This is a genomic window from Planococcus glaciei (genome assembly GCF_900099655.1).
Classification (GTDB): domain Bacteria; phylum Bacillota; class Bacilli; order Bacillales_A; family Planococcaceae; genus Planococcus; species Planococcus glaciei.
This window is the reverse complement of the sequence record NZ_FNDC01000015.1, coordinates 57,672-115,342: the sequence shown is the minus strand read 5'-3', so window position 1 is coordinate 115,342 and position 57,671 is coordinate 57,672. Positions and strand designations below refer to the sequence as shown.

Here is a 57,671-nt window from a genome sequence, read left to right as displayed (position 1 = left end):
TACTTGGGCTTTTAAACTTTCTGAAACTGCCAGGCAATGCGTGGCTGAAGCCGCTGCCACTTTTTCGGCCGCAATCAGGATTTTCCGCTTCAAGCCGCTGGTAGTTTCCAGGCGCAGCCCGCGCATCGTATAAATCCGGATGGGCACACCGCATAAATAAGCGGCAAGCGTGACGATCAACCCGGCTTTCGGTGTACTGGCGTTCACTATGTCCGGACGTTCCCGGCGGATGACACTGATGCACTTCAGCAGCGATTTAAAGTCTTTGAACAAGGAAATTTCCCGCTCCATGTCCACCAGCAACAAAGGCACATCTTCCATCTTTTTAAACCGCTCAATATATTTGCCGTCCGAACTTAAGGTTTTTACTTCATAGCCGCTATTTTGCAAATGGCTAATCTGGCCAGCCATAAAAAACAAGCTTTCTGAAACCGTCACTGCCTGAATCACTTTAGCTCCCATTTGCTCTCTCTCCTTTGAATGCCTCACCGTATCAAGTTGATTGTGCGCTTCTTAAAAGCCTCTCATTCATCACTTTTATTCGTTGCTGTAAACGCCCTCGGATTTGATCACTTTGAAGAAGGTCTGGATAAGGATATACAGGTCATAGCGTATGTTTTTGCGCCCGATGTAATCAATGTCCAAATCGATTTTCTCATCCCAGGTAAGGGCATTTCTGCCGCTGATTTGAGCCAGCCCAGTAACGCCGGGCCGTACAAGAAGCCGCTGTTTTTGATACTCATTGTAATTATCCGTCTGCGAGGGCATTGTAGGCCTTGGTCCGACAAGTGCCATGTCGCCTTTGACGATATTAATCAATTGAGGCAATTCATCTAAACTTGTGCTTCTTAAAATATGGCCCACTCTGGTGATTCGCGGATCGTCTTCAAGTACGTCGATATCCAGCCGTTCTTTGGCCGGGTCGCTGAACATGGTGCGGAATTTATAGATTTTGAAATGATTTCCATACCGGCCGCCCCGTTTCTGAATGAAAAAGACCGGCCCTTTTGAATCCAGTTTAATGAGCGCCCCGATTACCGCAAAAAGCGGCGACAGCAAGATCAGCAGCATCAATGCAAAAAGCCATGCACAAATGCGTGCGACACACCTGGACCACTTTGCCTGTTTCCTCATTACCGCTGTGTTTTCAGTTGCCATTCCTTTTCCTCCTTATAATCGCCAAAGCTCGATTTGTTCCGGTTTTTCGTCTTGATTTAATACGCTTTTAATATCAAAAACCAATCCTTCTTTATTAAGGAGAAGCTTTTCGAACAATTTCCAGCCTGCTTCTTTGTATGCTTGATGGGGCACGGCCAGAATGACTGCCGAGGCGGGAAGCAATTCGAATTCCGAAGTAAGAACCAAGCCGTATCGCCGCTCCATCTCGTTTGGATCGGTGCAGCAATCCGCCAGTTGAACGTCAATTCCGTATTCCTGGAGTTCTGCGATAAGGTCAAGCACTTTGGAATTCTGGAGTTCCGGCACATCCTCCTTATCGGTAATGCCAAGCACCGTGACGCGCGCTCCCTTAGCTGTGATATTGTTTTTTGCCAGCTTTTTGACGACGGTTCTGGCGATGAACCTGCTGATGCCATCGTTGATGCGCCTTCCCGCCAGAATCATTTCCGGATGAAAGCCGGTTTCCTGGGCGACGTGGCTCAAATAATAGGAGTCAAATCCGATCCGCCTGCCGCCGACAAGACCCGGTGTGAACTTCAAGAAACTCTTCTTGGTTCCGGCCGTTTCCAGAACATCATTGGTGTCAATGCCAAGGCGGTTGAAAATAAGTGCAATTTCGTTTATAAAAGCGATATTGATATCTTGCTGCGTGTTCTCGATCACTTTGGCGGCTTCCGCAATGCGGATCGATTTAGCTTTGTAAACCCCCGCTTCAAAGACGCTTTCATAGACCGATGCCACAAAGTCCAGGACGGACTCGTTTTGTCCCGAAACCACTTTTTTGGTTTTGGCGTATGCCTGTTTTTTCTCTTTCGACTGGACGCGTTCCGGCGAGTAGCCGACAAAAAATTCGCTTCCTGCTTCAAGCCCTGAGTATTCTTCCAGAACCGGAATGCATTGTTCTTCCGTTGCTCCCGGATAGACCGTGGACTCGAAAACCACGACCGCCGCTTTTTTCATATGCCGCCCGATTGTTTCACAGGCAGCAAGCAGCTTCCTTAAATCCGGCTGGTTCCTGCTGTCAATCGGCGTTGGAACAGCTACGATGATAAATCCCGCTTCTTTAAGCCTTGCTGGATCCGCTGTAAATTCAATCTTGCAGGCATCCGCTTCCCACCCTTCTACTTCACGGGTGCTGTCAATGCCAGAAGAAAGCTCTTTTATGCGCTTGTCATCGATGTCAAAGCCGATCACGCTATACTTTTTGGAAAAAGTAGCCGCGATCGACAAGCCGACATAGCCTTGGCCGACCACCGCTATTTTCAATTTGTCGACCCTCATGCAATCCGCTCTCCTTTTTTCTGCTTCCATCGAACTTCAGCCAATGTGAACAATTGCTTTGTATTAGACATGGTGAATGTGATCAACAACAGCGGAATAATTTTATTGCGATGGCGCATCGCCGTCCCTGCAGCCTGGGTTCCATACGAATAAACGAACACGGTAACAATCAGGAACAGCAGAATGAAAATTTTATTCCGTATCGGCATATCGCTCTTTACCAGGCCAAAAATAGTGGCCCCTACCAGGAATAAGTAAACCGATGAGTCGAAAAAGAAACTGACGATATCTCCCATGCCCCGCCAATCAAGCGGCAATGGGGAAAACATAAAGTAGAACATTTTAAGCGGCGCGACGAGAAGCGCTGATATACCGGTCAACCCACTTAGGCTGGACAAATAAACCGATCCGCCGTCGCTTGAAATCTCGATTTCAGTGATTGCAGTCCCTTCCGGAGTAAAGAACTTGCCAAGAAAAAGTTCTGCATTCTGGAACATGACCACTCCAAGCACTGCAAAGAACAGAAGGTATAAAAGAGCCTGATTGGATTTGTTCGCAGTTTTCGAACCCAGGAACAGAAAAGCTAGAATATAAGCTGCTACAAATCCGATCATGCCGGAGTGGAAGAGCATGGATGCTAATGCTAAGACAGTCGCCAGCAGAAAATGGAAGAACCCGCCGTCCGTAAACCACCGGATAAAGTAATAAAGGGAGACAGTGATGAGAAAAACAATGATGGATTCCCGCAGCAGGATGCTCGACATGAAAATGCTGTTCGGCATTGCCGTAAAGATGAGCAGCGAGATGAAAATCAGTTTCTTGTCGCTTTTCAGATGGATCATCGCTTTCAGCAAGTAAACGGCTGCGAATACCCAAAAAGCCACATTGAGGAATTGAACGAACGGCCGCTGGTCGCCGATCATATAATAGATGGCTGACAAAAACGGAACGTAGTTGGTGGCGCCGTCTTCCAGCGGATACATGCCCTGGGCGATAAGCAATGAAACTTCATGGAAATATTCCGTATCCGTCCCGCTTGAGAAAATCGTGATGGACGGAACATATAAATCGATGAAAAGAACGATGACCCGGACAAAGAATCCGATAAAAACGACAGTCAGCCACTCTTTTTCCAGGACTCTGAATAAATACAGCGTAATGACGACAATTCCGCCGAGGAGCATCAGCATGCCGTAAGCGTCGCCCAGCGGGATAAAATCTTTGATCATATAAGTGACCAGAATTTCCATAATGAAGAAAGCCAATACGAAGAGCATAGATGGAACACCTCCTGTAAAACTGTGGATCTAGTTTGCCGCTCTTTATCTTTTTGCCAGTGCAAGAATTCTTGATTTGTAATAGCCGATATCACTCAACTGAAGAAGCCATAGCATGATGGCGTAAACCAGGATGCCTGTTCCGATGCCCCCGGCCAGCGCCAGAATTTCTCCACTCGTTTCAACCAGCAGCGAATAAACGCTTTTAGCTGCAAAGCCCATCACGATAGAGGCGATAACCGCTTTCAGAATATCCAGCGTGATGCGTTTTGTATTCATCGAGCCAACTTTTTTTACAAGCGACAAATACAATAGTCCGGTGCAAAACAGCGTCGCGATGCTGGTTGCAAGAGCGAGGCCATTGATGCCCATAAACCGGGAAAGGACTATGTTTAGCACCACATTCATAAACATGGCAGCAAAAGCGCTGATCATGGGTGTTTTGGAGTCTTCAATCGAATAGAAAACTTTGACGAGCACTTCGCGCAGGCCAAAACCAAGCATGCCCACTGCGTAAAAGAAAAGCGCTCCTGAAGTCAATGCCACTTCGCTTGCCTCGAATGCTCCTCTGCCAAACAGCAATTCCGTAATTTGTGTGGAAAAGATCATAATGCCGACAGCGGCCGGGATGACGATCAAGGCGACCGTGGTAATGATTTTCCCGACAATATGCTTCAGTTCGGCCATATTCTTTTTGACTGCAAGCTTGGAGATTTTCGGAAACATGACCGTCACGACGGCTGTCACAAAAATAGCCTGGATGAAGAAAATAATGCGGTGTGAATAAGTCAAAGCCGAAATGCCGCCTTCTACAATCTGCGAAGCCAGTGTCCGGTCGACCAGTACATTGATCTGGTCTGCCGAAACCCCGATAATGACCGGTATCGCTAAATACATCATCTTCTTCAAGTTCTTTTCCTTCGGCGCTAGCTTAAAGCTATGGCGGTAGCCTGTTTTTCGGATCCATGGAACCAGAAACAGAAATTGGATAACGACGGCGACGAGCGTCCCGACTGAAAGAACGTAAATATTGGTGAATGAACTGAGATAGATGACAAAAAGCATCATCAAATTTAATGGCAAACCGGCAAGGACAGTCGGCAGAAAGCGTTTATGGACTTCCAGATAGCCGTTAAACACATAAATTAGAGCGGTGAAATAAATGCTGAGCGCCGCTATGCGTGTAAAGTCGATGGCGATTTTTAATGTTTCTCCTTCAAATCCTGAAGCGAACACTTTGACGATCACTTGCGGGAACAGCAAGATTAGAACCACAATTCCAGTAGATACAAGCAGGACCATGTTGATAACATTTGAGGTGAACTTTCTTGCCTCCCCTATCCCCTGGGTTTCCTGTATCTTTGTGAAAATCGGGATAAAACTGGCGGCAATCCCCATACCGACAAAAGAAAAAAATGCAGTCGGGATATCTGTAGATATCAGATAGGCATCCGTTAATCCATCAGCGCCGTAAAAATAGGAAAGGGAAATGTCTCTTGAAAAACCAAGTACTTTTGTAACTACAATGACTGTCATAATGGCGATAACGGTTTTTTCCATGTATCTCTACCTCATTTGCGCTTATTCTTGTAACCTTGACCCTTGGTGGCTTGCACCGATTTCCTTTCAAACGCCATGCCTCTTCTGCTGTTTTTCACCTTTACTTCCGGCGGATCAAAGGCGAATGATTGTCAGGCCATAAGCTGTATTCGCCTTCCACCTCCATTACACTTATTGATTGAAACTTATACTAAAGCGTCTAGGTTAAAAGTAGGTTAAATTGTTTAAATAGTATAAATAATCGAAAAGAAAATGATTGGAAAGAAGTTGCTTGAAAAGAGCAAATAAAAAAAGCAGGAGATCCGCTTGCTGGATCTCCTGCTTTCGGGCTGTTGAGAAACATTCTATTCTCTAAGCCATTTCGCTCCAAGTGGATGCTTTCCGCGGGCACGGCTTCAGCCGCTTCCTTCGCTGCGCTCCGTCCAGGGTCTTCAGCTCGTGCTGTTCCCGCAGGAGTCTCCACTTTACGCTACATTCGGTTCTTGCTTCTTACAAAACCTCTTTTTATCAGAAAGAGTGGAGGAGTAGGTATGTTATATATTCATTGCTCTCCCTCGATATGGAGCAAACCAGCGGAGAAAACCCTACTGCTCCTGCAGTGCTGCGCAATTCGTCGCAAAGACTTAGCCTCGCAGGCTTCGGCTAATGTCTTGCCTGCGGGGCAGCGTAAGCGACGAGACAGCCGAGACCCCGCAAGGCGCACAGCGGCTGAGGAGGCTTGGCGGATCGCCCGCGGCAAGCGCAGCTGGTTTGCGGAATATCGGTGATATTTCAAAAGAAGTTTTTTTCTGTTTCTTTCTCAACAAGCAGAAAGCAGAAGATCCACTTGCTGGATCTCCTGCTTTCATTTTTCCGTACTATCTTCAATTCACTGTTTTTAAGGAATCGTTTCTTAAAACAGAACGGTAGGCTGGAAAGTACTCGGTTTCCTGTTCAATGCCCACCAACTTACAAAGTTCATCATACACATGGCTATTCCAAACTTTTTGGCCAACATAAAACTTGAAAGTGGTGTTTTTGCCGAACTGCTTTTTGAACATATACAATTTGTCGTCCAAGCTGTTTGTCCTGCCGCCTCCATCGTGGATCAGTTCATAGCCATGTTCTTTGCCCCATAGCGCCAGTGCATATTGAAGGATGTAAGCCGGCGACAAATGATGGAACTCTTCGAGAGTTCCGGATAAATGCGTATGGATGTTGTCGCCATACACATAATTCAGGCCAATGCCGATCACTTGGCAGTCATATAGCACTTCTACCATCAAGATGGTTTCTCCAAAGAATTGGAGCAGCTTATCGAAATAGGCATCATCAAAATAATAATACGAATCGGCATTGTTGCGCTCCATCGTGCGGTGATAAATTGCTTTGAACTCCGTGACATCCGGAGGATTGACGGTATATCGATATTGCACACCCGCTTCTAAAGCTTTTCGGATGTTTTTCCTGGTGGATTTTGAAAATTCTTTTTGCACCGGATCTTCGTATTCCTTAAGCTGCGTACCCACTGTATTGCGGATATAGGAAATCTCATAGCAATCCATAAAGTCTTCCGCGTTGGAAAGCACAGGATGAAAACGGATAAATTCACTGATTATGTCGTTCTGTGCGCAATACTCGCTGAAAGCATGCAGAAATTTATCAGCCAATTCTTTTTGCGAACCCGGTACACATGAAACGATCAAAGGGCCGCCGTAGCCGTATGGCGTAACGATATCGTAATAAGTCTTCCCTCCAACCACTACAGGAATCTCCCGTTTAATAAACATATGCTTAATCAAGCCAAGCTGATGATTAAACTCAAATACTTCGCAGCTGCCATTCTCCATCTCTTCATATAGCCGGCCATAATTCTCATGAAAATACAAATCAGCCAATTCTCAAACCCCTTTCATGTTTTATCGATTTTGTTTTGTTTCCATTGAATGTTCGACAACTTCAAAAACCGATAGGAGCAATCCACAACACCTCTTATCTGAATAATCTAAAATATTATATCCATTATAGCTTGTTAGCATCAAAAGTTCTACGAAATTTTCAAATACTCCTCTTAAATAACTATTTTCCGCTAAAAAAATCCCGAAAAACCGCTTTGCTGGTTCTCCGGGGTTGTCGTTTTCAACTTAGATGGACTTATGAGTTTATTCGGCTCTTCTCAGAAATGTTATTTTAGAATCGATTAAACTACGCTGCTTTTAAACTATGTTATATTCTTTTAACAATTTTGTCCGGTAAGCCGGGAAAAACTCAGCGCTTTCCTCCACTCCCGCGATCTTGCACAACACCTGATAAATTTCTTCATTCCAAATTTTTCGTCCAATATGGAATTTGAAATCCGTATTTTTGCCAAACTGCTTTTTGAACAAATACAGACTGTCGTCCAGGCTATTGCTTCTTCCTCCGCCTTCATGAATCAGCCGGATGCCATTTTCTTTTCCCCAAATGGCTAATGCATATTGCAGGATATAAGCCGGGGACAAATGGTGGAAGTTTTCTAATGTTCCGGACAAGTGGGTATGGATCAAGTCGCCGTAAATGAAATTTAAGCCCATTCCGATTACACGTCCTTCATAAATCACTTCCACTAAGAGAATATGCTCATGGAAATACTGAACCAGCTTGTTAAAGTAGCCGTCATCAAAGTAGTAATACGAGTCAGCTTGATTGCGCTTCATCGTTGAATAATAAATTTCTTTGAAATCTTTAACGTTGTCCGGATTGACAGTCACCCGGAACTCAACGCCAGCTCTCAATGCCTGTCGGATATTTTTCCTTGCACTCTTCGAAAATTCCGAAGCCACCGGATCGTCGTACCCTTCGAGATTGGTCCCTACCGTATTGCGGATATGGACCACATCGTAGCATTCTTTGAAATGTTCGGCATTTGCCATGACGGGATGAAAACGGATAAACTCGCTGACTACATTGTTGACCGTGCAATATTGTTGAAAACTGGCCTTAAATAGCGCGGCAAGTTCATTTTCAGAACCTGGGCGGCAATTTGATATTAGCGGGCCTCCATAGCCATAAGGGCTTACCAAGTCGTAATATATTTCTCCATCTATTTGTTTCGGAATAGGGCGTTTTATAAATAAATGCCTCACTGTTCCTAAATCATGGCGAAATTCAAATACTTCGTGTATGCCATTTTCAATTTCTTCATATAGCCGTCCGTAGTTTTCCTCAAAGTAAATGTCTCCCATTTTCCTGACCCTCTTCCATAAGCACATGATTTTAACTTCTACGATGAGAATTTCCAATTCCACACTTGGCAAATGCCTGAACCGAATATCGCCGCTGAGGTCAACGCAGGCATTTTTTATCAGCTTATTTCTATGGAATTGCAGCAATCAATCGCTTAAGCAGCGACCAAATCCCCAGATAAAGCAACTATTGAATTTTAAATTATCACAATAATGCGATTTATTTAGTATTATATACCCTCTATTAGAAAAGCGCTAGATAAATATTCCCTTTCTGAAATCAATCATTCTTTTTGTAAAATTTATTAAGAAATTAGCCTTTTCAAGAAAAAACACTGAGAAAAAACTTCAAATTCTAAGCAAGTAAACGTTTTTACTCTAAATTTTATAGGTATAATAACCCATTCTAAAAATACTAACATTTGGTTATACTATTGAATATATTACAATTTTTACCTAGGAGGAAGAAGATGAAACGTTTTTCGTTACTTTTATTGGCAGCAGTGCTCGCATTTTCAGTTTTCCCCAGCTTTGCATTTGCAATTGAGTCTGACTCAAAAGAATTGGATGCATTTCTAAAAGAAATCAACTGGGAAAAGCAAGATTATTTGGATTACCTGGAAAGCAAAAATTATTCGTGGGAAGATTTCGATGCAGTAGATGAATTGGGAACTCCCCTGACAGAAGCTGCTATTCCTCCCGTGCTTAAAGAATATAACCTGACTCGCGCCGAGTTGAATGCTTTGCTGGAAGAGAATGGGGATATTGAAAAAGGGCAGGACGTATTGGATTCGGAGTGGCTCTTGTTTGCGGAAGAACTTCACGAGTATGTCGGTTTTTATTTATCCGAGAATACAGAAACTCCATTGACAGATGAAACGCTGCAACAAGTGATCGATGCTTACGAGTTTGAATCGAAAGAAGATTTAGAGTCATTCCTGAATGAGTATGATGATTCCATCAACAACTACAAAACAGTTGAAGCTTTGGAAGAAGCCATTGACAACTACATCTTTAGCACGGATTTCGGCTTTGAACTTGCTGGCCTGTTCGAGGAACTTGGCTTGACAGCAGAGGAATTGGAACGTCTTGAAGCACACTTAAAGACGCTTCCTTTTCAAACTACCGAGTTCCAGGACCGAGCAATGGCAATTTCAGACCGCATGATGCTGGTTGGAGATTTTGATTCCGCTGAAGATTTATCAGCTGAAGAGATTGCAGAAATCCTGGATATTTTCACTGATTTGCTTGATTTATTCGAGTTAAAAACACAATACTTCCTTGTGAAAGACTCGGATAAAAAAGAAATCAATTTGAGCACGCTATTAACTCTTGAAACAGTCAACGGATATGATTTGCTGATTGAAATCTACAATACACAAGGCACTTTCCTTGCCGATATCCTTTTGACTGCTGACATGTTCGGATCCGATATCATCAAAGAAACCGGTGAAGACATTAAGGAAGTGGAAGAAACTGTAGTAGTCGCTCCTGCACCAATCACTAAGACACCGACCAGTACTAAAGCTGCACCGGTTAAACAGACGGTAAAAGGCGGCAAGCTGCCGGATACTGCTTCTCCATATGTGACGAACACATTGGCAGGCTTGGCACTTGTACTGCTTGGAGTGGTGTTGTACCGCCGCTTTAAAGCACAGGGAATTTAATCAATGAATAGAGAACAAGTAAAAAATAGAAGAACCAAACCCGTAAAACGGTTGGTTCTTCTTTCCCTGTCTGTTGCTCTTATTGTCTTTGGCGTATGGTTCAGCACGACAAATGCATCCACTTTTCTAAAAGGTTACCTGTTGTTCAAAACCGGCCAAGCCGGAAACGACAGCCATATTACAGAACCTGCAGCTGCCCCTGAACCGAAAGAAGAAGCTCCAGAGAAAGCGTCTTTGCCGGAAGTGCTTTATCCGGTTGCCCCTGAAAAAGGGGAAAATATCGGTGATTTGTATATTCCGAAGCTAGATGCCACACTACCCATTTTCCATGGCACCGATGAAGAAGAATTGGAAAAAGGCGTTGGCCATTTTGCGGATAGCGTACTTCCTGGCGAATCCGACAACTCGGTGTTATCCGGCCACCGGGATACTGTTTTCCGCAGGCTCGGAGAAGTCGGCAAAGGCGATTTGCTCGTCGTAGAAACCTCTGCCGGAAAGTTTACTTATAAAGTAAGGCAAGTCCGCATTGTCGACCGGGAAGACCGGACAGTGATCGTACCGAAGCCAAAAGCGACATTGACTGTTTCCACCTGTTATCCATTTGACTTTGTCGGCTACGCACCTGACCGTTATATCCTAGTGGCAGATCTAATAGAAAGCGAATAAGAAAACGGTTCCTCCCGGGGAACCGTTTTTTTGTTTCCGGCATTAGGAATGTAAGCCCAAGCCTCAATCCCACAGAATTACCTACTTGATGCTTTAACAATTGCACTAGTCCAAATTGATACAATATCCTTATTGATGATATTTATCCCCTAAAATTAAAATTTTTTAAGCAACTTTATCCCTATTTAGAACATTGCTTAATTAAAATTTGTATGTTAAAATTCAAATAATTCTAACATTTAAGATAATTCATCTTTGGATAAAAGGATTTCAGCAATATTCTTGAGGAGGATGGTGGCATGAAAAAAATTCTGATGCTGTTTGGAATTGTACTTATCTGTTCTGCCGGATACTTAATTTATTTGTTTGGCTTCAAGGATTATAATGTCGCAGACGCTGAAGTCGATTCTCTTACAAAAGAAGAATATGTGATTGAGCTGGCGGATGGCTCTAAAATTATTCTTGATGCACATGGCAATCTGATCCGCCACTTGCAAGGAAATGACGAAGCGGTTCAAACAGAGAAATTTAGAGAAGGAATGCCTTATTCGGAAACGACGGATCCGGAGGTAGCTTCCGTTTCAAGTAAAAACGGGCAGCAAACTAAAGAACAACAAAAAAGCAGCAAAGAAAACGCTGAGGCAAAAAAAGCTAAAAACGATAAAAAAAGCAAAGGCGCCAAGCTTACAGAAAAAGAGGTCCGGCAGAATTACGAACCAGCCATTGCTGATATCGAACGCCAAGCCAATGCCAGTTTGAATAACTTAATCGCAATTGCGAAAAACGAGTATTTTGAAATGGAAGCAAACGATCAAAAAATCAGCTATCCGTACTTTTATAATAAGTACAGCTCCGCTGCTTCCAAATTGGAAAAACGGACGGATGAAGTTTTCTATGGCTTAATGGCTATGATGAAAAAAGACTTAAAAGCAAATGGTTTGCCGGATTCCCTTCCAGAGTCCCTTTCAAAAGAATACGAAAACCGAAAAGACAAGCTGCGCCGGGATATTCTCAAAGAAACCGCCGGGCTGTAAGCAAGAGAAAACGCTAGTGAATTTAAATCTCATACGTTCTTTTTATAGACCGCCTGCAATAAGTGCCACTATTGCACCGGCGGTTTATTTATATAGTTTTTTAATAACCCTCAAGTTGACTGAATATTTCGCTTTGTAAGGGCATTCAATTAACTATATTTTTCAAATTTTTAAGATAGTATCGCTAAAATGCAATATATTAGTTAGAATAAGAATGACTAACTGGGAGATGGTATTAAATGCTGGTCACAAAAGCCAGGACTGTCTATCAATTGTCTTTTATGCCGCGGGCTTTTCCTGTTAACTGTTATTTAGTTGAAGAAGACGATACATTGACTCTTATTGATGCCGCCCTGCCATTCAGCACGAAAGCAATTCTCCACACTGTCCGCACAATCGGAAAACCGATAACGGAGATTGTGCTGACCCATGCGCACATGGATCATGTCGGCGCTCTTGATGCTGTCAAAGAAGCTTACCCGAAAGCAGTGGTCAGCATTTCCGCCAGAGATGCACGGCTTCTTGCCGGTGACCGAAGAAGCTTGGTAGATGAACCTCAATCTCCGGTAAAAGGCGGACTTACCAAAAGCATCAAAACAAAACCCGACCGCTTTTTAAAAGAAGGCGACCGGATTGGTTCTCTCCAAGTCGTTTTTTCCCCCGGCCATACACCGGGATCCATCTCGCTGCTGGATGTCCGCAATAGAAGTTTGATAGCCGGAGACGCTTTATATACAAGAGGCGGAACTGCAGTATGCGGGACAATGAAACTGCTATTCCCTATCCCTGCCCTTGCCACCTGGAATAAAGTGATTGCACTTGAAAGTGCAGAAAAACTACGGAGTTTGCGCCCTTCGCTGCTTGCAGTCGGCCATGGAAAAATGATTCAAAACCCGGATCAAGCTTTCCATAAAGCCATTATGGAAAGTAGAAATTCATTGAAGATACAAAACAGAAACTGAGGATAACGTGAGGAGGAAATGATATGAAAGAGAAGATTCAGGAGCTATTGAAAAAAGAAAACTACGCCTTTGATGCAGAGAAATGGAAATCGATCGAAAATGTTCCATTTTTCTTTAATGCTGATACCACCCAACAGCTCAACAAAATCAAAAAAAATATGGGAGTAGCCAAAGGCATATACATCTTCAGTGATTCAAACGACAAAATTCTTTACATTGGCAAAGGGGCTCCGATCTACAATCGCATCCGCCGCCACTTTGCCAAGCTCAAACAATCCAGTTCTTCCCATCATTCCCTTTGCACCTCACAGGAAATCCCGTCATCCATAACCATCCATTGGGTGGAAATCGAGCAGCCCGATACCCGTGAAATTGTGGAGCATATGCTGGCTTATACGCTGAAGCCTGCCTACAAGAAATGGTACATGGCTTGATCTAGTTGAATAGAAAGCCGCAGTTGAAAAATTTTCAACTGCGGCTTTCTATTTTTAATGTGGCGGCTGCAATTTTTGATTGAACAATCGAAAAAGCTCTTTGAGAGAATCCTTTGGAATGGCTGCAAGCGCATCGCCCACACTGATTTCAAAAGAGCACCGGTCCACTGCTGACTGCACCAAATAGCCGGTCATTCCGATGCCGGTTTCCTGCTGCACTTCAGAAACAATCCGAACTGCCGACTCCATTGGCTGCTCTATATGTACATGGAACATATTCGTGGCGGGCTTAAGCGGCAAAGTCGAAACTGTATGGCAGGAATTGAATAGCTCGGCAAGTTCCTTGGCCTCTTCATAATACTGCCCCATCTTCTCAGCCCGCATATCGAAATAATAGTCTGCTGCTAAAATATAAGGATACAAGGAAATCAAGTCTCCTCCGTACCGCCTTTTCCAGATTTTTGACTGCTGCGTGAATTCTTCATCCCCGGCAAGAATCGCTCCTGCTATGCCGCCAATCCCTTTGTAAAAAGACACGTATACACTGTCAAAAAGCTGTGCAACCTGCGCTGCCATCTTCCGGTAATACGGCAAGGTTTCCAGCAGCCTGGCGCCGTCCAGATGAAGCTTTATTCCGTTATTCCAGCACCACCCGGAAATCTGTTCCAACTCTTCAAAGTCCGGCAATTGTCCGCCAATTTCTCTTTGGGGCAATTCCAGCAAAATACATGCAACTTCTTCATCAAGACCCTTAATATCGTCCAATTCTATCAGCCGTTCCTTATCCGCCAGCAGCACCGTCTCAATCCCGTGCAATTCTTTCAATCCGTCCTGTTCATGGATTTCTAAATGGCTCAGCGGATGGTACGCCACTCTTTTCAGCCCTTTGGCATCGCACCAGATGCGGAGGGCTGCCTGTTGTGCCATCGTGCCGCTCGGGAAAAAGACCGCTGTTTCTTTCCCGAGATAATCCGCCATTTTCTGCTGGAAGTCTTCGATAACTTTCCCCGCTCCGTACTGGTCGCTTGGCAAACGATCATCAACGTTAACGATAGCTTCCTTCAAGACATCTACTGTCCGTTTGCCATGCCCTCCCAATTGATAACGGGTGTTTCCGTACGTTTCCTTTAAAAAAACTTTTGCATCCATTATTCTGCCTCCCAGTCTGTCTGGATACTTAATTAAATTCTACTTCGAGGCAGTATTCCCTCTATATTGAAAACATGGCATAACAAAAACTCCTAAACCCGAATAGGTTTAGGAGCTCATACATTAATGCAGCGAGACAATTTTAACTGCGGCTGCTTTTCTCTCTTTCATTTCATTCAACAACGACTCCGCATAATGAGTCGGATTGCGCTTTCTCAGCGTAAAGGCCTTTTCGCTGTTTCGGACAAGCGAAGTCATAATGTCTTTCTCAATGGCCGTTCCTTCATCAATCATCAGCCCCGGATTGAAAAACTCATAAGCGATCAAAAGAGGCGCACGCAGAAAGTTGAATTCATAGCGATTTAAATTCATCAGCTTGTTGACTGCCACTTTATTGGATTCGGAAATGACTTCATCTTGCCCTTTTTCCAAAATAGCGACATGCGTCACCACTTCCGCATCCAGTATGGCATTTGCTTTCGCGACATTTCCTTCCGGTGAAGCAGCTTTTCTTTTCGAAGCGGAATTCGATGCCTGTTTGTTTTTGGCATAATGGTCAAACGAATTGGTCCAGGGAACCGAGAAAATATGCTTCCCATCGGTGATGGCCAAGTCCTCTGCAATAAAACTGGCTCCGAAATCGCCGCAAGCCGTCATCGTGCTCAAGGTCTTCCCGGTATCCGGAGGCGCAAAAATGGCAACAGTGGCATCCTCTGCTTTAAAAGCCGAACAGTGAATTGGCGCATAGCCTTTTCTCAGCAGCAGCAAAGCAGCCAAATCCGTGGCGATATAATGGATAGAATGCAAATTCATAATTCGATGCGTAATCAATTTGTAATAGGCCCGGTTTACGGTGATTTTTGGCTCATCAGACAATAAGCCTTCCGCCTTCACCCGCAGTTTCTGCTTTAAAAACTTTAAAGGCAGGCGGCGTGTATAGTAAAGCGCATCCGCTCCCGGGGACCCGTTGAAGTAATGGTATCTCCCCATGTCCTTCAATAATTCGTCATCGTTGAAGTCTTCAAGCACAATATGCATTTTCACGGCGCATCTTTCGTATTCCTCTGCCGTCCCTTCCGGCATTTGCGATCCAAAAGACCAACTGAAATTCTTGATATTCGTTTTTACTGCGAGAATGTTTTTAGCGGCAATGTAGTAGTACGTCAATCCAGCCTCTCCCCTTTCCTCAACTGCCTGTATCTTATTCCATTTTCTTATGCCTGGCATTTATACTAATTTACCCAGGTTAAACCCAGGTTAAATAGAACTAACTTTGTTTCTTTAGTGAGGCAGTGCCTGGTACGTACACAATTCTTAAACAATCCCAGATAAAAAAGGCCATTGAAAATCAGCTGATTTTCAATGGCCTTAAAAGTCTTTATATTTTTTTGCCGAGGAATGTCTGTACGACGCGCTCAGCTGCACGGCCGTCTTCCAAAGCCGAAAACTTCTGTTTGAAAGCGGCGGCTTTTGAGTCCAGCTGGACATGGGAATCGGCCAATTCATCAATTGCCCGGAACAATTCCTGTTCGGTCTGTACAATCGGCCCAGGCGAGTCGGCTTCAATATCAAAGTAAAAGCCGCGCAATTGGTCGCGGTAGTTTTCAAGGTCGTACATAAAGAACACGATTGGCCGATTTAAAATGGCGTAATCGAAGAACACCGATGAATAATCGGTAATGAGCATATCCGAAATCAAATACAAATCCCGGATATCCGGATAATCCGATACGTTGAAGACGACGCCTTCATGTGCTGAGAAATCGAAATTCTCCGCCACTAAATAATGCATGCGGGACAATAACACCCATTCATCCCCGTAGTTCTTTTTCCAGTTTTCCAGATCAAACTGGAATTCGAACTTATACTTCCCTTTTTGGTAAAACTCATTATCGCGCCAAGTCGGTGCATAGAGCATCACTTTTTTCCCATCCGGGATGCCCAGTTGCTTTTTGATGGTGCTGGCCAGCGTCGCAGAAGGCGCAGCAAGGAGGTCATTCCGCGGATAGCCGGACTCGATCACTTGCCCTTTGTAGCCAAAAGCACGCGTGAAGATTTCGGTGGAATAGGCATTAGGCGAAACCAGATAATCCCACTTGGCAGACTCGTTTAAGAAATTCGCTTTATAATTGCTTGTCTCGGTGCCGGGCATATGTACTTCCTCAATATCAATCCCAAGCTTTTTCAACGGCGTGCCGTGCCATGTCTGCACATAAACCGTACCTGCCGGCTTTGGCATCCATCCGGGCAAACGCACGTTATTGACCCAGTATTTGGCGCGCGGAAACTCCATAAACCAGCGCAGCGTGAAGCGCCGGATATAGGGCACCTGAAATTCTTCGAACAGATTGACCGCCCGCCGGTCCACACTCCATACCAGCTGGAATTCTGGATAATGCTCTTTCATGTATTCATATATGGCACGCGGATTGTCGCTGTATTGCTTCGCATGGAAACTCTCAAACATGACCAGCTTTTTCTTTTTTGGCAAGAGCCCCATTACGATGAATACGATCCGAAATATTTTGCGCGTATATTTGCTGTCTTTTAATCCTTTGATTTTGTTCAACATGTTCTTCGCTCTTTTCACTGCTCAATTTTAGATCAAATGCGCCCCACAGCCAGCTGCGGAAGGCTGTTTCTGTTTCTGCTTCTTTTAAACTACAACTGCGTCCAGGAACCAACTGGACTGCATTTCGTCAATTCCATATAACGCATAAAAAACCGTTCTAAACCCATATTTTCATTAGCTATTATCGATGATAACATATAATATGATTACATGGCATATTAACACTGATGAGAAAATAAGCAATCGTGGAGTGAACAAATATATGAAGAAAATAATTACTTATGGGACGTTCGATTTGATTCATCATGGGCATATCAATATTTTAAAAAGAGCTAAAGCCTTAGGAGATTATTTGATAGTTGGGTTATCTTCCGATGAATTCAATGCCATTAAAGGCAAAGCCGCTTACCATTCGTATGAAGAGCGAAAACTGATTTTGGAAGCGATTAAATACGTAGATGAAGTGATTCCGGAACAAAACTGGGGACAAAAAGTCAATGACATTAAAACGCATGATGTCAAAATTTTTGTAATGGGTTCTGATTGGGAAGGCAAATTTGATGAATTGATTGAGCATTGCGAAGTGGTTTACTTGCCTCGCACTGAAGGGATTTCCACAACTAAAATCAAAACCGATCTTCATAATAAAGAATGATCAAAGAAGCCGGAATTTCCATTTATCTCTTCCTGTTCAAACTTTTCTTTGCCTTTTTCAGTTTGTTCCCACTAAAGAATAAGACGGTTTTTCTGTCATCTTTCGGGGACAATGCATACTTCCTGGCGAAAGAACTGGCACAGTCTGAAAATCATCAAATCATCTTTATCAATCAGACACGCTGCAAAATTGATTTTTCAACGATTCCGACTAAAAACAAAAAGATTTATGCGTTTGAGACGCTTAATATTTTGGATACCTTTTTATCCATCTATCACTTGGCAACGTCCAAATATGTATTTGTGGATAATTACGCAGGCGTTTTATCGGTCATCCGGTTCCGCAAACAAGTGAAGTGCGTTCAGTTGTGGCATGCGGCCGGCGCTATCAAGAAGTTTGGCTGGAGCGACCCGGAAACCGGTGCACGGAGCGAACGCGCAAAATACAGATTTCAGCAAGTATACGATCGTTTTCAATATATCCCAGTGGGATCACAGCAAATGGCGGATATTTTTGCCGAGTCGTTTCATGTAGACCAAAGCCATTTCATCTATACCGGTGTTCCCCAAACCGATTTTTACTTTGACGCTTCAGCAAAATCAAGAGGGTTGGCGCGAGTGAAACATACATATCCAGTCATCGAAGGGAAAAAAGTGGTGTTGTACGCCCCTACTTTCCGGAAAGATGCCTTGCACAAGATGGATTTGCATTTGAATGTAGCTGAAGTAATCGAAAAACTGGGCGAAGACTATGTGCTGCTGATCCGGTTGCATCCTTCGGTCCAGGAATCTGCTCAACTGCCGGATCATCCACGAGTGCTTCTGGCGAGCGGCTATCCGCATATCAGTGAATTGCTGATAGCGAGCGATATCTTGATTACGGACTACTCGTCTATACCGGTCGAGTTTTCGCTGCTGCGAAAGAAAATGATTTTCTTCACTTATGATTCCGAAGACTACGGACGTACCCAAGGGTTATGGGCAGAAAACAGTCTGTACTTTCCAGGGCCGATTGCCAAGACGACGGACCAGGTCATCGGGCACATTTTGGACCCTGAAATTGACTACGAGAAAATCGATCGGTTCAAAGACCATTGGAATACTTACTCCACCGGCCAATCCACTGGCCAGTTGATTCAGGCGATCTATGCCGAGACAGATTTATAACACAAAAAGCAATTCCTCCCATAAGGGGAATTGCTTTTTTGCTATTTCTTGATAAATGGGCGGATTTTGTTTGCAATAAATTTTTTCAATGTATTTTTTTGAATCTTCATGCTCAAGTTTCCATAATCGGTACGGTAAAAAAACAAGATATTTCCCCGTACTCTTGCCGTCCCTTTTTCCTGACTTGGAGAAAAGCCGAGCCGGACCCTTGAAGTTGGCGAATCCGGATAGGCATCGAGGCGAAAATAAAAATCAAATACAATATCCTGTTTCGAGTCCATAAAAGCCAACGGATCAATCACAAGTTCAAAATCCTGGGCCTCACAGGCATAATGTGAAAGGATTTTTTTACTTACAGACAAAACAGGCGTAAACGGAATTTCAGAGCTGCCTTCTCTTGCTTTAGCGAAAACCTTACCTTCTGCCAATACAGTTGCTTTAGGCACTATCAGACTTCCTGCCAACCGCCATAGCCCATCTGCCATTTCTATTCTTTCTACTGTAATTGCCGGCTTGATGGAGGGAGTGATATCGTATTCCTTGTAAAGCCCCTTCAGGAGAAACCGATTCTCTTGCTGCTCAATTAACGGATAGGTTTCAGTATTGGTTAAGACTTTAGAAAACAATAACAGATCTTCCATCTTATTTTCCATTAAAAGTGTATAAAAGATTTTTTCTTTGTTCGGCAATTTTTGGGCGACACCCGCCGGAATTTTGTTAAGGAATGAAACTACCTGTGACTGCCATTCTTCTCTTTCCACTTCTTCTATCAAAGTGTACTTGATAACATGCAGGCGAATAATGTCTAAAACACTTTTTAAGTCATGCTCTTCAATCAACCTATCAGCCATATTGGAATCCAACAACCACTTTTTGTTTTTCTCCAAAGCTTCCAAACGATCTAAGGTGTTGGCAAGTTTCATTTGCTGCTGAGTAATGGATGGATTATTTTCATGTTCTCTGATTCGCCAGTTGTAAACAACTTTATCAATCACTCTGATTTTTTTAGCTAAAACAGCGGCCTTCAGCGTTAAAGTCAAATCTTCATAGTACTTGCCTTCTTTAAAAGACAAATTATTCGCTGTGAGCAAACTCTTTTTCCACAATTTATTGCATGCGATGCTGTCCTGCATTAACTCCGGACTTTCGGATAAAGATGTCAGCTTATTTTGGTTGTACAGGTTGAATTCTACATGCCTGATAGGAACATATCTACGGTTTTCGTTAAATCGCACTACTTTACCGACGGCGTAATCGGCATCATTCTCTTCTGCGGCAGCTACCAGCAATTTAATGGCTTTTTTCGATATGGTATCATCTGCATCCAAAAAGAAAATATATTTCCCTTTACTCAAGCTTACTCCCCTGTTCCTAGTATAGCCAAGGCCATGATTTTCCTGAGAATATAATTTGAACCGCTCGTCCGAGACTGCAAATTCGCTCAACTGCTTTTCACTATCGTCTGTAGAACCATCATTAATCATGATCACTTCTATATGGGGATAGGTTTGGGCAAGCACTGAAGCCAGACATTCTTCTAAATAGGGAATAGCATTATAAACAGGAATAACAATCGATACTAAACTTGGCACTTCACTCTCCCCCTTCCTATAGCTCGAGACAGAAGTTGGCCACTACACGCCCTCTTCATCAGCTCTTAAATATCTGCTCCACCACTTTCATGGAAGCCTGTCCATCTTCCAGGCTATTGAATCGTGCACCGAATTTCTCCAAATCTCCTTCGAATTTACGCAGCGCATCCGGCTGGTTAATGTAATACATCACTTCGTCCATCGTTTGGCATAAAGGCCCTGGAGCCAGTTCAGTGAAATTGAAATACATGCCTCGACGTGTAATATATTCATCCAAATCGTAGCAATAAAGCACAATCGGCCGCTTTAAGAGCGCATAGTCAAACATGACAGACGAATAATCGGTAATCAGTAGATCCGACAGCAAATACAATTCTTGGATATCCTGATAAGTAGAAGCATTGATAATGTTTGCCGGCAATTCCAGTTGGGATATTTTCTCTGAAAGCAAATAATGGAGTCTCATTAAGATAACGGAATTCCGATTGATTTCTTTGCTCATTCTCTGGACATCATCGAGCACTTTTTGAAAGGAATTTGGGTCCCAATCCCGAAATGTCGGTGCATAAAGAATCACATGTTTTTCATTGGATAATCCGAAATACTGTCTGGTATTTTGTTTGACGCTCTCAGGTTGATGAACAAGTAAATCATTTCTTGGGTAGCCCGTTTCCAGTATTTCTCCTCCGTAGCGAAAGCCTCTCCGTAAGATTTCCGTCGTATAGCGATTGGGGGAAATCAGGTAATCCCACGCTTCCGTCTGGATCTTCAGCTTTGCCAATTCACTTTTTGTAGGCATTTTTTTTTGGTCATATCCCATTTTTTTCAGGGGAGTCCCATGCCATGTCTGCACATACACTTGATCCTCTTTTTTCTTTGCCAAATGGGCAATCCCCTGATTATCCACCCAGTATTTAGCGCGGTTCAAATAATAGAAATGCCTTAGGCTGTTCCGCTCCACTTTTATAGCAGACCCAGGCAGGCCAACTTGATCCGGCTGCTGGAATGACCAGATGAATTTGAAATTTAAGCCTGATTTCAGCAATTGCTCATAAATATACTTAGGGCTGTCGCTGTATTGCTTCCCCATATGGCTTTCAAATAAGACCCAATTTGATTTTATGGGGAGTTTTGGTATAAATCGTTCCAATGCTTTTCGAGTAGATGAAGGCTGAGCCGCAGCTGGAGTTCTTTGCTGTTTTTTCGCCAGCCTTCTTCGCTCCACTTTCCATCTCAACTGATCAATCATTTTTAAAGGCGACACTCGAATAGCAAACGAATTTTTTTCATTGATAAAAATACTTTTAGATAAATGGTGGTCTTTGAGTTCGATATTCGGCAGTTTGCTGATATTTGAGTTTTTTGCGAGCAAGCGATGAAGATTGCCCTTATGTTTAACGTACAGCGATAAATAATAATTTCCGCTAACCATATTCTGCAATTCAAAAACGGCTTTGCCTTCAGATGATGCAACAGCTGTTAAAATCTCTCCCGTTTGCCGGTTCCGCAACACCCAATAGGAGTCGAATTCTTCCTCAGCGATGGAATTTACCTGTATTTCACTCTGAAATTTAAATGAGTCCAAGGTCAAACCCATGTCCGTTATCGCAAAATCAATTTCTGGCTTTTCCATCCGCAAAAATTTCTCCTGGTTTTTTGCTGAAATTGACGGCTCAAAATAATATTGGCTGCCAATGTTGTAAACCCGATTCTTTTTTGTTGGCAATCCATTTATATAGTTGATATAGTCCTCGAGTGCTTCTATGTCTCCAATATACAGCAAGTAATATAAAATCCGGTCACGCTCCGCCAATCCAATGAACGAATACTCATCCATCACTTCATGCAAATATTCATATATCAGGTGATGAAAACGAGTTTTGTAATCGTCGTCATATTGCAGATAATCATTCGTGTACAATTTCAAATCATGCCGGAGAAATTTATTATTTTTTTCCTTTTGATACAAGACCGCTCCGTTTGCCCTTAAGGACTGATCAAAATAGCGGTGGGCAATGATCCGGTTTTCAAAATTCTCGAACTCATGGCGCCGGTTCGTAATGGACTTAGCTTCTGCATTTTCCACTACCCGCCAGTAATAAACCGGTTCAGGTATTACACTGATCGATTCTGCCAGGAAATAAGCATTGCCTGTGAATACTACATCCTCGTAATGGATTCCTTCAGGAAAACGCAGGCCATGCTGATCCAGAAATGCACGCTTGTAGATTTTATTGACGGAAAGGCTATCGAAAAGCATATACGTAAATTCACGTATATTAAAATTGATGCGTTCCTTCGAATAGATTTGGTTCCGGTACCAGATTTCATAATTATTGGTGCGGATCACTTGCCCGGCAACAAAATCGGAACCGGTGCGTTCGATGGCTTCGACCATTTTTTCACAGGCATCAATTGTATACCAATCATCTCCGTCCAAAAACATGATAAATTCACCGGTTGTATGGGCAACTCCGGTATTACGGGGGGTGCTGCAGCCGCCGCTGTTTTCCGGCAAATGCACTGCTTTAAATTTCGGCTTATCTATTATGAAGCGGTCAATCAATTCACCTGTCCGGTCAGAGGAATAGTCATTGACGACGACAACTTCAAAATCATCAAAAGTTTGTTCATGAAGCGATTCGAGGGCTTCTTCAATATACAATTCGTTATTGAAGGCAATAACAACTACTGAGAGTTTCGCACGTCTATTTGTTTGAATTTCAGCGGCCATCCCGTTCCCCTCCCAGTTCCTCAAAGAGCTCGTACCATTTATTTTTAATTACCTTCCGATCAAATTTCGCACTGCTGCTGTAGGCGTTATTGCTGAACGTATAAAATAAGTCCGGATTTTGTGCCAACCGCTTGATATGGCGGGAAAGAATGGCGGTATCGCCCACAGGTGTGATAAAACCATTATGGTACTCTTCAAGGATTTCACGTATTCCTGGTGCACAATCGGAAGAAATACAAGGCAATCCGCATGATTGTGCTTCAATCAGTGACATTGGCAACCCTTCCGCTTTTGAAGATAAGACAAAGAAACTGCCAGCTTCAAGAGCGGCTTGAATATCCTCCGTTTGGCCTTCCAGGAAAATACGCTGTTCCATCCCCAAGATACGGATCAAATTTTTCAAAGGCTTTTCTGCAGGCCCATCTCCGTATATATGCACCGTCCACCCTGGAAGTTCGTCCGCCACTTTGGCAAATGCCTCAATCAAAAGATCAAATCCTTTATCTTCAACCAACCTGCCTGAGGAAACAATTTTTTTATTTTTGTACAAATTTTCCGGCAGGTTAAGTTTTCGGAAAGGAGCAGGATTATACATAACTCCGGTATTAGTGAATCCCATTTCTTGAAAATGTTCCGCATCTTTTTGTGTCAACAGCAAAAACTTTGAGACTTGCCGATAATGAATTAAGATTCGCTTATAGCGCTTCGATCCTTTCGCTGCAGCTACACTTTCATGGCTTTGTCCAATGATTTTAATATTCGGTTTATACAACAAAGGCCGAATCCATTGCATGGCATATACTTGAATCGCTATGACGTAAACCTCTTCATTGCCATAAGCTTTGAAAAACGCTTCAACTTCATCCCGTTTCTTTTTCAAAAGATAACGGCGCTTCAATTCTTTTTGAACCTTAAGGAATTTAAAGTCCTTTAAGTTTGACGATATTTCAATCGGCTGCGGTGCACGATATTTCCGGTGAAGCACTTTAACAGGGACATCTTCCGAAAAATAGCTGGGTACATTTTTCTGCTCATTGATACTCAAAACGGCCACATGATGCCCATCGGCCATGAACTCTTCTGTCAAAATAGAAGCGACACGTTGAGCGCCGCCGTGGTTATTGAATTCATTTATTAGGAAAACGACATTCTTGCTTGGCATAGCACGACTCCTTGCGAATAGATTTGCACCTACTGGATTGCTTCTTGCAGCTGATGGTCCTTTTTCTCCCATCGAAGGTATTTAGTAGCCGTGATAGCTTCGATGGTCTGATTAGCCAAAATGTATGGGCTGCTTGGATATTCCGGCTGTTTCGAAGCCCAGACAAGATTGACCAGTTCATAACCCGGTGCATGATGCATCTGATAGGTTAAATGGCTTTCATACAATCCGTTCTCGAGCCGGGATAAATCGATCGCAACACTGAACCGGGAAAAATTATAGACTTTGCCTTGCGGATTATAGACCGGATTCTCTGTAATTTCTTCTGTTTCACTTATTACAGCCGGAAACGCAAGGCGTTCATAAGATGCCAGATTTGTCATATAATACATCATCGATGCTGCTTCCGCCGTCCTAGTTTCATAGCCGCGGACAAATGCAACTCCTTCAATATATGCGTATTTGTCATCAAACCATATTTTGTTTACTTGCTGCTCCAACTTATCCAGGTTTCCGATGGATAACTCAAGAATATTTTTCTGAATAGAAAATTGATAATTGAAACGGTTATTCCGGTTTTCTAAGTGCTGCCTGATTTCTGCCTTGCCGGCCCATAGTGAAAATTCTGCGGGTTCCCCGCTTCCATCACTGATTCTTGCATTAAAAGAGTATTTCCCCGGTTTGAAAAACATCGAGTGTTCTTTTGCATTAAGCTGGACAGAAAATCCTTTTCCGCTTTTTGAAAGAGGCTTTGTAGCAGTTTCACCGGTTCGTACATCCCGAATGACCAAAAAGGTTTTTTCAGAGATGTCTTGCTGGTGAGTGTCATGGATGTATCCTTTTAGACGAATTGTAAATCCTTCATCTTTAAAAGTTCCATAACTTATCTGTTCAATTGAATGTTCATAATCGATTGATGCCCGAACGGAATCAATCGTTTTTTTGCCGTTCATAAATTCTTCATATAATGAACTGACAAATTTGGAATCACCGTATGTAATCAACTCACCTTGATGGATCCAGGCTGCTTTTGAACAGAAAGATTCCACCGCATTATGGTCGTGGCTAACGAATATGATCGTTTTTCCTTGTTTTTTAAATTCATCCATTTTTTTCATGCACTTTTTTCGGAATACTGAATCCCCGACTGCCAGAGCTTCGTCAACAATCAGAATATCCGGATCGACATTGACAGAAATGGCAAACCCGAGTTTCGATTTCATTCCAGCCGAATAGTTCTTTACCGGCTGGCTGATAAATTCTCCAAGCTCTGAAAACTCAATAATATCTTCGACTTTTTCTAAGATTTCTCCTTTTGTAAAGCCTAGCAGCGTACCTTTCATAAAAATATTTTCATAACCGCTGAGTTCGGAGTCAATCCCTGAACTGACATCAAGAAAAACAATGGAGCCTTTGACGTCCAACGTTCCGTTTGTCGGTTGTGTAATACCCGCGATTACTTTCAATAATGTCGATTTTCCCGAGCCGTTTTTTCCCAACACCCCAATCGATTCTCCTTTTGGAAAATCGAGCGAAACATTCCGCAGCGCATAGAAGTCCTTATGAAATTTTTTCCGGGTGACCACTTCTTTGATCGGCCCCCACGGATCTTGATATAAACTGTATTTTTTCGTTAAATTCTTTACGCTGACAGCTATCTCCATATTCATCCGCCTTTCGCGAGCGTAAATTATAAAGTATCAAGGAATATTGGTTTCAGCCGCTTATGCAGATAGTTTCCCAATAAGAAAAAAGTTAAGACCAGCCCCCAGAAATACAAAGTATAAACCGGCTGGTCCCAAAAGCCGATACCATAGAAAAACGAATCGCGATAGCCTTGGACAATATAATGGAAAGGGTTGAGCTTGACGATCCTTTCCAGCACGCCTAAATTATCTGCTGACCAGAAGATGGGCGTCATCCAGAACAGAAAGACCAATACAGTATCCAAAAAGCGCCCGAAATCCTTGCTGACTGCTACAAGAGGAGCCGTCACAGAACCAATTCCAAGCAAAAGCATCAATGCTGCGAAATCATAGTAAATGAGCTGTAAATTATAAATTGAAACAGTCTGTAAAGTAAATGCCATCCCGGTAAAAATGACAGCTAGTAAGATTAAATGAATATAATAGGAATACAAAATCTGAACAGCAGGCAATATAGCGATAGGAAAAGGTGTATTTTTAATGATAGACCTTTTGCTGCGGAATGATTTTTGAGTCAAACGAAAACCATCGTTAAGCAAAAACCAGGCAACCATGCCAATGGCCAGCCAAGCAAAGTAAGGTGCGCCGTTAACCGGCCCACCTGCCCGCGCCCCAATACTGAAAACAAACCAGAAGACAGCAATGCGCATCAGCGGATTAACGAGTCCCCAGACAAAGCCAAATAAGGTTCCGGCATATTCTCGTTTCATTTCCTGAAGCGAAAGAGAATGAATCATTTTCCTCCGGTTCCACATTTCCATATAAATAGTGAACATAGAGTGTTATGTCTCCTTTTAAGCTTCTGATAGCAAGGCCGAGTGGTATCCATCCGGATTTCGGCTTTGCCAATTCCAGGAATCTTGGCACATATCCTTTAAATTCTTTTCTGCTTTCCAGCCCAAAATTATTTCAGCTTTTTTTGGATTGGCATAAGTGACGCCTGGATCGCCGGGTCTTCTGGCTGTAATTTGGTAATCAACCGGCCTGCCTGTAACTTCTCTGAAATTTCCGATAATTTCAAGCACGCTGTATCCTGTACCGGTTCCTAAGTTTATTACTTCGATTCCTTTTTTCTTTTCAATATACTCCAGAGCTTTTAAGTGCCCTTTAACTAAATCTACCACATGAATGTAATCCCGTACACCGGTTCCATCGGGTGTATCGTAATCATTGCCGAATACTTGCAATTTTTCTCTTTTGCCTACCGCTACCTGAGTAATATAAGGGACCAGATTATCGGGAATACCGTTCGGATCTTCGCCAATTCTTCCACTATGATGCGCTCCAATCGGATTGAAATATCGGAGTATTGCTATCCGCCATGATGGATCGGAATGGTATACATCCCGCAAAATCTCTTCAATCATCAGTTTGCTTCTGCCATAAGGGCTTGCCGGAGATACCGGGAATGATTCATCGATAGGTACGCGGTCCGGATTGCCATAAACAGCTGCTGTTGAACTAAAAACCATCTTGTTGACACCATGCTTCTTCATTAACGAACATAAGTTAACGGTACCGGATATATTATTCAAGTAATAGTCCAGCGGAGCTTTCACCGATTCTCCAACCGATTTTAATCCAGCGAAATGGATGACAGCATCAATTGAATGCTCTTTGAAAATTTGATTCATTAAATCGTATTCCAATAAGTCTACTTTGTAAAAAGCAAAACTTTTCCCCGTTATTTCTTTAATTCGTTCCAGGCACTCAATATTGCTGTTGGACAGATTATCCATTATGACAATTTCATACCCTTGATCCAATAATTCAACTGCAGCATGGCTGCCGATATATCCTGCCCCGCCAGTCAAAAGAATTTTCATAGCTACTCCTCATTTCTTATAGATTCTTTACTGGTATAAAAGAAACAATAAACTCAATGAAAATCCATCCGTCAGCCATCTATCTATGCACAAAGTTTTATATCTAAATTTTCAGAAATAATAAAATGATGTTTTTTATATTTATAGCATACTTAAATTAAATAAACCACCCTCCATAAAAATAATAAGGAAGGTGGTCCAAAATCTTGCATGTTATTTTAAATTATTTGTTTACAATGTCAGAAACATAATAGAATCCATTTTCATCCATCACAATTGTATAAGTTTTGCTGCGTTCTTCGAGTGACCATTCGCCCGCTTCATTTTTAAAATCAAATGCTTCTTCTGTATGGACAAGTGCATGATCTTCAAAGATTTCAGTGCCAGTAATTTCCAGCTTGTTGAAGTTGAATTCCATTTCTTTGCCGGCAATATCGCCAATATACTCCAGGATGCCATTGTAAATATCGCTCTCGTATACCAGCAGATTTTGGACATAGAAGAAATCTTCCTCTGCCAATGCCGTTTCGTAATAATAACGGAAATCACCGACAAACTCATGCAAACTCGATTCCTCAAACTTCATTTCCAAGTCCGGATCGAATTCATAGTTTTCATCTTCATAGCCGCTGAAGTCATCATAAACGTGGAATTTAGCTACCACTTCTTCTGCAGACATCGGATTGTTAACCCACTCGGTCAGCATGCCATGCATGGAGTATAACGGAATCGAAAAACCGATGGAATTGCCTTCTTCCATCACCAATGAATTGATGCCAATCACTTTGCCGGTTGATGCATCTACTAGCGGACCGCCGCTCGATCCCGGTGCAATCGGAGCGTCAATCTGATAAATGTCTTCATAAATGAATTCCTGTTCGAAGTCGCGGTCGATGCCGGTCAAATATCCGATGGTCGCTGTGTTTTCAAAACCGGAAGGGCTGCCAAGCGCAATCACTTCGGTTCCGACGTCTGTCGGGTTCATCTCACTTTCCAACGGATCGATGCCGGCAAATGCATCAACTTTGATCAATGCAATATCGGATTCATCCGATATTCCGACCACTGTGCCGGGCTGATCCTGGCCATTGATGTTGCGGACAATGACATCGGTGAAGCCCGCTACCACGTGCGCATTTGTTGCGACCAGTCCGGATTGATGGAACAGGAAGCCCGATCCCTGTCCGCCCTCTGTTAAGATTGTATATACTTTTTGCTGCGTATCTTTAATGATTGCCGGCTTGTCTTTCTTTTTTGGTTCCACTTTTTCCGGCTGCTCTGACGGCGGGACAATGTCTTCCACTTTTGTTACGGTCCCTTCAGTTTTGCCTTCCGACGCAGCCAGTTCCACCGGTTCTTTTATCTCTTCGGGTTCTTCAGATTGCTCTTGCCCTTGTTTTTCTGCTTGTTCTTGTTCTTGTTCTTGTTGTTCTTGTTTTTCTTCTTGCTCATCCTCTTTTGCACTGGAGAGTTCTTCGCTTGGTGCTGCCTGCTGAGGCGGTTCCTGCATCAGTTGTGACGCCCCAAATCCAGCGCCTCCAAGGCCAATCAATAAAATCAGCGAATACATCCATTTTTTTCTTTTTTCTTTTTTGCTTGCATTATTAGAAAGCGAATGCCCGCAAGATTTACAAAAGTTTGCATTCACATCATTCTCTTGTCCGCATTTATTGCACAACATGCTAAATTCCTCCTGGTGAATAATAGTTTTCTGCTGTAATTGGTCTCATTATATACCTATTGACGCTGCACGACTAGCTAGTGTTGCAGTTTGTAATAAAGACTTCCATTTTGTAATAAATCTATTTTTTACATAAACTTAATATTGTAAATCTGCCATTGTCCTTCTCATTCCCTAATTATTATGCAAAAATAGTAAAGATGAGCAAACTAGTATTTAGATAAATTTAGGAGGAAGCATCATGAAGTTTAAAGCAATAATTGCTGTGGTGGCAGCTATCGCCGTCATTGGAGGGATTTTAGCGTATGCTGTAGGCAAAAGCAGTCCATTAAACCCGTCCAAAGAAAACCATTACGACGTCATTGTGCTTGGCGGTGAACCCGAAGGCATAGCAGCTGCTGTTTCGGCTGCCCGAAACGGGGCGAAGACCTTGCTGGTCGAAGAACGTGACGGCCTCGGCGGCTTGATGACTTATGGCAAACTGAACTTTATCGATATGGTCCAAGGAATCGACAAAAACAGTGCAGTTGGCGGCATATTCAAAGAATGGCACGAACAAGTCGGAAGCGGCAGTGCTTTTGAAATCAACGAAGCCAAAGAAGCCTTTCTAAAACTTGTCGAAGACGAACCGAACATCACACTCGCCTTGAATACGAATTTTACCGATGTGCTTAAGGACGAAAGCAATACCGTTACGGGAGCCACACTGGAATCGGCTGAAGGCAAAAAGACGGTTTACGGCAAACGCTTTATCGATGCTACACAAGATGCCGATTTTGCAGTCGAAGCCGGCGCTCCGTATTTTGTCGGCGGTGAAGATATCAATTTGAAAGACCGGTTCATGGCAGTGACGCCTGTGATCCAACTTTCGGGCCTAGACTGGGACGGTGTCCGAAAAGCGGCAGAGGATGAAGTGTTCGGTCCAGCGGAAGTGACAGATTCGGTCGCCTGGGGCTTCAGCGAACTGCATTACGACTATCAGCCCGCCGAAGAAAATACTCGCCTGCGCGGGCTGAATCTTGTACGGACACAGCCTGAAGGACAAGATGAACAATTCTATATCAACGCCCTGCAAATATTCGGCGTTGATGGGCTGGACGAACAAGCGAAAAAACAGGCACTTGAAATTGGCAACCGCGAAGCGGAGCATATTACGGAATACCTTCGCGCCAATTTCCCGGGTTTCGAACAGGCTGAAATCTCGGAGCTGCCAACGGAACTGTATGTCCGGGAAACGCGCCATGTCATTTCGGAATACATGCTGCCCATGTCAGATATCTGGAAAAATGCGGACCATTGGGATTCAATCGGCTACGGAGGCTATCCGGTGGATGTGCAGGCGACTTCCATCAATGACTACGGCTATGTATTGTCGAGCCCTACCCAGTATGCCATTCCGTTCCGCTCGCTTGTGCCTTTGGAAGTTGAGAATTTAGTGGTCGTCAGCCGCTCAGCCGGCTATTCGTCTCTGGCAGCGGGAAGTGCGCGCATCATTCCAACCGGCATGGCTGCCGGCGAAGCAGGCGGCGCAGCTGCTGTACATTCCATACTGGAAGATCTGACATTCAGAGAGCTTTCCGGCCATAAAGAAGAAATGAATGAACTGCGCTACACTCTTTCGCGCCAAGGAGCGATGGTTGACCGCTTTGAGCTTCCTTATCCTTACCAAGGAGAATGGTTTGATGAATCGGTACAGTTCTTGATGGATTATGGATTGGTCGTCGGCGGATATACGAATGACCTGCAAGTAGATGAGCCGTTAAAGGCGCTCAGCTTTTCCAATCTATTGTCTTCCGGTTTTATGAGAATCGATCCTGCCCTGCACGAAAAATATGCCGGCAAGCTACAATCAATGAAAAATACAGCCGGTTTTGAAGAGCAAAGCTTCACAAGAGATTCCTTCGCTTCTTATATAATAGAAGTTTTCACTTCTGAAACTCCTGGCAAACAGCCATGGAAACAGGCATTCGAAGCCGGATTAGTCGATGAAGAACTTTATGGACGAATCGACAGCAATCGCGAATTGATTCGGGCTGAAGGATACTATGCTGCACATTATCTTTTTAACACCGTAGAAACCGAAAAATTATCAAAAAAATAAAAAGTGCTTTGTCTTCATCGATCAATAAAATTCAAAAATCCGCCAACCGTTTCCTCGGTTGGCGGATTTTTAGCATTGAGCGTATTATTTCGATTGTGCACTGACTTCAACAGGGTGAGTCGCTTCGTGCAACAAGACATCCAATTCTTCTGTATAAACTTTCGTCTGTTTTTCTGTCCAGCCGAATGTTTTGGCCATATAAGCGATGGCGCTGTCTTTGTTGGCATGCACCCAGTGGATGTTGAAGAACAACGCGCCTGTACGGCGGATGAAGAAATCGACCGGTTTATAAGTGGATTCGTATTCCATTGCGTAGCGAAGCATTGCATGGACTAATGGATCGAGCCCTTCGTCAGCCGCTTCTTTTTTGCCGGTCGCTAAGAAATGCAGCACCTGGTCGACGTTCGAGCCGTAGCGTTTTACTAATTTACGAGCGGCTGCTGGTGTAAGACCAATAGCGACAGCCTGGCGCACGCGGTCTTCGATAAATGATTCAAAGCCTTTTGAGCCGCCGACTTCCCCGCCGGACAACGGCAAATGCTTCGTTGAGCTTTTCGGGAATTTCGTGCCGTTTTCTTCTTTCAATTGTTCCGCCACTAGATTGACAATGCTTTCGCCCATTTTGCGATAGCCGGTCAATTTTCCGCCGGCAATGGAAATCAAGCCTGAATCCGATACGAAGATTTCATCTTTGCGGGAAATCTCGGAAGGGTCTTTGCCTTCTTCGTGGATCAACGGACGCAATCCAGCCCAGCTTGATTCGATGTCTTCTACGCGGATTTGCACATCCGGGAACATAAAGTCGATCGCTTTCAAGACATAGTCACGGTCTTCCACGGTCATCGTCGGATGAGTAATATCTTGTTTGTAGACCGTATCGGTTGTACCGACATATACTTTGCCGTCGCGCGGAATTGCGAACGCCATGCGGCCATCCGGCATATCAAAATAAATTGCTTGCTTCAATGGGAAGCGCTTGCCGTCGAAGACCAAATGGATGCCTTTTGTCAGCTGCAAGGTCTTGCCTTGTTTTGAATTGTCTTTGTCACGCAATGTGTCAACCCAAGGCCCTGCTGCATTGACGATTTTATTAGCATAGATTTCGTGTTCTGAGCCGTCGATTTGATCCTGGATGCGGATGCCGACCACTCTGCCATTTTGATAGATAAAGCCGGTCACTTTAGCATAATTCAATGCCATTGCGCCTTTTTCCACCGCTTTTTTCATCACTTCGATTGTTAGGCGGGCGTCGTCTGTTTTGTATTCCACGTAATAGCCGGCACCTTTAATGCCTTGTTTTTTAAGTAAAGGTTCGCGTTTCAACGCTTCCTCTTTCGACAGCATCTTGCGGCGCTCATCGCGTTTTACTCCTGCCAAAAAGTCATAGACGCGAAGGCCGATGTTTGTGCTGTACGGCCCAAATGTACCGCCTTTGTAAAACGGCAATAGCATCCATTCCGGAGTCGTAACATGCGGTCCGTTTTCATAAACGATTTCACGTTCTTTGCCGACTTCCGCCACCATTTTCACTTCAAATTGTTTCAAGTAGCGAAGGCCGCCGTGGACAAGTTTCGTCGAGCGGCTGCTGGTGCCCGCTGCAAAATCCTGCATTTCGATTACTGCTGTGCGCATGCCGCGTACCGAAGCATCAAGAGCGATGCCGGCTCCTGTAATACCGCCGCCGATGACCAAAAGGTCAAGTCGGGCATTTTTCATATTTTGAATGGTTTCTTTGCGCTGCAAACTAGAAAATTTCATGGGTTGTGCTCCTTTTGTGATGTATTTTTCCAATTAAATCCAATGAAAAAGAAACGAAGCTACAGCTGCAGAATTTCTTCTGCAAAACTGGCTTCGTCTCTCGAGGTCTCGGGCCGTGTATTAACTTTTAAGAATTCACTTTCGTTCTTGCTTCTGTTGCTTTGAATGTTCTGGTAGCCGCTACTGCATTCTGCCAGCCTTCATAAAGCTCTTCGCTTTGTTCTAACGGCATTGTGCTTGTGTAGGTTTTGTCGACTTTCCATTGCTGGGCAATCTCTTCTTTGTCTTTCCAGAAGCCGACTGCAAGCCCTGCCAAGTATGCAGCACCAAGTGCTGTGGTTTCCTGGATCATCGGGCGTTCCACCTGTACATTAAGGATATCACTTTGGAACTGCATCAGCAAGTCATTTGCAACAGCTCCGCCGTCAACGCGCAAAGTTTTCAGTTCCGTTCCGGATTCTTTCACCATCACGTCGACAACGTCTTTTGTCTGGTAAGCAAGCGACTCCAATGTGGCACGGATCAGATGTGCTTTGGTCGTTCCGCGCGTCAAACCGAAAATTGCGCCTCGTGCATCGGTATCCCAATAAGGTGTGCCAAGTCCGACAAATGCCGGTACCATGTAGACGCCTTCTGTGGATTCAACGGATGCCGCATAAGCTTCGCTTTCCGGGGCATGGTCGATCAGCTGCAAGCCGTCGCGCAGCCACTGGATTGCCGAACCGGCTACAAAAATACTTCCTTCGATGGCGTATTCCACTTTGCCGTCTACTCCCCACGCAAGGGTCGTCAGCAATCCGTGGTCTGAAACCACGCCTTCTTCGCCGGTGTTCATCAACATGAAGCAGCCGGTGCCGTATGTGTTTTTCGCCATTCCTTTTTCAAAACAAGCTTGTCCGAACAACGCCGCTTGCTGGTCCCCTGCCATTCCGGCAATCGGCACTTCGTGGCCGAAGAAATGGTAATCCACAGTATGCCCGTACACTTCAGAAGACTGGCAAACTTCCGGAAGCATGCTTTTCGGAACCGTTAAAATTTCCAATAGCTCATCGTCCCACTCAAGATCGTAAATATTGTACATCAACGTACGGGATGCGTTGCTGTAGTCGGTAACATGGCGTTTGCCGCCGGACAATTTATACACAAGCCAGGAATCGATGGTTCCGAACATCAAATCGCCGTTGTCCGCTTTTTCGCGCGCGCCTTCAACATTGTCGAGAATCCATTTCACTTTTGTTCCGGAGAAATACGCATCGATCAACAAGCCGGTTTTTTTCGTGAACAGTTCGCCGTGCCCCTGTTCTTTCAATTCTTTGCAGATGCCGTCTGTTTGGCGCGACTGCCAGACAATTGCACGGTAAATCGGTTTGCCGGTATTGCGGTCCCACACAACCGCTGTTTCCCGCTGATTGGTGATGCCGATTCCGGCGATTTGAGTTGGATCAACGTCTGCTTTGCGAAGCACTTCTGCGATACAAGCTAGTACCGACGTCCAGATTTCATTGGCATCGTGCTCTACCCAGCCCGGTTTCGGGAAGAATTGTTCGAATTCCTGCTGTGCTGTTTGCACGATTTCGCCTTTATGGTTAAACAAGATGGCTCGTGAACTGGTCGTTCCCTGGTCAATTGATAAAATATAGTCTTTGCTCATACTGATTTCCTCCTCGGCTTTACGAAACGATTTTTTCTTCTAATTGATCTGCCGCTGTACGGCCTTTTCTTAATTCTACACTTGCTGCTCCGAATAACACCAGCACAAGTACCAGGCTCAGGATCCAAAAAGCTGGTCCCATTTCGCCAACGAAAACTGCTTTATAAAATACAGCCCCGTAAACTCCGCCAAACAGCGGCCCTACTACCGGTACCCAAGCGTAGCTCCAGTCGGATCCGCCTTTGCCGGGAATCGGCAGGATGGCATGCGCAATTCTTGGCCCCAAGTCGCGGGCCGGGTTGATGGCGTAGCCAGTTGGCCCGCCGAGAGATAGTCCGATAGCCAGGATCAAGGCGCCGACGATCAATGGATTCAAGCCTTCTGTAAATTCATTTGCACCGATAAACAACAGCCCCATCACAAGGACGGCTGTCCCGATAATTTCAGATACCAAATTCGAAAACGGCTTGCGCACTGCCGGAATGGTTGCGAAAACACCCAATTTTGCCGCTTCGTCTTTTGTGCGTTCCCAGTGCGGCAAGTAATTGAAGAAAACGATTGCTGCCCCAATGATGGCTCCGATCAGCTGCGCCGCGATATAAACCGGCACTTTCGCCCAGGCAAAGTCGCCGACTACGGCAAACCCTAAAGTTACTGCCGGATTTAAATGCGCTCCTGAAAAACTGCCGACCGCATAAACGCCCATTGTCACTGCTAAGCCCCATGCCACAGTGACCACAATCCAACCGCCATTTTCAGCCTTTGAATCTTTCAATGCTACACCTGCAACTACGCCGGCCCCAAAAATAATCAAAATCATGGTACCGACCAATTCTGCTAGAAATTCCGTCATTACGATACACCCCTTAGTATGTTTGCGCTAGAACCATTTTCAGGAAAACACAAAAAGATCCACACTGAATGAACACGCTTCCAGATTCGGAAGCGGCCATGCTCAGTGTGGATCTCCATTTCTCCTACACAGTTCTTAACTTGTTAATACCTAAGTTAGCAGGTTTTGAAAGCGGTGTCAAACCCCTTTTCTTTTTCTTAAAGCTCCCACAGCTCTGCTTGCGAAGTGGAAATAGCCACCGCACCGCCGCCGTAAGCCAGTTCGACGTCTTCTTTTGTCCGGATCAAACCGCCGGCAATGACCGGGATGCCGGTCTGTTCGTGGACTTCCGCTATGACTGATGGAATGATTCCCGGCAGGATTTCAATATAGTCGGGTTTTACTTGATTGATCAATTTGATATTATGTTCGAGTGCATGGCTGTCGAGCAGAAACAAGCGCTGAATCGTCATCAGTTTGTTTTTCTTCGCCATTGCAATGACATTGCTGCGCGTCGAAACGATTCCATCTGGCTTCACTTCACGCACCAAGTATTCAATGCCATAGGCATCCGCTTTTAACCCCTGGATCAGGTCAATATGCAGAATCACTTTCTTTTTCGCTTTTTTGGCCGCTTGCACCAAAGCTTTCAGCTGTGACAAGCGGATTTCCAGATAAATGATGTATTCATGGTCGCTGCTCAGCAGCCGTTCAAACTCTTTCATATTTCGCAAAACGGGCAAAACGCCCTTTAATTCAGACACCCAATTTCCTCCTTGCAATTGCTTTCCGCGTTCCATTATCCCCTGTAATACACGATGTTTCAAATCCAAAGTGTGCAGAAATTGTGTCGATACCTGGCACGCATGCATTTCTAGTTATTTTTCCGCCGGCCATAAAGATGCAGCAGCAAAGCAGCGAGTACTGAAAGAACTGTGACAATCAGTCCCGGATAAAATCCCGGCGTTATATAAGACAGTTCAATCCGGTATTCTCCGGGTTCCAAGAGAATACCGCTGAATGCGTTCTGCACTTCCAGCAATTCCGCTTCTTCGCCGTTCACTTTCAGTTTCCACTGTTCACTATAGGGAATGGACAAAAACAAAATTCCTTGTTCCTTGACGGAAAGATCGCCTGATACCCCATTGCCTTTCACATGCAAATTTTCCATGCTGTAGACTTCGCGCTGTTCCGCTTGTGCACGGAACTGTTCATAGGAATTCCAATACACTTTTAAGCCGGTCAGCTTATAAGTGCCAGGTGAAACTCCGATTTCAATTGCATCTGTCTGCCCATCCAAACGGAACAAATACCCTTTATTGGGGTAGCTGTAGATATAGGAAGTTTCACGTTTCAGCACTTCTTTTCCGTTGACATTCAGTTTCATTGATTGGTCTTGCACCGGTGTAATATCGAAGTAGACCATATATTCTCCCGGTTCTTCTTTTCCTTCGATTGGAATACGGACTTTCCCTCCCGATTGGACCGTCAGCAAGCCTTCCGCCATTGAGGCATTGTAGTAATCGGCGTTTGCCAGATCGACTTTTATCCGTTCCGGCAACTGCTCTTTCCAATTTTCAGTTCGGGCTAGTACATAGCCGTCTGCCACAACCAGTGTATTCAAAAACAGCGCGTCCCGCTCTGCCACATTTAATTGCCGCCATTCCGTTTCAGAAATTGTCTCGGTGTACCACATGTCGATGCCAACCGCTGACGGATTTTCATAAACCGAATACGTTTCAGTCTCTTCTACTTTCTCGTATCCGAAGGGAGCCTTTTCGTCTTTTGGTAATACTTGATACTTTACTCCAAGCCCCGTCTCCAGTGCCCAGCGACCGTCGAACAGCGAGTAGGTGGATACGACGACACCGTTTCTCAGCGGATTGGTTTGCCGGACATTGTAATCTTTTTTCACAAAGCTGTGCAGGTTTTTCTTCAGTACGCTATTGTAGGCACTCGTTCCGTAATAGCCATAAAGCATGGCGTGGTTTAAGCGGTCCTTCGTCCCGTAGTACGTCCGGTAAAATTCATTCTGTTCCGGCACCAGCGCTGAAAAAATCTTTTGTTCTTCAGCATGATCCAGAGAGGGCTGGTTAAAATACTCATCGATTAAATTTCCGGCCCCGAACCTGTTGATTATCTTTTCCTCTGTATAGCCCACCACATTGGCAATAGCATTTGCTCCCAATGCCAATACAAACAACCCGGCGAGCCAAGCACTCCGTTTAGCTTTGCCCATTGCATAAAAGAGCAGCAATGAAGAAATCCCAAAACCCATTGCAGCGATATTGTAAAAATCAGCAGCGCTCCCAAGCCGCTCTTCTTTTGTATAAAGCGCCCAAAGCGATAATCCAACGGCTATCAAAACAAAGGCCAGCAGCCGTTTATTGGCTTTCATCGCCGTTGTCAGCCAGTTCGGCAACGCGAACGCCACAGCAAAATTCAGGATGTAGAACCACCGGTACTGAATATGCGAAAACCCATTAAAAACGCTGTACATATAAGGAACGAAATAACAGATAAACAGCAGCAGCGCCAGAATGGACTTTCTCTTCGTTTTTGCATCAGCCGGAAGAAATATCATTAATCCCGCAATTGCAGTAATGAAGAGAAAACCCAAATCTCCGATATTGCCCCAAACTTGTTCCGGCAAACTCGCAACCCAGTCGGCACCGAAGAACGAAGGAATTTCCGGTTTTATTGCCAGCCGGTCTGAATAATAGACGGACAGGACGCCCGGCAAAAAGCAGGCAAACGCCAGGCCCAGACCGATGGCGTAATGCAGCAGGAGCGGTGCATACGTTTTGAAAATCGATTTTTCTTTTAACGGTGTAAGTACGATGGCTGCCAAGCCGTAAAAAATGCTGCTGATAAAACCGAGATAAAAATTGCTGGCAACCGACAGGAAAATCCCCAGAATGAAAAACCGTGATTTGCCGGTCCGCTGATAATACAGCAAGCCGAAAATTGTCAAAGGCACGTAAAGAAACGCTTCGGTCATATAATCGATCAGCGCCGCATGGGCGAAGAAAATGATGGAACTGCCATAAGCCAAAGCCGAGGCCAGCGCTTTCCATGGCTCGAACTTCTCATATCGCACAAGCCCATACATTCCGAGCATTGCTAAAAACGATTTAAGCACAGATAAATGCATTTTAAAATCGATGGTTTCAAGAATACTCCAGTCAAAATCAAAAAGCATTTCCGCCAACACAACTCCATAAAACAAAGGGCTCGTGGTGTAATAATAGGCAAACTCACCAAGCAGATCACCGCCTAAGCCATACGACCAGGACCAAAAAAAGCTGCCGTCTGCATAAGACTCCACGAGATGCGGAAAGAAAAACGCAAATTGGTTGATGGCATCCAGATTGACCGCCAAGTTATTCCCTTCAAACAGAAACTTCCAATGAAACAACACCGCGGCGAGCAGCAGAGACAAAAGCGGCAATACCTTCTTCGCGTAAGTTCCTCTGCGCTTGGTTTTCAATGCAATCACTCCAGAAGGATAGACTGTAGGTCCGATAATAAGCAGGCATACTCCGTTTTATCGTTTTGGATTCTATAATCCAAGCGGCTGTAAAACCCGCATATTATTCAACCAATTCTGGTACGCGGGTTCTGTTTTAACAAACATCATCCGGACAAGGGTTATCCCTACTATCCCCTCACCACGAAACATCAAAACCTTATCATTTAATCCAAAATGCACCAAATAATATTTTAGGAATAATGCTCTTTGGCCGCGGCATCCTTCTAGTGAAAGACGGCAAAGTTGTCGGCGCAGTAGACGCAAGCGGCAGCTCCGCAGAACACAATGTAAAAGTCGCAAAAGCAGCTGTAAAGCTATTGAAATCTATAAGCACACACTGATATAGAAGAAAGACGTCCGGAAATTACTTCTTGAATCGTTAAAAAGCCACTCCCAAAACTATGAGGGTGGCTTTTTTTGAATTGAATATAACTTATTTTAGCGACTGGCAGACGAGCTATTACTCCAAGCCCAGTTCTTCTTGCATCGTTTGCCAGATCAATTCGTATCCGCCATTTTGGGGATTGGAAGACTCAGTTTGCATCAGGCTTTCGTATGCAACTCCATTCGCCAACTGCTCTTGAAAAGCATCAAATTGGGAGACGAACAAATAGCCATTTTCTTCGCTGAGTTTCTTCAGTACCCCGTCGATTTCTTCCATCGTAAACTTGTATAGCTTCAAGTCTTCTTTTGAAGGCGGCGGCGACATGACAACCACATATTCTGAACGTTTATCTACTTCCGCAAGGAGATTCCGCATGGTTGCTTCATAAGCTTCCAACGAACTGAATATGCGGTCGTCTGTCCCAATCATCACAATGACCGCCTCTTCTTCCGGTTTCAGTAAACCGTCAAGATTTCGGTACGCCCAATCAGCCGTCTTATCCCGGATTCCCGCATTCACAACCTCAATATTTCCAAATTCCGGTTTATCGACATAATTCCGAAGTTCGTTTGCCCAAGAGCCGAACTCTTTGCCAGCTTCCCGGAACGTCTCTCCGTTTCCTGAGAAAATAATTCGGCCGCCATCAGGCGCTAAGTAAGCAGAATGTCCATATCCCGCTGTGATCCCGTCGCCAAGGAGCTTAATGGAAGAAATCTTTTGATCCGCCAGCAAAGTGTAAAACTCGCTTTTCTCTTCAACTTTTTCTTCTGTTGGTTCACTTGCTTCAGCTTCTTCATCTTTTACGTCCGATGTTTCCGTTTCTTCGCTGTCATCCGCTACTGTTTCAACTTCTTCTTTTTCGGCAGAACTTTCAGCTTCCGCTACTTTGTTCACAGTATGAACTGACGCTTGCTGCGCATGCTGCCCGATCTTTTCATCCCAGTTCTTTTTTGAAAAACCAAATGCAATCAACAAAAAAACGATTGCCACTACCATCAACACACGAACAATCCTCACTTGGTAAACCTCCCGAATTCATAAATCTCTATTGATTATCTCATGAGAACTAGGCCAAAGGAAACAATTTTTCCAAATTGAGCCTAAATTATTCAGGTGCCAGGCACCTGCACAATTCCAGCTCATTTTCGTCTCCATAAAAGAACGGCCAAAGAATGGTCTTTGGCCGCTTCGTCTTACTTATTGAATTCGAAATACTCGCTTGCACGGAGTATATTATCCAGTGAATCATAAACAGCCAGACGGTATTTTTCTCCCGGTTCTATGTCTTTTTTGCTGACCGCAAAACTGGCTTTTCCGTCCGGCAGATCTGTCCATACGGCCGGAATTTCCTCATCATCGAAGTTCATCAACTTCGAATATTTAGGAGCTCCGCTTACCATAATGTTGTAGCTTTCGGATGTGGCGTAAATGGTATCCACTGCCATCGATGAATACAGCCCGAGGTGGTAATCCTTCATGGGATTTTCAATTAGCCCCGGAATTTCTTCTTCCGCATAGCGCTTGCCATGAAGAAGGTCAAACTGCAGCGCATGCAAATCCTGCATTTCTTCGGTATGGGTTCCCATTTGCTGCTGCCACTGGTTGTACGGAATGACTGCGTCTCCTTGGAACCTCATTTTATCCAGAATGGCTGTCACCGCATTCCCTTCCACACCTGCCATTTCAAGCGCAATGGCGCCGAATTGGTTCGGTGAGAGATCCATTTCTTTTGTTGAAGTTTCTTCTGAATTCCAGATGAAATAAGGAACATTATGTGTGTTGATGAAATCATCAAAGTTTCCAAGCATATCGTTCGCTACTTGAGTTCCTTGTGCACCGAACACTTGGTCATTATTGCCGAAAGTCGGGTAATGGTCGCCGAAGAATACCAGAATCGTCGGTTCATCCCGCTTTTTCAATTCTTCTGTCAACCGGCCAAGTTCCTGATCGACGCTATGCATCTTCTCCGTGAACTGGTTCAAATACTGGCGCGTCGGATCCGGCAAAGTGCCGGTCTTTAAAAACTTCGAATCTGCGAGAGGCTTATACGGCTGATGGGCTTCTACCGCCACAGCGTGAATAAAATCTCTACCATCGGTCTTATCCAACGTCTCAAGCGTAGCATTCGTGATTTCCTTGTCTTTCGGGAATCCCCAGCCTGAGCCAAGTGCATGTTCCAAATCCATGAATTCACCTGATATAAATTGGTCGAATCCTAATAGACGGTAGACTGAATTTCGCTGGTAATACCAGTTTAGGTATGAGTGGATGGCAGTGGTTTCATAGCCGGCTTTTTTAAAGGCATAGGCTGCTGAAGGAATCGGCTTTTTCACATACAATTGATACGCCACATAGTTATCCGGCATAAATTGGCGGCTAAGGCCAGTCAGCGCCTCAAATTCAACATTCGCTGTACCTCCACCGAATTCCGGCGAGTACATCGTTCCGTGCATCGATTCCCCGAAAAGTTTCCGGAAATTCGGAATCGGATCTTCTGTAAAATGCTCTTCCCCGAAATGATATGGATCAACAAATGCTTCACTCATCAAAATGATTACATTTGGCTTTTCTCCTTCTTTTGCAGGAGAAGGGATGTATTCTTTCCCAATATTTTGGATGGTCCCTTTGGAATAATTGTCCGGCTGGTCAAGCTTCGTTTGCTTAGCAAGCATCACAAAATTCCCGAACAGCCCATTTCTCATCGTGCCAACTTCCTGCTGCCACCATGTATTTTGGAAATGGACCTTTTCCATCGGCGAAACAGGATAATCAGTCCATAACATGGCAAGAAAAGCAGCAGATAAGATAAACACACTCGATTTAATCGCCCAGCTTTCCTTCAATTTCGGCACCAGCCAGAAAATGGCCGCCACAATCGCCGCAAAAGCTGCACCCAGAGCGATGTACAAAGGCATATTCAAATCAACCGGATTATCCAACCCGCCAAGTTCTTTTAATAATGCGAAGTCCCCCATTGAAATAGGTGAATTCCGAAGATCGATTTTCACTGCATTCGCATAGGCGAATATGATAAGAACCGCACTTAAAATCATTCCGCCAAACATAAACCATTTGCGCGGAAGGATGTACAAAACATTGAACAACGCCAAAAGAATCACAATGTTCAAAGCAAAACGTTTTGTGAATTCAACCGTCCAATCCCTGAATGGCATCGTCAAAGATTCCCTGACGATCAATTCGCTAGCAAATAAAGTAAGAAGCGGCAACCCTACCATAAAGGATAATGTCAAAAGATGAAGGACAATTCTATCAAATTTTAAATTCTTTAAATCTTTTTCCGGCAAAATGAATCTCTCTTTTCTCTTCACATAGTTTTTTTGAAATTTAAATAAAATAAAGTAAGCTTAATCATATTCTTTTACAATGAATATATTTTCACTTTTGTTCCATCATTAATACTTTTCTTATTAATCCAAACGCTATTCATATTTTTTTCGTTGCCTGAATATATCTCTTAAAATTTTGACCTGTAATTTGACAAACATAAGCAATAATAAAAAATCGGATGAAGAAATGCTATATTAGGCCGTTCGCTATGGAGGTATTCATAAAATAACTAGGCTAACTATTTCTTTTAATCATATGCACAGATTTTTTGCTTTTATGCCGACTACTGAATAATAAGCAGAAATTCCGATTTCGTCTTATGAATTCTTTGCACTCTCTTCCATTCCCTTTTTCTTTTATTGTTTTGGTGCCTGGCGCTTCTTCAACTCTCTGCATTTTATTTCTCTGCCCCGACCAGCACGTTATCCGATGCGTTTTCAATCGCCTTTTGGTTGGATTTTGTGGTTATTAAGCTATTCACTCCAATTAACGGCAGCTTGAAGCTCGATGGATGTGCAGCATCCTGATAAATTTCAACATCCGAAGGAGTTGGATTTAGCCCTGGCCCTTGAGGTGCCTGCTGCCCTTCGAGTGCTTTTGCTCCGCCTGCGATGCTAATACGTATTCGGTGCCCTTTTTTAAAGACATAAGAAGTCGGCAGAATTTCGACCGTAAATTCCTTCACTTCCCCCGGTGTCAAAGGAGTTGGCTTTGTTTGCGACTCTGTCCGCGACGCATTCAAATAGCCGGCCACTACCTGCTTTGATGTGCCGTCCGGCGCTACGTCAGTGACTTGTACGACAAAGTCCGCATCTACCGCGTCCACTTCCGCCCAGAAGGTTGCCGACATGTTACCGGTTACTTCGGTTGGCACCGCCAAAGCATCGGTTGTCCATGTCGCGGTTTCTTCTTCATAAGGCTGTTGGTTAATCGGCAAACGCCCCGATGAACTCAATAATGACGGCAGGAACGGCCCATCTGCCGGCGAGTAGCTGTAGCCCACACTAGAATGTTTTTTAGTCGGTACTTTTGCTACCAAAGAACCGTCATTGATGCTGTCAATCGACTTGCTTTTTTGATCGCTGAAGAATAAATCGACAGAGTTGGTGTCCTCAAGCGGCCAGGACTTTTCGTAGCGCCATTGATTGGCTCCTTGCACATAAATTAGTACCGGATCTCTTTCCACGACTCCATTATCCACGCTCCTCAAATAATGATCGAACCACAGCGCTTGATAATCTTTGAATTCGAGTGGCAGGATTCCATCCAAGTATCCATGAGCACCTTGTGAAACAATCAGTTTGCTTGCACCCCCAACTGCACTGTATATTTCATAAGCTTTAATATTTCCTGGACTGATATAGTCATTCCAGCCTCCTGAAATAAATGCCGCTATGCCATTCTCTGCAATCGCTTCCAGCTCTTCCGTAGAAATCGAACGTTCTTGCCACCACTCATCGTAGTTGCGGTGATCTTTTGCCACTTCATACTCGTAGCCTCGTGCAATGCGCCCTGGTCCGGATTCCATACCTCCTGGATGCCAAAGCGCGTTGTAGCAATTAGCACAGGCCACTACCGGGCTAATTGCTTTTAAGCTTGGCGGCAGTTCCTTAGCCGCAAGCCACTGGCTGATTCCATTCAAAGAAAGGCCAACCGTTCCGACATTGCCATTGCTCCATGGCTGGGCTGCTGCCCATTCAATGACATCATAGCCGTCTTCCATATAATATTTGTAGAGCCCGCTGTCGCCCTCTGAAGTACCGGTTCCGCTCATGCTGACATGCAAGACGGCATAGCCCCGTTCTGCCAAATCGACTAGCATGCCTTTCGAAGAGTTCTGCAAACTTTCATGGCCATAGCCATTTAATTGGACTATAGTCGGCAAAGGATTCTTAATGCCTTCTGGCAATAGGAGCCGTCCGCGTATAATTGTGCCATCGCTCACTTGAATCTCTACATTTTCCTGAACCTTCACCTTATACGTTTTGGATGAAAGTGATTCTTTTCTTGTTACCCAAGCTCGATTTTCGGTCCCTGCCCCTTTAATGCCCAGCTCCGTTTTCTGCTTATCATCTTCATTGGAATGAACCGGCAGCGTAAAACCGGCAATGATTATCGACACTACCAGCCCGGAACTTAACCATATATTAGTTAGACGTTTTTTCATCAATCGCATCCTCTCTTTCTATATTGATGAACTAGTTAACTGAATAAGGATCTGGTAGATTTATTAAGCAGGAGAAAATTATATTGAATATTCTAATAATTATATTAGATAATTGTAAGCTTGATTAATTTTTCTGTCAATAACTCGTTACAGTCTACAAGATTTACTGCTTGTAAAATTAAAACTCCATTTGACAGCATTACGCTGAAAAATGGAGTTTAGGATTAAATTCAATTACATTAATTTATATATAGGGCCATGCAGTTATTTCAACCCCAGCTCTTTTTGTACAGTCTTCCAGATTAACGCATATCCTTCATACCTTGGATTGGCATTAGCGTTGTACATTAAACTTTCATATTCAGCACCACTTGTCAGCTTTTCCTGGAAAGCGTCAAACTGAGAAATAAATAAACAGCCTTGCTCTGCACTGATTTTTTAGAACTTTATCTATTTCTTTCATAGTGAATTTATAGGGCTGCAAACTTTTTTTTGAGGGAGGCGGCTACATTACAATCAAATAATCTGATCGGGCATCTGTCTCTGCGAGAAGCTTGTGCATCGTGGATTTAGAGTCTGCAAGTGTTAAAGATGCGATCATCAGTGCCAATCATCACAACTAGTGCATCTACTTTCTTTTTTAACAGACGCTCAATAATACGGTATGCCCATTTAGCCGTTTTATCTCGGATTCCTGCATTGATGACGTCTGCCTTTCCAAATTCTGTTTATTGACATAATTCCGCAGTCCGTTGGTCCAAGAGCCGAATTCGGTCCCTACCTCACGGAAGGTCTCACCGTTTCTCGTGAAGATGATTCGCGCACCATCAGGAGCTGCATAAGCAGAGTGTCCATATCCGGCAGTAATGCCATCACCTAGCAATTTGATAGAGGAACCTTTTTCTCAAGTAGTAAGTTATAAAATTCACTTTCTTTCTCTTCTTAAACAATCGCTGCCAGTTCCGATTCCTCAACTTCTTCGACCGACGCTTCCACTGTTTGCTCCTGGACTTATTCTTGTGCTTACTGTCCATGCTGTTCAATCTTTTCATCACAATTCTTTTTAGCGACTGTCCATAAAAAATTTAGGTTTCCCACAGATAATAAAAAGCCTGCAAATTTAATTTTGCAGGCTTTCTTCTTTGGGAATGTTTTGTCGATCCAAGGCATTTTGCCGATATTTCTTCTTTTCGGCCTTTGACATTTTTTTATAATCTTCTAAAAAAGTTTCATATTTCTTTAATACAGTATTTGCCTGTCCGTATTCTTTTACCGTTCCAAACTCTAACCATAAAATATGATCACAGAACTTCCGCATTTGAGAAACTGAGTGGCTGACAAAAAACATCGTCTTACCTTGTTCTTTAAACTCCATCATTTTCGCAAGGCTCTTTTCTGCAAATGCACTGTCCCCTACGGATAAGGCTTCATCAATAATAAGGACATCAGGATTAACACGGACAGAGATGGAAAAACCTAATCTGGATTTCATGCCGCTCGAATATGTTTTTACTGGCTGGTCAATAAACTTTTCAATTTCAGCAAATTCTATGATTTCATCTTCCATTTGCTTGATTTCTTTTTGTGAGAAACCGAGCATAAGAAGCTTCAATTCGATGTTTTCTCTGCCGCTTAGCTTAGCATCCAATCCCGCATTAACTGCAATCAATGCCACATTGCCACTGCTCTTGACTTCTCCGGAGCTGGCGGGGATCACTCCTGCAATAATATTAGCCAATGTCGATTTCCCGGAACCATTGATGCCAACAAGTCCAACAATTGAACCTTCATCTACTGAAAATGATACGTTCTGCAACGCATAAAAATCTTCGCCGTATTGTTTATAAGGCACCACTAAATCAAGCAGCCGTTCTGATTGTTTTTTATACAATTTATATTTTTTTGAGACGTTTATAAGCTGAATTTTTTTTGACATCGGATTCACTTCCATTTTAGAGGTAATCAATAAACTGACTTCGGAACTTAATATGCAAATAGGAACCTATTATAAAAGTGAAGACGGTTACTCCGATAAAATAATAAGTATAAATCGGGTTTTCTAAAAAGTACCAACCTTCCCCTAATAGCGAATAGCGATAACCTTCTATTATGTAGTAGAAAGGATTCAACATCAGTAAGGGTTGCCATGATTCCGGAAGAAGAGTAGGCGGCCATAAGATTGGAGACAAGTATAAAAGCATACGCATAACCGACTGCAAGGCCATTTGAACGTCCCGGATGATAGTGGTAATGGTCGATAAAATTAATGACAAGCTAAATAAGAATAATAAGAGTCCTACCATATAAAGAGGAAGCTGCAAATAATAAACCGAAATAGGGAAACCCGTAAACTGCAAAACTGCTACTCCCAGCCCCAAAATGATTAGATGGGGATAGAACTGTGAAAATATAACATAACTTGGGATGACACTCATCGGAAAATTCATCTTAGAAAGCATTTTTATTTTTGTATAAATAGATTTTGAAGATTTCATTACAGCCTGGTTAATGAAAAACCATACTAAGATACCGGCAAACATCCATTCAAAATACGGAATATCTCCTACTGGTTCCCGTTGGCGAATACCAAATCCAAAAACAAACCAATAGATTAAAATTTGAATGGCTGGATTGATAATTTCCCAAGCCATTCCCAGATAGTTACCCCTCGTCAAGCTTTTCAATTCATAAAATGAAAGCCTTCTTACAAGGTAGAAATATAAATATTGTTCCTTCATTATTTTTATTGCTGAATTCATTAGTTTTCCTCACTTACTTAATTATTATCCCGCTAGTTCTAAAATCGATTTTTCTCTTTTTTAGAAGTACGGCTATACTTTAATAAGGAATTTTGTTTATGAAGGGTTAACCATTAGACCCAACTCCCTCGAAAGTACATAAATTCCGTTAATCGCCAAAAACGTTTTTTATTATACTTCACCTGCAATAATTGCTTTCGCTAAAACTCCTCTTAATTTAATCACTATATATACAACTTTAGATTTTATCCGTTTTTCATACATGCTTTTCTTAAGAGACAAGCAGTCGGGAAAATATTCTTATAAACATTGATGAGCAAATACTTTACTATTATATGGTTTAAAATTAAAAAAGAAAATTAATAACACACAGTATCATATCATTTTACTTTATCATATGATACTTCATTTATATTCTAAAAAGAATTCTGAAAATATTGCCCTTCAAAATTATATTAACAACAAAATTAGGGGAATCATAAAAGTGTTTAACAACAGAAAAGACCGTGTCCTTCACTTAGTCTGAAGGACACGGTCAAATATATTAAATAATAAAAGTAAAATTCTATACAGATTTATAATACATAGAAATTACGGCTTTATTTCCATCTATTTTATAAGGTCGCATAAATGGACTGCTTGGCAATATAGCTTTTGGCGATAACCGGGAACTCCAGAACCATTCGATTCTGTTCTGCGGCAACACTTAACAATGTCGCTTCGTCTATGAATGCTACATTAAAAGTCCGGCAAAAATCCTTGAATTTATCTTCAACAGCTGAATCTTCCAGCTGCGTTTTCGGCAAGAAAAATGGAACATCCAGCCTTTTGCACAGCGCCAAGGCATTCCATGTAGTCACATCTCCAAGCATTGCATGAATCCCGTCCAGATTCTGCATTTTATATATATTCACCAATCCGTTAATATCTGCAGGGTCAATCTCATGATAAGCGGCAGCATGCTTTTTAGCAGGAGCCCCTGAAACTGAATCGGCGACAATTGAATAGATCCCCAATTCTTTCGCCGTTTTCACTGTCTCCACCATTTGGTTGCTTCCCCCAAGAAATAAAACCTTCTTTTTCTCTAGCTTTTCCATGTAGACAACCTCCTTGTAAAGTTGCTCTAACCGTTTACATATTCAGCGGCATAGGACTGGCGATCATCTTTCTGTTCTTGCTCTTCATTCATTAATAATAATTCCAAATACCTAATAACAACTAAATGATTAAGCATTTAAACTATGGAATCAATGAATGTAATACTAATTTACCAGTCACTTCTCTGTATGTCAATATATTATCTGAATTTTTAAATTTATTTCCCTAAATAGTTTTTTAATTGGATTAATATTCCTAAGTACGCATTAAAAAATCAAAGATTTTAGCTTCTAATATTTTTCTCCGTCTGTATTTTAACCTTTTTTTAACAATCTACTAATAGAATGAGTCTAGCAATACTGAATCGATTTAAGGAGGAAGAACACATGACAGTTAAGTCGAAAGTACAAGTGCCGGATATCTTTTTTATGCCGGAATGGGGCAAAGCTTATGAAAGCCAAGATCAAGGCGAAAGCAGAATATTTGAAGTAAAAAATGCAATTGGACATATTTTTTACTCATTTGTCCTAAGGCCTATCCCAATTCTGGCTGGCGAAACGCTCTACTACGACACTGTTACGCCTTTTGGGCAAAACGGACCGATTATCCTTAAATGCCAGCCCGGCAAGAAAGCCGAGCTGATCGCGTTGTTTGACCAGGAATTTCAAACTTACTGCACGCAGCACAATATCGTTGCAGAATACATTCGTTTCAGCGCTTGGCTGAAAAACGTTGAAGACTTTAAAGACATTTACAGCATTGATAACCGCGGTATTACCATGTATATCGACTTAACGGTCCAGGATTTTTTTATGGAAGAATTTAAATCGCCTACCCGCCAGCAAGTCCGGCGCGCCTTAAAAAACAATGTGCAAATCGAATACGATTTTACCGGAGAAAGCATTCAGGAATTTCATCGGCTGTATCAGATTATGGCCAAAAGAAATGATGTGCCGGCGTATTACTTGTTTTCGGAAGAACTTTTAAAAAACTCTTTTGAACTTCTCGAAGGCAAGCAGTTTATCGTTTACGTGAAACACGAAGGCGTGGCCATTTCTGCGGCTCTCTTTGTCCATCATGGCGACTACCTTCATTATCATTTGGCCGCAAACGATCCGACGTATTTCCACTTAGCCGGGAACAGCTTATTAATTAACGAGGGATGCCGCTGGGGCGTCGAGCATGGCAAGAAAGAATTGCATCTTGGCGGCGCATCTACAGAAGCACTTTACCGTTTCAAACGTGGGTTCACCAAGACAGAACCACTGGACATTTTGACCGGCAAAAAAATACGGAATCCGGGAGCTTATCAACTGCTTTCCGATATCAAAGCGAGAAGTGAAGGAATCGAAAACCCTTCACATTTCCCGATGTATAGAGGCTAAAATGCGCAAAAGAACCTTCCGCTATTAAAAGCGGAAGGTTCTTTTATGCTTGCACATTTTGGATTTCATTGTAGGTTTCGGTTTCTTTGGACCGGTATGCCGGGAAGAATTCTGTTTCACAAACCGTGCCGGCAGCTTCACAAACTTTATCATAAACGGCCGGATTCCAAACCTTGCGGCCGACATAAAAATCAAATTCCGTGTGCTGCCCGAATTTCTTCTTAAACAAATACAGACTGTCGTCCGGGCTGTTGCTGGTGCCTCCGCCGGCATGGACTAAATGGGCACCCTGCTCTTTGCCCCACACAGCAATCCCATACGTCATCACGTAAACCGGTGAAAGGTGATGATATTCAGACAAGGTGCCGGATAAATGGGTGTGAATCGTATCATTATAGAAGAAATGCAGTTCCGCCCCAATGACCTGCCCTTCATACAACGCTTCAACTAGGACAATTTTATCGCCAAAATATTGCAGACATTTGGAGAAATAAGGTTCATCAAAGTAATAATACGTATCGGCTCCAATACGCTTCATATTGATATGGTAAATCTCCTTGAACAGATCCAGGCTTTTCGGGTTCACGGTCACTCGATAATCTACCCCATTGCGCATGGCATGGCGGATATTCTTTCGTGTGGATTTGGAAAACTCCGATTGAACCGGATCCTTGTAATCGCGAAGATTCGTGCCGACCGTTTTGCGCGTAAATATAACTTCATAACAATCAGTAAAGTCTTTGGCATTTCCAAGCACCGGATGGAACCGGACAAATTCAGAAATGATCTTTTCATCCAGGCAATGCTTTTGGAAAGCTGCTTTGAATTCCTGGACCAGCTCCGCTTTATTGGCATCTTCTCCGCCTATGATTATAGGTCCTCCATAGCCATAAGGAGTGACGATATCGAAATACGTTTCGCCGCCAATGCGGATCGGAACTTCCCGCTTAATGAAAAGATGCTTAACGGTGCCCAATGAATGAGTAAATGTAAAAACTTCACATTTGCCCTCTTCAATTTCTTCGTAGAGCTTCCCATAATTTTTTTCAAAAAATATGTCCATGTCCCTTACCCCTCATTCCTGCAAGATGTTGCCTGCTTCCAGTTCAGTAAATTTCTGCACGATCGGCAGGTCTGCAGATGCAATATGTTTTTCAAATATTTAGATTTATTAATCAGTTATACCTATTACCTTACACCGGTTCTACTATATTTTCAATAAGTAAATTCCTAAATATTTGTAATTTTTAACTTCGACTATCAAGTTTCTCTTAATTCATAAAAATGGTTTTTGGGGCTCATATTAAAGCAGCAAGTTTAATCGGTAGAAGAAAAACGTTTTTTCAGCTCTTCAAATTCCTCTTTGAATTTGCTGCGGTATTCTTTTACCCGCTCCTGTCGATGTTCTGAGCGCGCTTTCCGCATATCTTCTTTGGCCCGCGCCTGAAGGTTCCGCTCCACTTCCCGGGCATGGTCCACTTCATCCAGGATATCACTGGCGTAGTAGCGCACCGTCACCACATCAAACTTCTCCACAAGGCGGTCGTAAAATCCCTCATTTTGCTCTTGTGCAACTGACACCAGTGCCACATCCTGCTCTTTCATGCGTGAAGTGATGGCTGTAATCAGGCTCGCTTCTTCTTCCGCTTCCCCTGCGTCTTTTGCCAGCCCGACTACAGAGCCAATTCCTGCCCCAAGCAGCATGCTGAGCGGTCCGCCTAAAAGCCCTACAAGCGCCCCAATCAAGCTGCCTTTCCATGTATCGTCCCGTGTCCGTTTTCCGGTGTCGAATCCGTCCTGAAACAAAATCTGGCCGTTTGACTTTTTCAACAATGCTGCCTGCGACAGCAAAAATTGGTCCGCGATTTCACTTCTCTTCTTCAATTCCGATAAAGCCTGATAAGCTTCGCTTTCCACTTCAAAATAACTGATGATGACGTTTTCCATAAGAATTGCCTCCTCTTTTTTGAATTATTAATAGGAATTCTTCACGGACGCTTTGCCTGCAGCGGCCATTCGGCAAATCCCGTATGCCAAAAGAATTCCCAAGACATCGATTCCCGCATCAAATAAGCGGCCGTCCCGTTCGAAAAACAATTGCAGAATTTCGGTAAAAAGGGCAAATGCCACTGTTACCCTAAGAGCTGTTTCTCTCTTCTTCAGCCAATTCAAGACCAGAACATAAAGCAGCGCAAAAGACAGGAAGTGGCCGGTTTTTTGAATGGCGTAAAAGCTGTCGCTAAAATCAATGTCGTCAAAGCGCAGCAACTCAGTAAAATCCGGCATCAAATCAAAACTGAAATTGATTTCCTGATCGAATAGAAAAGCTTCTGCATCGTTCGTACACGTTGCGACAAGAATGGTTAAAGACCAAATCAATACAAAAAGCAGCCTACGGGCCATAACCAGCCCTCCTTTCTGTTTGCTTTTATTTTTAAAGCAGATAAGCATACTCGTTAAATAACAAAGAGGACAATAACTGCTTATCAAAATCCTTTTCTTTACATCTCCTCTCCTATATAAATATCTGAATTACCGTAAAATTAAACATATACACATACTATATTCCCGCAAAAAGAAAATTAGATGAAAATGAGCTTGTTTCCGAAAAAATAAAAACAAAAAAGCTCTTCCGAATGTGGAAGAGCTTTTCTTATCCTTGGACTTGCTCATGATGCAGCACGTTCTGCTTGTTTCTTCTTAACATTTTGCCAGCGAACCAGTATAAAATAATACCCAGAGATGCACCTGAACTGTCAATCAGCACATCACGGAATTCTCCGCTGCGTCCGTCAATGAACAATTGATGGAATTCATCAGACAGCGCGTATAAGATGCATATGCCAACTGCTAAGCCGATTCTTTTAAAGCTATGGCTACCGCTACCTCTAGAAGCATGGATGACCAAGATCCCTAAAATGAGATAGATAAAAAAATGAGCATTTTTCCGGACAATGTGTTCAAACTGATCAAAGTCGGTTTCTGCAACGGGCAGTATTTGCTCCACTGTTTCCATGACCATTTCGGTTATGCCTGAGCTCATTTCACCTGATTCAGAAGCCGGCTGGTGGGACAACGAGAAAATCAGCGCCATCCAAAGGAGTACCGCCGCCCATGAAAGCATTTTACGTATAGATAAATTCTCCAATTCTAATTCCTCGCATTGCCATTTATTTCTTATCGATGATTATAGCATCTTTCCTGAAGTCTTAAAATGACACCAAGCTAAGCTTTTGCTTTACTTCAACGGATTCTCTTCTTATTGCCTGGTAAAATTCAAACAAAAATGAGATATCCCTTGAATTGCTTCCAAGAGACATCTCACTTAGGTAAATTTATTAGTTTTCCATTTGCCATAACTTATTTTTCATGAACCAAACTTGTATAAAGAGTGCAGATTTCAGGACTCATAGGACATGATTTTTCTATTTGATAAAAGTTCAGTCATCATAATCTCGACTTCCGGGCCATACTTCTGGTTTTCTAATGCAAATTCCATTGTTGTACGTATGAAACCCAGCATTTCTCCTACATCGTAGCGCCTGCCCTCAAACTCATAGGCAAAAACATTTTGAATGCCATTCAATTGTTGAATGGCATCAGTTAATTGAATTTCTCCGCCTTTTCCTATATTGTGCTGGCCAAGAAATGGGAAGATTTCCGGAGTTAAAATGTATCGTCCGAGGATAGCCAGGCTGGAAGGAGCAGTTCCTTTCTTCGGTTTTTCTACAAAACTTTTGACCCGGTATCTCTTCCCGATTTTTGAACTGGGATCAATAATACCGTAACGGTGTGTTTCTTCTTCAGGCACTTGCTGAACACCGATGATGGACGCTTGTGATTGGTCATATTGTTCAATTAGCTGCCTTAAGCACGGCTTTTTCGACTGAACGATATCATCTCCTAATAAGACTGCAAATGGTTCATTTCCAATAAACTTCCGGGCACACCAGATAGCGTGTCCCAAACCTTTGGCTTCTTTTTGCCGGATGTAATGGATTTCCACTTTTGAAGAGGCCCTTACTTCCTCCAGCAACTCATATTTTTCCTTTTTAAACAAATTGTCTTCAAGTTCAAAATTATTATCAAAATGATCTTCAATTGCTCTTTTTCCTTTACCAGTCACAATAATGATATCTTCTATCCCGGATTCAACCGCTTCTTCCACTATATATTGAATGGTCGGCTTGTTTAAAATCGGCAGCATCTCTTTAGGCATCGCTTTCGTCGCCGGAAGAAAACGTGTTCCTAAACCAGCTGCCGGAATAATTGCCTTCGTTACCTTTTTTCCCACAATATGACCTCCTTTCAATTTTCAAGCACATAAATTGACATAAAGATTAATATCCATTAAATTACTTTTATTGTTAAATTAAATAAAAAAACAATTCTTTTAATACGATTATATTTTTAATCTATTTTAGAATTTCTTTTAACAGTTACTTTATTCCTATTAAATTGATATATTGACATTTTAACATAAAGATAATTATAAGTAATTGATTATTTCGATAAATAAAAATATTTAATTCGAAATAATCGACTATTTTCCTTTAACAGGAAAAAGCTGCTTTTATTCAAAAGAAAGCGGCGGTCTATAATTTCCGGGCAATTGCTTAGGTGTCAGGCACGCAAACAATTCCGGCTAACAAAAAAGAGCGCCCGCCTGGACGCTCTGGAATGGCTTTTCATCTAATCCACATTGAAATACATTTTCTCTATTCCTAAATATGAATACGATGACTTGCCGAATTTCACTTTAGTCAGCGCTAAAAGGACATCCGATTCTTCATCGTAAAACAGGGTGAGGACATCGCCGTATGTGGTGATCTGATAACTGCTCTGCAAGGAAGGGAAATCATAAGCATAAATCAGCTTTAAATTCCGGGAAGTGTACAACTCTCCCGCCTTCATGTCCACTGCGGAACTGATAAAACTCCGGTCCAGCGAACCAAGATACCCGAGTGTATTGGTGCTGTAAATATGTCCATAGCCATTTAAAAGATATTTGCCGTCCGGGCTGATGCTAAGGTCAGGGGACATATCGAAATCTCCGTGATACGGCGAGTCCACCGGCGGCTGAAGCTTGCCGTCTACAATATCGTAAGAGGCAATATCGCGCGGCGAAATCTGTGTTGAAATCGTCATCAGTTTCTTCTGGTCAGGTGTAAGGGCGAGCAGCCCCAACATGTAAATGGACTGTGCAGATGAAATTGCACCATTTTTTGAATCATAACCGACAACCAATGTATGCTGGTTGGAACCGCCGGAAATGAACACCTGTCCTTGGTCGGTCGCTTCAATATCAAATGGATCGAGTTCAAGATGCCAGATATTTAAAAGCTTCAAAGAACGAGCATCGTAAACCGCATAAGCGCCCGTTTCCGGTATCCGATCGGTCCAATAAGTATGCACCATTTTGTGCTGGGTCACATACACTTTGCCATTTGCATAAGCCAGCCTTTCTGCGCGGTAAGGAAGTTCTACAGAATCCAGCTCATACGTTTCGTAATTGTAAGACATCAAACGATTCGACAAGCCGTCTATCATATAGAGAATTGGTTTTTTGCGGTCTTTTACCACGTCCAACACTTGCAGGTTTAACGAGTCTTCGAGAAACGTATCTGCTACTGCCGGTGAGTAAGGTTTAAAACCGGGATTTAAGATCCGTGCCAAAAATGCCGCAAACTGACCGCGGTTGATCGTTACATTAGGGCGAAATGTACCGTCTGGATAACCATTTGTTACATTATTGGCAGCTAATGCAGAAATATAAGGTTCACTCCAAGATTTCGGTGATACATCCGGGAATCCTGCCGGATACATGCCGCCAAGTTCGTAAGCATTCACCAGCACTTTCGACATTTCAGCACGCGTCATCTTGCCATTCGGATCGAATTTGTTATTCCCTTTCCCTGAAATGATTCCCAGTTCAGTAGCAAAAGCGACTTCGGCATACCCCATGTCACCCGGCTTGATGTCCGTAAACCCGGGATTTTTTATGTTTTCCTTGTCTATCCCTAAATCGCGCATGATCATCATCACTGCCTGAACCCGCAGGATAGGTGCTTCCGGACGGTAAGTTCCGTCGGGATAGCCGTTGATGATTTTCAATCCTGTCAAATACTTGATTTCTTCTTTAAAATTGCTGACATCCTTGAATCCGGCTGCTGACACTTGCTGGATAGATGAAAACACCAATAGGAATAGAGCCAAAGACACCAGCACCTGCTTCACAAACTTGCCCAAAGCTTCCCCTCCATTCTTCTATGCAATTAGATCAACTTCTTGTTGCAGATAGTAATCGGAAAAGTCTTATCCAGTTAATTTTTATTCATTTGAAGCATGAACAATAATCCAGACAGTTATCTAAGATGGGGGATAAACTTCGGCAAACTGCCGGGAAGAATGACGATGAAGTAAATCTTGATGGGGTAAAACAATTTTTTACAGAGAAACGGTTGGCAGTATAAATTTGTCTATTTTCTAATTTTGCGGCTATCTACTCCTTTCTAATGAACGAAATCCAAAAAATGGATTTGCTAATCCATATTCGCTAAAGTTCATCTGAATCCTTTATTTTTTTACTTCACACAACAATTTTCACACAATAAAAACAGCGGCTTAAAACAAGCCGTTATCGAAAGGGTGTGCCTGTGCCTACTGAAAAATTAACTTGAATCAATGCGCCTCCTTCTCTCATAGTTTGAGGAATGGACTTAGAGGATTGCAGAGTATGCCAGCGAAGAACGCTGATTGGAGGCTTTTCGCTGGGCAAAAAGCGGGCAGGGTGTAACTCAGGTTCCATTCGTGGAAACCCGGAGGCGATTGGCGGGAACTCACAACTCATTCATGGAAACTCACCCCCCATTCGCGGGAACTCACCTCCTCTATTCAAAAAAAAAGCAGCTGCCTGCAATCAGCACCTGCCCAATAAATCCTATTAACTTCACTCCAGCGGCACCGTATGCGACACCATCCAGCTTTCCAGGCTTCGGCTGTAATACGCCGTAATTTTGTACCCGACTCCAGCCGGCGCTTCAACGCCGACTCTTCCAGGCTTGTTGTTCACTTTTGCGAAATCGCAAATGACCTGCACCGGCTGTCCGTTGGTGTTTTCCACATAAATCTCCAGTTCTTCCTTAAAGC

At 43.3% G+C, this 57,671-nt stretch carries 45 protein-coding genes (2 of these 45 cut by a window edge); 10 read left to right on the top strand and 35 right to left on the bottom strand.

From position 1 onward, the window contains the following. From BLQ32_RS16525 to BLQ32_RS16485, 7 genes are all read right to left on the bottom strand, one after another. On the bottom strand, window positions 1–462 hold the beginning of the coding sequence (locus tag BLQ32_RS16525; RefSeq protein ID WP_074511256.1) for a glycosyltransferase family 4 protein. The gene continues 717 nt to the left of window position 1, outside the view; only the first 462 of its 1,179 coding nucleotides appear in the window; the start codon lies at window positions 460–462; the stop codon falls past the left edge of the window. A gap of 75 nt (window positions 463–537) precedes the next feature. Next, window positions 538–1,158 carry a sugar transferase gene (locus BLQ32_RS16520; protein WP_217629842.1) on the bottom strand — a complete coding sequence of 207 codons (621 nt, stop codon included), beginning with the start codon at window positions 1,156–1,158 and terminating at the stop codon, window positions 538–540. A 12-nt stretch (window positions 1,159–1,170) separates the two neighbouring features. Beyond that, window positions 1,171–2,460 (bottom strand): nucleotide sugar dehydrogenase, encoded by a 1,290-nt coding sequence (locus tag BLQ32_RS16515; RefSeq protein ID WP_074511254.1) that lies wholly within the window; start codon window positions 2,458–2,460, stop codon window positions 1,171–1,173. After that, window positions 2,457–3,737 carry a glycosyltransferase family protein gene (locus BLQ32_RS16510; protein WP_074511252.1) on the bottom strand — a complete coding sequence of 427 codons (1,281 nt, stop codon included), beginning with the start codon at window positions 3,735–3,737 and terminating at the stop codon, window positions 2,457–2,459. The genes BLQ32_RS16515 and BLQ32_RS16510 overlap by 4 nt, the downstream gene beginning before the upstream one ends. A gap of 45 nt (window positions 3,738–3,782) precedes the next feature. Beyond that, window positions 3,783–5,297 carry a murein biosynthesis integral membrane protein MurJ gene (gene murJ, locus BLQ32_RS16505; protein ID WP_074511250.1) on the bottom strand — a complete coding sequence of 505 codons (1,515 nt, stop codon included), beginning with the start codon at window positions 5,295–5,297 and terminating at the stop codon, window positions 3,783–3,785. A gap of 863 nt (window positions 5,298–6,160) precedes the next feature. Next, window positions 6,161–7,174 (bottom strand): GNAT family N-acetyltransferase, encoded by a 1,014-nt coding sequence (locus BLQ32_RS16490; protein ID WP_074511244.1) that lies wholly within the window; start codon window positions 7,172–7,174, stop codon window positions 6,161–6,163. A 318-nt stretch (window positions 7,175–7,492) separates the two neighbouring features. Further along, window positions 7,493–8,500, bottom strand: coding sequence for a GNAT family N-acetyltransferase (locus tag BLQ32_RS16485; RefSeq protein ID WP_074511242.1), 1,008 nt, complete (start codon window positions 8,498–8,500; stop codon window positions 7,493–7,495). 470 nt (window positions 8,501–8,970) lie between these two features. Here BLQ32_RS16485 and BLQ32_RS16480 point away from each other — a divergent pair, with 470 nt between their 5' ends. From BLQ32_RS16480 to BLQ32_RS16460, 5 genes are all read left to right on the top strand, one after another. Further along, window positions 8,971–10,167 carry a processed acidic surface protein gene (locus BLQ32_RS16480; protein ID WP_074511240.1) on the top strand — a complete coding sequence of 399 codons (1,197 nt, stop codon included), beginning with the start codon at window positions 8,971–8,973 and terminating at the stop codon, window positions 10,165–10,167. 3 nt (window positions 10,168–10,170) lie between these two features. Then, entirely contained in the window at window positions 10,171–10,833 is a 663-nt protein-coding gene (locus tag BLQ32_RS16475; RefSeq protein WP_036810322.1) for a class D sortase, read from the top strand. Between the two features lie 299 nt (window positions 10,834–11,132). After that, on the top strand, window positions 11,133–11,867 hold the full coding sequence (locus BLQ32_RS16470) for a hypothetical protein (RefSeq protein ID WP_074511238.1): 735 nt from the start codon (window positions 11,133–11,135) through the stop codon (window positions 11,865–11,867). A gap of 239 nt (window positions 11,868–12,106) precedes the next feature. Then, entirely contained in the window at window positions 12,107–12,829 is a 723-nt protein-coding gene (locus tag BLQ32_RS16465; RefSeq protein ID WP_074511236.1) for an MBL fold metallo-hydrolase, read from the top strand. A gap of 23 nt (window positions 12,830–12,852) precedes the next feature. Further along, complete coding sequence (locus BLQ32_RS16460) at window positions 12,853–13,263, top strand: GIY-YIG nuclease family protein (RefSeq protein ID WP_036810313.1); 411 nt, start codon at window positions 12,853–12,855, stop codon at window positions 13,261–13,263. Between the two features lie 54 nt (window positions 13,264–13,317). On the opposite strand, the gene BLQ32_RS16455 is transcribed toward BLQ32_RS16460, so the two are convergent. From BLQ32_RS16455 to BLQ32_RS16445, 3 genes are all read right to left on the bottom strand, one after another. After that, the gene (locus BLQ32_RS16455; protein ID WP_074511234.1) at window positions 13,318–14,412 is read right to left on the bottom strand and encodes a threonine aldolase family protein; all 1,095 of its coding nucleotides are present in this window, start codon (window positions 14,410–14,412) and stop codon (window positions 13,318–13,320) included. 123 nt (window positions 14,413–14,535) lie between these two features. Next, window positions 14,536–15,579 carry a hypothetical protein gene (locus BLQ32_RS16450; RefSeq protein WP_053166794.1) on the bottom strand — a complete coding sequence of 348 codons (1,044 nt, stop codon included), beginning with the start codon at window positions 15,577–15,579 and terminating at the stop codon, window positions 14,536–14,538. Window positions 15,580–15,790: 211 nt separating this feature from the next. Further along, window positions 15,791–16,984, bottom strand: coding sequence for a CDP-glycerol glycerophosphotransferase family protein (locus BLQ32_RS16445; protein ID WP_074511232.1), 1,194 nt, complete (start codon window positions 16,982–16,984; stop codon window positions 15,791–15,793). Window positions 16,985–17,246: 262 nt separating this feature from the next. Between BLQ32_RS16445 and tagD the strand changes: the two genes are divergently transcribed. Further along, the gene (gene tagD / locus BLQ32_RS16440; RefSeq protein WP_074511230.1) at window positions 17,247–17,639 is read left to right on the top strand and encodes a glycerol-3-phosphate cytidylyltransferase; all 393 of its coding nucleotides are present in this window, start codon (window positions 17,247–17,249) and stop codon (window positions 17,637–17,639) included. Then, complete coding sequence (locus BLQ32_RS16435) at window positions 17,636–18,805, top strand: CDP-glycerol glycerophosphotransferase family protein (RefSeq protein ID WP_036810302.1); 1,170 nt, start codon at window positions 17,636–17,638, stop codon at window positions 18,803–18,805. Before tagD ends, BLQ32_RS16435 begins: the two co-directional genes overlap by 4 nt. A 41-nt stretch (window positions 18,806–18,846) precedes the next feature. On the opposite strand, the gene BLQ32_RS16430 is transcribed toward BLQ32_RS16435, so the two are convergent. The 7 genes from BLQ32_RS16430 to BLQ32_RS16395 form a co-directional block, all read right to left on the bottom strand. Continuing rightward, window positions 18,847–20,397 carry a glycosyltransferase family 2 protein gene (locus BLQ32_RS16430; protein WP_074511229.1) on the bottom strand — a complete coding sequence of 517 codons (1,551 nt, stop codon included), beginning with the start codon at window positions 20,395–20,397 and terminating at the stop codon, window positions 18,847–18,849. 58 nt (window positions 20,398–20,455) lie between these two features. Further along, on the bottom strand, window positions 20,456–23,131 hold the full coding sequence (locus BLQ32_RS19620) for a bifunctional glycosyltransferase/CDP-glycerol:glycerophosphate glycerophosphotransferase (RefSeq protein WP_083335381.1): 2,676 nt from the start codon (window positions 23,129–23,131) through the stop codon (window positions 20,456–20,458). Continuing rightward, a complete protein-coding gene (locus tag BLQ32_RS16415) occupies window positions 23,121–24,365 on the bottom strand; it encodes a glycosyltransferase (RefSeq protein WP_083335380.1) in 1,245 nt (414 codons plus the stop codon). Before BLQ32_RS16415 ends, BLQ32_RS19620 begins: the two co-directional genes overlap by 11 nt. Next, entirely contained in the window at window positions 24,323–25,957 is a 1,635-nt protein-coding gene (locus BLQ32_RS16410) for an ABC transporter ATP-binding protein (protein ID WP_074511225.1), read from the bottom strand. The genes BLQ32_RS16415 and BLQ32_RS16410 overlap by 43 nt, the downstream gene beginning before the upstream one ends. A 26-nt stretch (window positions 25,958–25,983) precedes the next feature. Continuing rightward, on the bottom strand, window positions 25,984–26,775 hold the full coding sequence (locus BLQ32_RS16405; protein ID WP_074511223.1) for an ABC transporter permease: 792 nt from the start codon (window positions 26,773–26,775) through the stop codon (window positions 25,984–25,986). Between the two features lie 18 nt (window positions 26,776–26,793). After that, window positions 26,794–27,825: a UDP-glucose 4-epimerase GalE gene (galE, locus tag BLQ32_RS16400; RefSeq protein ID WP_074511221.1), complete on the bottom strand. Its 1,032-nt coding sequence runs from the start codon at window positions 27,823–27,825 to the stop codon at window positions 26,794–26,796. A 223-nt stretch (window positions 27,826–28,048) separates the two neighbouring features. After that, a complete protein-coding gene (locus BLQ32_RS16395) occupies window positions 28,049–29,506 on the bottom strand; it encodes a trypsin-like peptidase domain-containing protein (RefSeq protein WP_074511219.1) in 1,458 nt (485 codons plus the stop codon). Between the two features lie 241 nt (window positions 29,507–29,747). Here BLQ32_RS16395 and BLQ32_RS16390 point away from each other — a divergent pair, with 241 nt between their 5' ends. Continuing rightward, the gene (locus tag BLQ32_RS16390; protein ID WP_074511218.1) at window positions 29,748–31,607 is read left to right on the top strand and encodes an FAD-dependent oxidoreductase; all 1,860 of its coding nucleotides are present in this window, start codon (window positions 29,748–29,750) and stop codon (window positions 31,605–31,607) included. 84 nt (window positions 31,608–31,691) lie between these two features. Here the strand turns inward: BLQ32_RS16390 and BLQ32_RS16385 are convergent, their stop codons facing one another. From BLQ32_RS16385 to BLQ32_RS16365, 5 genes are all read right to left on the bottom strand, one after another. Continuing rightward, a complete protein-coding gene (locus tag BLQ32_RS16385) occupies window positions 31,692–33,365 on the bottom strand; it encodes a glycerol-3-phosphate dehydrogenase/oxidase (protein ID WP_074511216.1) in 1,674 nt (557 codons plus the stop codon). Between the two features lie 127 nt (window positions 33,366–33,492). Continuing rightward, window positions 33,493–35,016 carry a glycerol kinase GlpK gene (glpK, locus tag BLQ32_RS16380; protein WP_036810283.1) on the bottom strand — a complete coding sequence of 508 codons (1,524 nt, stop codon included), beginning with the start codon at window positions 35,014–35,016 and terminating at the stop codon, window positions 33,493–33,495. Window positions 35,017–35,035: 19 nt separating this feature from the next. Further along, window positions 35,036–35,869 carry an MIP/aquaporin family protein gene (locus BLQ32_RS16375; protein WP_036810281.1) on the bottom strand — a complete coding sequence of 278 codons (834 nt, stop codon included), beginning with the start codon at window positions 35,867–35,869 and terminating at the stop codon, window positions 35,036–35,038. 197 nt (window positions 35,870–36,066) lie between these two features. After that, the gene (locus BLQ32_RS16370) at window positions 36,067–36,612 is read right to left on the bottom strand and encodes a glycerol-3-phosphate responsive antiterminator (protein WP_036810278.1); all 546 of its coding nucleotides are present in this window, start codon (window positions 36,610–36,612) and stop codon (window positions 36,067–36,069) included. A gap of 110 nt (window positions 36,613–36,722) precedes the next feature. Further along, window positions 36,723–39,338, bottom strand: a complete 2,616-nt coding sequence (locus tag BLQ32_RS16365) for a YfhO family protein (protein WP_074511214.1) — start codon at window positions 39,336–39,338, stop codon at window positions 36,723–36,725. 209 nt (window positions 39,339–39,547) lie between these two features. Here BLQ32_RS16365 and BLQ32_RS19735 point away from each other — a divergent pair, with 209 nt between their 5' ends. Beyond that, window positions 39,548–39,721: a heme-binding protein gene (locus tag BLQ32_RS19735; protein WP_342342133.1), complete on the top strand. Its 174-nt coding sequence runs from the start codon at window positions 39,548–39,550 to the stop codon at window positions 39,719–39,721. A 119-nt stretch (window positions 39,722–39,840) separates the two neighbouring features. On the opposite strand, the gene BLQ32_RS16360 is transcribed toward BLQ32_RS19735, so the two are convergent. The 6 genes from BLQ32_RS16360 to BLQ32_RS16335 all read right to left on the bottom strand — a co-directional run bounded on the left by BLQ32_RS16360 (window position 39,841) and on the right by BLQ32_RS16335 (window position 49,136). Further along, on the bottom strand, window positions 39,841–40,782 hold the full coding sequence (locus BLQ32_RS16360; protein WP_139150569.1) for an SGNH/GDSL hydrolase family protein: 942 nt from the start codon (window positions 40,780–40,782) through the stop codon (window positions 39,841–39,843). A gap of 176 nt (window positions 40,783–40,958) precedes the next feature. Further along, window positions 40,959–42,938 carry an LTA synthase family protein gene (locus tag BLQ32_RS16355; RefSeq protein WP_175557134.1) on the bottom strand — a complete coding sequence of 660 codons (1,980 nt, stop codon included), beginning with the start codon at window positions 42,936–42,938 and terminating at the stop codon, window positions 40,959–40,961. 572 nt (window positions 42,939–43,510) lie between these two features. Then, window positions 43,511–45,280, bottom strand: coding sequence for a CocE/NonD family hydrolase (locus BLQ32_RS16350; RefSeq protein WP_074511208.1), 1,770 nt, complete (start codon window positions 45,278–45,280; stop codon window positions 43,511–43,513). A 1,120-nt stretch (window positions 45,281–46,400) separates the two neighbouring features. Next, window positions 46,401–47,216: a teichoic acids export ABC transporter ATP-binding subunit TagH gene (gene tagH / locus BLQ32_RS16345; RefSeq protein ID WP_074511206.1), complete on the bottom strand. Its 816-nt coding sequence runs from the start codon at window positions 47,214–47,216 to the stop codon at window positions 46,401–46,403. A 16-nt stretch (window positions 47,217–47,232) separates the two neighbouring features. Beyond that, complete coding sequence (locus BLQ32_RS16340) at window positions 47,233–48,039, bottom strand: ABC transporter permease (RefSeq protein WP_074511204.1); 807 nt, start codon at window positions 48,037–48,039, stop codon at window positions 47,233–47,235. 614 nt (window positions 48,040–48,653) lie between these two features. Beyond that, the gene (locus tag BLQ32_RS16335) at window positions 48,654–49,136 is read right to left on the bottom strand and encodes a hypothetical protein (RefSeq protein WP_074511202.1); all 483 of its coding nucleotides are present in this window, start codon (window positions 49,134–49,136) and stop codon (window positions 48,654–48,656) included. A gap of 387 nt (window positions 49,137–49,523) precedes the next feature. Here BLQ32_RS16335 and BLQ32_RS16330 point away from each other — a divergent pair, with 387 nt between their 5' ends. Continuing rightward, window positions 49,524–50,522 carry a GNAT family N-acetyltransferase gene (locus BLQ32_RS16330; protein ID WP_074511200.1) on the top strand — a complete coding sequence of 333 codons (999 nt, stop codon included), beginning with the start codon at window positions 49,524–49,526 and terminating at the stop codon, window positions 50,520–50,522. 43 nt (window positions 50,523–50,565) lie between these two features. Here BLQ32_RS16330 and BLQ32_RS16325 read toward each other — a convergent pair whose 3' ends face one another. The 7 genes from BLQ32_RS16325 to BLQ32_RS16295 all read right to left on the bottom strand — a co-directional run. Continuing rightward, the gene (locus tag BLQ32_RS16325) at window positions 50,566–51,585 is read right to left on the bottom strand and encodes a GNAT family N-acetyltransferase (protein WP_074511199.1); all 1,020 of its coding nucleotides are present in this window, start codon (window positions 51,583–51,585) and stop codon (window positions 50,566–50,568) included. A gap of 254 nt (window positions 51,586–51,839) precedes the next feature. Next, entirely contained in the window at window positions 51,840–52,469 is a 630-nt protein-coding gene (locus BLQ32_RS16320; protein WP_074511197.1) for a hypothetical protein, read from the bottom strand. A gap of 27 nt (window positions 52,470–52,496) precedes the next feature. Next, window positions 52,497–52,925: a VanZ family protein gene (locus BLQ32_RS16315; RefSeq protein WP_074511195.1), complete on the bottom strand. Its 429-nt coding sequence runs from the start codon at window positions 52,923–52,925 to the stop codon at window positions 52,497–52,499. A gap of 250 nt (window positions 52,926–53,175) precedes the next feature. Beyond that, complete coding sequence (locus BLQ32_RS16310) at window positions 53,176–53,670, bottom strand: VanZ family protein (protein WP_244890380.1); 495 nt, start codon at window positions 53,668–53,670, stop codon at window positions 53,176–53,178. A 252-nt stretch (window positions 53,671–53,922) separates the two neighbouring features. Next, on the bottom strand, window positions 53,923–54,816 hold the full coding sequence (gene galU, locus BLQ32_RS16305; protein WP_074511192.1) for a UTP--glucose-1-phosphate uridylyltransferase GalU: 894 nt from the start codon (window positions 54,814–54,816) through the stop codon (window positions 53,923–53,925). Window positions 54,817–55,214: 398 nt separating this feature from the next. Next, window positions 55,215–56,771 carry an S-layer homology domain-containing protein gene (locus tag BLQ32_RS16300; RefSeq protein ID WP_074511190.1) on the bottom strand — a complete coding sequence of 519 codons (1,557 nt, stop codon included), beginning with the start codon at window positions 56,769–56,771 and terminating at the stop codon, window positions 55,215–55,217. A 700-nt stretch (window positions 56,772–57,471) separates the two neighbouring features. Beyond that, window positions 57,472–57,671: the final stretch of a glycosyl hydrolase family 28-related protein gene (locus BLQ32_RS16295; RefSeq protein WP_074511188.1), read on the bottom strand. The gene runs 1,327 nt beyond the window's last position; 200 of the gene's 1,527 nt are visible here — the last part of the coding sequence; the start codon falls outside the window, past its right edge; its stop codon occupies window positions 57,472–57,474.

What these genes read in the sequence shown, in the direction of transcription:
- BLQ32_RS16520 (WP_217629842.1), bottom strand. Translation starts at nt 1,158, where the DNA reads ATGGCAACTGAAAACACAGCGGTAATGAGGAAACAGGCAAAGTGGTCC.
- BLQ32_RS16515 (WP_074511254.1), bottom strand. Translation starts at nt 2,460, where the DNA reads ATGAGGGTCGACAAATTGAAAATAGCGGTGGTCGGCCAAGGCTATGTC.
- BLQ32_RS16510 (WP_074511252.1), bottom strand. Translation starts at nt 3,737, where the DNA reads ATGCTCTTCGTATTGGCTTTCTTCATTATGGAAATTCTGGTCACTTAT.
- murJ (WP_074511250.1), bottom strand. Translation starts at nt 5,297, where the DNA reads ATGGAAAAAACCGTTATCGCCATTATGACAGTCATTGTAGTTACAAAA.
- BLQ32_RS16485 (WP_074511242.1), bottom strand. Translation starts at nt 8,500, where the DNA reads ATGGGAGACATTTACTTTGAGGAAAACTACGGACGGCTATATGAAGAA.
- BLQ32_RS16480 (WP_074511240.1), top strand. Translation starts at nt 8,971, where the DNA reads ATGAAACGTTTTTCGTTACTTTTATTGGCAGCAGTGCTCGCATTTTCA.
- BLQ32_RS16475 (WP_036810322.1), top strand. Translation starts at nt 10,171, where the DNA reads ATGAATAGAGAACAAGTAAAAAATAGAAGAACCAAACCCGTAAAACGG.
- BLQ32_RS16470 (WP_074511238.1), top strand. Translation starts at nt 11,133, where the DNA reads ATGAAAAAAATTCTGATGCTGTTTGGAATTGTACTTATCTGTTCTGCC.
- BLQ32_RS16465 (WP_074511236.1), top strand. Translation starts at nt 12,107, where the DNA reads ATGCTGGTCACAAAAGCCAGGACTGTCTATCAATTGTCTTTTATGCCG.
- BLQ32_RS16460 (WP_036810313.1), top strand. Translation starts at nt 12,853, where the DNA reads ATGAAAGAGAAGATTCAGGAGCTATTGAAAAAAGAAAACTACGCCTTT.
- BLQ32_RS16455 (WP_074511234.1), bottom strand. Translation starts at nt 14,412, where the DNA reads ATGGATGCAAAAGTTTTTTTAAAGGAAACGTACGGAAACACCCGTTAT.
- BLQ32_RS16445 (WP_074511232.1), bottom strand. Translation starts at nt 16,984, where the DNA reads ATGTTGAACAAAATCAAAGGATTAAAAGACAGCAAATATACGCGCAAA.
- tagD (WP_074511230.1), top strand. Translation starts at nt 17,247, where the DNA reads ATGAAGAAAATAATTACTTATGGGACGTTCGATTTGATTCATCATGGG.
- BLQ32_RS16435 (WP_036810302.1), top strand. Translation starts at nt 17,636, where the DNA reads ATGATCAAAGAAGCCGGAATTTCCATTTATCTCTTCCTGTTCAAACTT.
- BLQ32_RS19620 (WP_083335381.1), bottom strand. Translation starts at nt 23,131, where the DNA reads ATGGCCGCTGAAATTCAAACAAATAGACGTGCGAAACTCTCAGTAGTT.
- BLQ32_RS16415 (WP_083335380.1), bottom strand. Translation starts at nt 24,365, where the DNA reads ATGGGAGAAAAAGGACCATCAGCTGCAAGAAGCAATCCAGTAGGTGCA.
- BLQ32_RS16410 (WP_074511225.1), bottom strand. Translation starts at nt 25,957, where the DNA reads ATGGAGATAGCTGTCAGCGTAAAGAATTTAACGAAAAAATACAGTTTA.
- BLQ32_RS16405 (WP_074511223.1), bottom strand. Translation starts at nt 26,775, where the DNA reads ATGTTCACTATTTATATGGAAATGTGGAACCGGAGGAAAATGATTCAT.
- galE (WP_074511221.1), bottom strand. Translation starts at nt 27,825, where the DNA reads ATGAAAATTCTTTTGACTGGCGGGGCAGGATATATCGGCAGCCATGCT.
- BLQ32_RS16395 (WP_074511219.1), bottom strand. Translation starts at nt 29,506, where the DNA reads ATGTTGTGCAATAAATGCGGACAAGAGAATGATGTGAATGCAAACTTT.
- BLQ32_RS16390 (WP_074511218.1), top strand. Translation starts at nt 29,748, where the DNA reads ATGAAGTTTAAAGCAATAATTGCTGTGGTGGCAGCTATCGCCGTCATT.
- BLQ32_RS16385 (WP_074511216.1), bottom strand. Translation starts at nt 33,365, where the DNA reads ATGAAATTTTCTAGTTTGCAGCGCAAAGAAACCATTCAAAATATGAAA.
- glpK (WP_036810283.1), bottom strand. Translation starts at nt 35,016, where the DNA reads ATGAGCAAAGACTATATTTTATCAATTGACCAGGGAACGACCAGTTCA.
- BLQ32_RS16375 (WP_036810281.1), bottom strand. Translation starts at nt 35,869, where the DNA reads ATGACGGAATTTCTAGCAGAATTGGTCGGTACCATGATTTTGATTATT.
- BLQ32_RS16355 (WP_175557134.1), bottom strand. Translation starts at nt 42,938, where the DNA reads ATGCCATTCAGGGATTGGACGGTTGAATTCACAAAACGTTTTGCTTTG.
- BLQ32_RS16350 (WP_074511208.1), bottom strand. Translation starts at nt 45,280, where the DNA reads ATGAAAAAACGTCTAACTAATATATGGTTAAGTTCCGGGCTGGTAGTG.
- tagH (WP_074511206.1), bottom strand. Translation starts at nt 47,216, where the DNA reads ATGTCAAAAAAAATTCAGCTTATAAACGTCTCAAAAAAATATAAATTG.
- BLQ32_RS16340 (WP_074511204.1), bottom strand. Translation starts at nt 48,039, where the DNA reads ATGAATTCAGCAATAAAAATAATGAAGGAACAATATTTATATTTCTAC.
- BLQ32_RS16335 (WP_074511202.1), bottom strand. Translation starts at nt 49,136, where the DNA reads ATGGAAAAGCTAGAGAAAAAGAAGGTTTTATTTCTTGGGGGAAGCAAC.
- BLQ32_RS16330 (WP_074511200.1), top strand. Translation starts at nt 49,524, where the DNA reads ATGACAGTTAAGTCGAAAGTACAAGTGCCGGATATCTTTTTTATGCCG.
- BLQ32_RS16325 (WP_074511199.1), bottom strand. Translation starts at nt 51,585, where the DNA reads ATGGACATATTTTTTGAAAAAAATTATGGGAAGCTCTACGAAGAAATT.
- BLQ32_RS16320 (WP_074511197.1), bottom strand. Translation starts at nt 52,469, where the DNA reads ATGGAAAACGTCATCATCAGTTATTTTGAAGTGGAAAGCGAAGCTTAT.
- BLQ32_RS16315 (WP_074511195.1), bottom strand. Translation starts at nt 52,925, where the DNA reads ATGGCCCGTAGGCTGCTTTTTGTATTGATTTGGTCTTTAACCATTCTT.